General features: G+C 45.3%; 51 protein-coding genes, 1 tRNA gene and 1 riboswitch (2 of these 53 only partly in view). Of the genes, 45 read left to right on the forward strand and 7 right to left on the reverse strand.

The window, feature by feature from the left end; translation table 11 throughout:
- The 22 genes from purF to BM056_RS01280 all read left to right on the forward strand — a co-directional run.
- Window positions 1-444: the 3' portion of an amidophosphoribosyltransferase gene (gene purF / locus BM056_RS01175; protein ID WP_092467883.1), read on the forward strand. The gene continues 993 nt to the left of window position 1, outside the view; the window shows 444 of its 1,437 coding nt (coding positions 994-1,437); its start codon lies beyond the left edge, outside the window; it ends in the stop codon at window positions 442-444.
- Window positions 445-459: 15 nt separating this feature from the next.
- Window positions 460-1,503, forward strand: coding sequence for a phosphoribosylformylglycinamidine cyclo-ligase (gene purM, locus BM056_RS01180; RefSeq protein ID WP_435050944.1), 1,044 nt, complete (start codon window positions 460-462; stop codon window positions 1,501-1,503).
- A 30-nt stretch (window positions 1,504-1,533) separates the two neighbouring features.
- Window positions 1,534-2,145, forward strand: a complete 612-nt coding sequence (gene purN, locus BM056_RS01185; RefSeq protein ID WP_092467887.1) for a phosphoribosylglycinamide formyltransferase — start codon at window positions 1,534-1,536, stop codon at window positions 2,143-2,145.
- Between the two features lie 87 nt (window positions 2,146-2,232).
- Window positions 2,233-3,774: a bifunctional phosphoribosylaminoimidazolecarboxamide formyltransferase/IMP cyclohydrolase gene (gene purH, locus BM056_RS01190; protein WP_092467889.1), complete on the forward strand. Its 1,542-nt coding sequence runs from the start codon at window positions 2,233-2,235 to the stop codon at window positions 3,772-3,774.
- Window positions 3,775-3,792: 18 nt separating this feature from the next.
- Complete coding sequence (gene purD, locus BM056_RS01195) at window positions 3,793-5,058, forward strand: phosphoribosylamine--glycine ligase (RefSeq protein ID WP_092467891.1); 1,266 nt, start codon at window positions 3,793-3,795, stop codon at window positions 5,056-5,058.
- A 218-nt stretch (window positions 5,059-5,276) separates the two neighbouring features.
- On the forward strand, window positions 5,277-5,594 hold the full coding sequence (locus BM056_RS01200) for a YerC/YecD family TrpR-related protein (RefSeq protein WP_092467893.1): 318 nt from the start codon (window positions 5,277-5,279) through the stop codon (window positions 5,592-5,594).
- A 62-nt stretch (window positions 5,595-5,656) separates the two neighbouring features.
- Window positions 5,657-6,979, forward strand: coding sequence for a histidinol dehydrogenase (gene hisD / locus BM056_RS01205; protein ID WP_092467895.1), 1,323 nt, complete (start codon window positions 5,657-5,659; stop codon window positions 6,977-6,979).
- Window positions 6,976-8,064: a histidinol-phosphate transaminase gene (gene hisC / locus BM056_RS01210; protein ID WP_092467897.1), complete on the forward strand. Its 1,089-nt coding sequence runs from the start codon at window positions 6,976-6,978 to the stop codon at window positions 8,062-8,064. The genes hisD and hisC overlap by 4 nt, the downstream gene beginning before the upstream one ends.
- A complete protein-coding gene (hisB, locus tag BM056_RS01215) occupies window positions 8,058-8,657 on the forward strand; it encodes an imidazoleglycerol-phosphate dehydratase HisB (protein ID WP_092467899.1) in 600 nt (199 codons plus the stop codon). The genes hisC and hisB overlap by 7 nt, the downstream gene beginning before the upstream one ends.
- A gap of 22 nt (window positions 8,658-8,679) precedes the next feature.
- Complete coding sequence (gene hisH / locus BM056_RS01220) at window positions 8,680-9,291, forward strand: imidazole glycerol phosphate synthase subunit HisH (RefSeq protein ID WP_092467901.1); 612 nt, start codon at window positions 8,680-8,682, stop codon at window positions 9,289-9,291.
- Window positions 9,285-10,031: a 1-(5-phosphoribosyl)-5-[(5-phosphoribosylamino)methylideneamino]imidazole-4-carboxamide isomerase gene (gene hisA / locus BM056_RS01225; protein ID WP_092467903.1), complete on the forward strand. Its 747-nt coding sequence runs from the start codon at window positions 9,285-9,287 to the stop codon at window positions 10,029-10,031. Before hisH ends, hisA begins: the two co-directional genes overlap by 7 nt.
- Window positions 10,025-10,783 carry an imidazole glycerol phosphate synthase subunit HisF gene (gene hisF, locus BM056_RS01230; RefSeq protein ID WP_092467905.1) on the forward strand — a complete coding sequence of 253 codons (759 nt, stop codon included), beginning with the start codon at window positions 10,025-10,027 and terminating at the stop codon, window positions 10,781-10,783. Before hisA ends, hisF begins: the two co-directional genes overlap by 7 nt.
- Before the next feature lie 29 nt (window positions 10,784-10,812).
- Complete coding sequence (gene hisI, locus BM056_RS01235) at window positions 10,813-11,202, forward strand: phosphoribosyl-AMP cyclohydrolase (protein ID WP_435050940.1); 390 nt, start codon at window positions 10,813-10,815, stop codon at window positions 11,200-11,202.
- Between the two features lie 173 nt (window positions 11,203-11,375).
- Window positions 11,376-13,571, forward strand: a complete 2,196-nt coding sequence (gene pcrA / locus BM056_RS01240) for a DNA helicase PcrA (protein WP_092467910.1) — start codon at window positions 11,376-11,378, stop codon at window positions 13,569-13,571.
- Between the two features lie 13 nt (window positions 13,572-13,584).
- Window positions 13,585-15,600, forward strand: a complete 2,016-nt coding sequence (gene ligA, locus BM056_RS01245; RefSeq protein ID WP_092467912.1) for an NAD-dependent DNA ligase LigA — start codon at window positions 13,585-13,587, stop codon at window positions 15,598-15,600.
- 72 nt (window positions 15,601-15,672) lie between these two features.
- On the forward strand, window positions 15,673-15,954 hold the full coding sequence (gatC, locus tag BM056_RS01250; RefSeq protein ID WP_092467914.1) for an Asp-tRNA(Asn)/Glu-tRNA(Gln) amidotransferase subunit GatC: 282 nt from the start codon (window positions 15,673-15,675) through the stop codon (window positions 15,952-15,954).
- A gap of 24 nt (window positions 15,955-15,978) precedes the next feature.
- On the forward strand, window positions 15,979-17,430 hold the full coding sequence (gene gatA / locus BM056_RS01255; protein WP_092467915.1) for an Asp-tRNA(Asn)/Glu-tRNA(Gln) amidotransferase subunit GatA: 1,452 nt from the start codon (window positions 15,979-15,981) through the stop codon (window positions 17,428-17,430).
- A gap of 94 nt (window positions 17,431-17,524) precedes the next feature.
- A complete protein-coding gene (gene gatB / locus BM056_RS01260) occupies window positions 17,525-18,967 on the forward strand; it encodes an Asp-tRNA(Asn)/Glu-tRNA(Gln) amidotransferase subunit GatB (RefSeq protein ID WP_274377495.1) in 1,443 nt (480 codons plus the stop codon).
- A gap of 491 nt (window positions 18,968-19,458) precedes the next feature.
- Complete coding sequence (gene nifV / locus BM056_RS01265; protein WP_092467919.1) at window positions 19,459-20,619, forward strand: homocitrate synthase; 1,161 nt, start codon at window positions 19,459-19,461, stop codon at window positions 20,617-20,619.
- Between the two features lie 209 nt (window positions 20,620-20,828).
- Complete coding sequence (locus BM056_RS01270; protein WP_092467921.1) at window positions 20,829-21,200, forward strand: carbohydrate-binding protein; 372 nt, start codon at window positions 20,829-20,831, stop codon at window positions 21,198-21,200.
- A 225-nt stretch (window positions 21,201-21,425) separates the two neighbouring features.
- Window positions 21,426-22,667, forward strand: a complete 1,242-nt coding sequence (locus tag BM056_RS01275; RefSeq protein WP_092467924.1) for a glycosyltransferase family 4 protein — start codon at window positions 21,426-21,428, stop codon at window positions 22,665-22,667.
- A gap of 18 nt (window positions 22,668-22,685) precedes the next feature.
- Window positions 22,686-25,184, forward strand: a complete 2,499-nt coding sequence (locus BM056_RS01280; RefSeq protein WP_092467927.1) for a sugar phosphate nucleotidyltransferase — start codon at window positions 22,686-22,688, stop codon at window positions 25,182-25,184.
- Window positions 25,185-25,452: 268 nt separating this feature from the next.
- Here the strand turns inward: BM056_RS01280 and BM056_RS01285 are convergent, their stop codons facing one another.
- The 3 genes from BM056_RS01285 to BM056_RS01295 form a co-directional block, all read right to left on the reverse strand.
- Window positions 25,453-26,070, reverse strand: coding sequence for an acetate uptake transporter family protein (locus BM056_RS01285; RefSeq protein ID WP_092467929.1), 618 nt, complete (start codon window positions 26,068-26,070; stop codon window positions 25,453-25,455).
- Between the two features lie 323 nt (window positions 26,071-26,393).
- Window positions 26,394-27,977 carry a glycoside hydrolase family 57 protein gene (locus BM056_RS01290; RefSeq protein ID WP_092467931.1) on the reverse strand — a complete coding sequence of 528 codons (1,584 nt, stop codon included), beginning with the start codon at window positions 27,975-27,977 and terminating at the stop codon, window positions 26,394-26,396.
- A 27-nt stretch (window positions 27,978-28,004) separates the two neighbouring features.
- Window positions 28,005-28,739 (reverse strand): DUF4912 domain-containing protein, encoded by a 735-nt coding sequence (locus tag BM056_RS01295; RefSeq protein WP_092467933.1) that lies wholly within the window; start codon window positions 28,737-28,739, stop codon window positions 28,005-28,007.
- Between the two features lie 293 nt (window positions 28,740-29,032).
- On the opposite strand from BM056_RS01295, the gene BM056_RS01300 reads away from it, so the two are divergent.
- The 13 genes from BM056_RS01300 (at window position 29,033) to BM056_RS01360 (ending at window position 44,188) form a co-directional block, all read left to right on the forward strand.
- Window positions 29,033-29,467, forward strand: coding sequence for a CoA-binding protein (locus BM056_RS01300; RefSeq protein ID WP_092467935.1), 435 nt, complete (start codon window positions 29,033-29,035; stop codon window positions 29,465-29,467).
- Complete coding sequence (gene nth / locus BM056_RS01305) at window positions 29,460-30,101, forward strand: endonuclease III (protein WP_092467937.1); 642 nt, start codon at window positions 29,460-29,462, stop codon at window positions 30,099-30,101. Before BM056_RS01300 ends, nth begins: the two co-directional genes overlap by 8 nt.
- Before the next feature lie 2 nt (window positions 30,102-30,103).
- A complete protein-coding gene (trmL, locus tag BM056_RS01310; RefSeq protein ID WP_092467939.1) occupies window positions 30,104-30,562 on the forward strand; it encodes a tRNA (uridine(34)/cytosine(34)/5-carboxymethylaminomethyluridine(34)-2'-O)-methyltransferase TrmL in 459 nt (152 codons plus the stop codon).
- A 24-nt stretch (window positions 30,563-30,586) separates the two neighbouring features.
- A complete protein-coding gene (locus BM056_RS01315; protein ID WP_092467941.1) occupies window positions 30,587-31,537 on the forward strand; it encodes an AAA family ATPase in 951 nt (316 codons plus the stop codon).
- A 90-nt stretch (window positions 31,538-31,627) separates the two neighbouring features.
- Complete coding sequence (locus BM056_RS01320) at window positions 31,628-33,358, forward strand: sigma 54-interacting transcriptional regulator (RefSeq protein WP_092467943.1); 1,731 nt, start codon at window positions 31,628-31,630, stop codon at window positions 33,356-33,358.
- Window positions 33,359-33,643: 285 nt separating this feature from the next.
- Entirely contained in the window at window positions 33,644-34,282 is a 639-nt protein-coding gene (locus BM056_RS01325; protein WP_092467945.1) for a class I SAM-dependent methyltransferase, read from the forward strand.
- A gap of 86 nt (window positions 34,283-34,368) precedes the next feature.
- Entirely contained in the window at window positions 34,369-37,809 is a 3,441-nt protein-coding gene (locus tag BM056_RS01330; RefSeq protein WP_092467947.1) for a DNA polymerase III subunit alpha, read from the forward strand.
- A 70-nt stretch (window positions 37,810-37,879) separates the two neighbouring features.
- Window positions 37,880-38,113 (forward strand): trp RNA-binding attenuation protein MtrB, encoded by a 234-nt coding sequence (mtrB, locus tag BM056_RS01335; RefSeq protein WP_092467949.1) that lies wholly within the window; start codon window positions 37,880-37,882, stop codon window positions 38,111-38,113.
- Window positions 38,114-38,253: 140 nt separating this feature from the next.
- Complete coding sequence (pfkA, locus tag BM056_RS01340) at window positions 38,254-39,216, forward strand: 6-phosphofructokinase (protein ID WP_092467951.1); 963 nt, start codon at window positions 38,254-38,256, stop codon at window positions 39,214-39,216.
- Between the two features lie 25 nt (window positions 39,217-39,241).
- Window positions 39,242-40,993, forward strand: coding sequence for a pyruvate kinase (gene pyk, locus BM056_RS01345; protein WP_092467953.1), 1,752 nt, complete (start codon window positions 39,242-39,244; stop codon window positions 40,991-40,993).
- Window positions 40,994-41,234: 241 nt separating this feature from the next.
- The gene (locus tag BM056_RS01350; protein WP_238456260.1) at window positions 41,235-41,780 is read left to right on the forward strand and encodes a DedA family protein; all 546 of its coding nucleotides are present in this window, start codon (window positions 41,235-41,237) and stop codon (window positions 41,778-41,780) included.
- The gene (locus BM056_RS01355) at window positions 41,777-42,385 is read left to right on the forward strand and encodes a GDSL-type esterase/lipase family protein (protein ID WP_092467957.1); all 609 of its coding nucleotides are present in this window, start codon (window positions 41,777-41,779) and stop codon (window positions 42,383-42,385) included. Before BM056_RS01350 ends, BM056_RS01355 begins: the two co-directional genes overlap by 4 nt.
- A 198-nt stretch (window positions 42,386-42,583) precedes the next feature.
- The gene (locus tag BM056_RS01360; RefSeq protein WP_092467959.1) at window positions 42,584-44,188 is read left to right on the forward strand and encodes an acyl--CoA ligase family protein; all 1,605 of its coding nucleotides are present in this window, start codon (window positions 42,584-42,586) and stop codon (window positions 44,186-44,188) included.
- A 74-nt stretch (window positions 44,189-44,262) separates the two neighbouring features.
- On the opposite strand, the gene BM056_RS01365 is transcribed toward BM056_RS01360, so the two are convergent.
- The 4 genes from BM056_RS01365 to sigK all read right to left on the reverse strand — a co-directional run bounded on the left by BM056_RS01365 (window position 44,263) and on the right by sigK (window position 47,643).
- Complete coding sequence (locus BM056_RS01365; protein ID WP_092467961.1) at window positions 44,263-45,006, reverse strand: UPF0280 family protein; 744 nt, start codon at window positions 45,004-45,006, stop codon at window positions 44,263-44,265.
- Between the two features lies 1 nt (window position 45,007).
- Entirely contained in the window at window positions 45,008-45,409 is a 402-nt protein-coding gene (locus tag BM056_RS01370; RefSeq protein WP_092467963.1) for an NIL domain-containing protein, read from the reverse strand.
- Between the two features lie 24 nt (window positions 45,410-45,433).
- Window positions 45,434-46,630 (reverse strand): homocysteine biosynthesis protein, encoded by a 1,197-nt coding sequence (locus tag BM056_RS01375; RefSeq protein WP_092467965.1) that lies wholly within the window; start codon window positions 46,628-46,630, stop codon window positions 45,434-45,436.
- An 82-nt stretch (window positions 46,631-46,712) separates the two neighbouring features.
- A riboswitch (SAM riboswitch) is annotated at window positions 46,713-46,828 on the reverse strand.
- Window positions 46,829-46,941: 113 nt separating this feature from the next.
- Complete coding sequence (gene sigK, locus BM056_RS01380) at window positions 46,942-47,643, reverse strand: RNA polymerase sporulation sigma factor SigK (protein WP_435050945.1); 702 nt, start codon at window positions 47,641-47,643, stop codon at window positions 46,942-46,944.
- Between the two features lie 171 nt (window positions 47,644-47,814).
- On the opposite strand from sigK, the gene BM056_RS01385 reads away from it, so the two are divergent.
- The 10 genes from BM056_RS01385 to BM056_RS01440 all read left to right on the forward strand — a co-directional run.
- A tRNA-Pro gene (locus BM056_RS01385) sits at window positions 47,815-47,892 on the forward strand.
- 322 nt (window positions 47,893-48,214) lie between these two features.
- Window positions 48,215-48,490, forward strand: a complete 276-nt coding sequence (locus BM056_RS01390) for a helix-turn-helix domain-containing protein (protein WP_092467970.1) — start codon at window positions 48,215-48,217, stop codon at window positions 48,488-48,490.
- Window positions 48,487-49,341, forward strand: coding sequence for a helix-turn-helix domain-containing protein (locus tag BM056_RS01395; protein WP_092467972.1), 855 nt, complete (start codon window positions 48,487-48,489; stop codon window positions 49,339-49,341). Before BM056_RS01390 ends, BM056_RS01395 begins: the two co-directional genes overlap by 4 nt.
- Before the next feature lie 19 nt (window positions 49,342-49,360).
- Complete coding sequence (locus tag BM056_RS01400) at window positions 49,361-51,202, forward strand: type IV secretory system conjugative DNA transfer family protein (RefSeq protein WP_092467975.1); 1,842 nt, start codon at window positions 49,361-49,363, stop codon at window positions 51,200-51,202.
- 539 nt (window positions 51,203-51,741) lie between these two features.
- Window positions 51,742-52,416, forward strand: coding sequence for a replication-relaxation family protein (locus BM056_RS01410; RefSeq protein ID WP_238456261.1), 675 nt, complete (start codon window positions 51,742-51,744; stop codon window positions 52,414-52,416).
- A gap of 12 nt (window positions 52,417-52,428) precedes the next feature.
- Complete coding sequence (locus BM056_RS01415) at window positions 52,429-53,076, forward strand: hypothetical protein (protein ID WP_131820703.1); 648 nt, start codon at window positions 52,429-52,431, stop codon at window positions 53,074-53,076.
- Window positions 53,077-54,001: 925 nt separating this feature from the next.
- Window positions 54,002-54,484 carry a hypothetical protein gene (locus tag BM056_RS01425; protein WP_092467983.1) on the forward strand — a complete coding sequence of 161 codons (483 nt, stop codon included), beginning with the start codon at window positions 54,002-54,004 and terminating at the stop codon, window positions 54,482-54,484.
- A 359-nt stretch (window positions 54,485-54,843) separates the two neighbouring features.
- On the forward strand, window positions 54,844-55,245 hold the full coding sequence (locus BM056_RS01430; RefSeq protein WP_165613316.1) for an ImmA/IrrE family metallo-endopeptidase: 402 nt from the start codon (window positions 54,844-54,846) through the stop codon (window positions 55,243-55,245).
- A 581-nt stretch (window positions 55,246-55,826) separates the two neighbouring features.
- Complete coding sequence (locus BM056_RS01435; protein WP_092467988.1) at window positions 55,827-56,942, forward strand: stalk domain-containing protein; 1,116 nt, start codon at window positions 55,827-55,829, stop codon at window positions 56,940-56,942.
- Window positions 56,943-56,944: 2 nt separating this feature from the next.
- Window positions 56,945-57,671, forward strand: the 5' end (the start) of a protein-coding gene (locus BM056_RS01440; protein ID WP_092467990.1) for a hypothetical protein. Its footprint extends 869 nt past the window's final position; the window shows 727 of its 1,596 coding nt (coding positions 1-727); it begins with the start codon at window positions 56,945-56,947; the stop codon falls past the right edge of the window.

The raw sequence follows: 57,671 nt of genomic DNA on the forward strand, positions 1-57,671 counted from the left end.
CGTACCTTTATCCAGCCCAACCAACAAATCCGCGATTTGGGGGTTAGGCTAAAACTGAATCCGGTGCGGGAAGTGCTTAATGGTAAAAGAGTTGTGATGGTGGACGATTCCATCGTACGCGGCACAACCAGCAATAAACTTGTAGCTATGCTGCGCGAGTGCGGTGTCCGCGAGGTTCATATGTGTCTGAGTTCACCGCCGATAACCAATTCCTGTTATTATGGCATTGATACTTCAAACGAAAAAGAATTGATAGCAGCACAGAAATCGCTGGAGGAAATCAGGCGTTCAATCGGCGCGGACGGCCTGCACTACCTGTCATTGGAAGGGCTGCTTGATATTTTCGGGGAAGATCGCAATAATTTTTGCACAGCCTGTTTCAATGGCAGCTACCCCATCGAGATTGCCAAACCAAAAGATACGGGTAAGTATAGCCTGGAATAACCTTTGAAACGAGGGATTTCTTTGCCTGATCGTAAAAATGTGACCTATGCGGACGCCGGGGTTAATATTGATGCCGGCAACCGGGCTGTTGATTTAATGAAAAAATCCGTGCAAAGTACTTTTCGACCCGGCGTACTTACAGACATTGGAGGGTTCGGCGGACTTTTCACTCTTGATATTAAAAAATATCGTGAGCCCGTGCTGGTTTCCGGTACTGATGGAGTAGGCACCAAACTGCGTGTTGCTTTTATCGCCGACAAACATGACACTATTGGCATTGACGCGGTGGCTATGTGTGTCAATGACATATTAACCCTTGGAGCTGAACCGCTTTTCTTTCTGGACTACCTGGCTGTTGGCAGGCTGAAGCCGGAAAAAGTGGCTCAAATAGTGGCCGGGGTTGCCGAGGGCTGCCGACAGTCCGGGTGCGCCCTGGTCGGCGGGGAAACTGCGGAAATGCCGGATTTTTACGGAGATGGCGAGTATGATATCGCCGGTTTTGCTGTAGGAGTGGTGGACAGGTCAAAAATTATTGACGGAAAGTCGATTAACCCCGGTGATGCTTTAATTGGGTTACCGTCTTCGGGTTTGCACAGCAACGGTTACTCACTGGCACGCCGGGTGCTGCTGGATAACAATGATGAGCCTGAGCGAACTCATGAAGCTTTAGGCTGTTCAGTTATTGAAGAGATGCTGCGTCCAACCAGGATTTACGTCCCATTAGTACTGCCGCTGGTGAAAGCCGGCCGGCTTAAGGGGATGGCCCATATTACCGGCGGTGGACTGCTGGAAAATGTGCCGAGAATACTTCCCGGGGGAACTTCTGTCCGTATCAATACCGACGCCTGGGAGCAACCGGCGGTGTTCGATGCAATTGCAGAAGCGGGCCCGGTTGAAAGGCTGGAAATGTACCGTGTTTTCAATATGGGTATAGGCATGGTGCTGGTGGTTGGTGCAACTGACGCGAACCGGATTGTAGACGAGCTGCAGGCTGAAGGGGAGGACGCACGCATTATCGGCAGTGTTACAGAGGGTAATGGAAAAGTCCAATTATTATGACTGTAATGTTTCATGTATTAGGGGGAGAATATGAACAAGATCAACCTGGGAGTGCTGGCTTCAGGGCGGGGTTCAAACCTGCAATCGATTATGGATGCCTGCGGGGCCGGGCAAATACCTGCGCGGGTGGCTGTGGTCATAAGTGATAACAGCAGCGCTTTTGCGCTGGAAAGAGCCCGCCGGGCCGGAATCAATGCGGAATACATTAACCCCAAAGCTTTTTCCGGTAAAGGTAATTACGAACGGAAAATCGTTGAAGTATTACAACAAAACAACGTAGAGCTGGTCTGCCTGGCCGGATATATGAGGTTGGTAGGAAAGGCTTTGCTGGCTGCTTTTAATGAACGTGTTATTAATATCCATCCCGCACTGCTGCCCGCATTCCCCGGTTTGCACGCCCAGGAGCAGGCGTGGCATTACGGAGTAAAATTTAGCGGGTGTACTGTGCATTTTGTGGATGATGGGATGGATACCGGACCCATAATCCTGCAGGCAGTGGTACCCGTTCATGCTTCAGATACGACTGATACACTGGCTGAGCGCATTTTGGAGCAGGAGCATAAAATCTACCCCGAGGCTGTGCGACTGTTTTGCGAGGGCAAACTGGAAATCCAAGGCCGGAAGGTATACCTGAAAGAATAAGGGATCTGGAAATTGCGCAGCGCACGGAGGGAACCACCGGAGCGCCAATACAAGTAACGTAAAAAATTTCCATGTAGGAGGGATATAATGGCAATTAAGCGAGCTCTACTCAGCGTGTCCAATAAAAACGGGCTGGTTGACTTTGCCCGGGAACTGGCACAGTGCGGGTTTGAAATCGTTTCTACAGGCGGTACCGCCAAAACACTGCGTGAAGCCGGAGTACCTGTAATTTACATATCAGAAGTCACCGGTTTCCCGGAAATTTTAGATGGCCGGGTTAAAACCCTGCATCCCAAGGTACACGGTGGTATCCTGGCCATGCGCAATGATGATCATCTGGCTCAGTTAAAAGAAAACAATATTGCACCAATCGACCTGGTGGTGGTAAACCTTTATCCTTTCCGTGAAACGGTTGCCAAGCCGGGCGTTACCCTGGAAGAAGCCATTGAAAACATTGATATTGGCGGTCCGTCCATGGTGCGGGCTGCGGCTAAGAATTACCGGCATGTTCTGGTGGTGGTTAGCCCGGCCAGGTATAACCAGGTGCTGGAGACAATTAAATCAGGAGCTGTCGGCGAAGAATACCGCCTAGAACTGGCCAAAGAAGCATTTGCCCACACAGCAGCCTATGACGCGGCCATCTCCGGCTATCTCAGCGGGTTAAATGATGCCGGCCAGGGTTTCCCTGCTGTCTGGCAGCAGCGCTATGAACTGGTGCAAACTCTGAGATATGGTGAAAACCCACACCAAAAAGCTGCTTTTTACCGCGACCCGTCCGTGACGGGGGCTTGTATTGGTAACGCTGTGCAGCTGAACGGTAAGGAACTGTCTTATAATAATATTCTTGACATCAACGCAGCGTTTGAGGCTGTTAAGGAATTCAGTGCGCCATCCGCCGTAATAGTGAAACATAACAACCCTTGCGGCACTGCCAGCGCGGGTAATGCCCTGGACGCTTATAAAAGGGCTTATGAGGGAGACCCTGTTTCCGCTTATGGAGGAATTGCCGCTTTCAATACCGTTGTAGATGCGGCCACAGCCGAAGAAATGAATAAAATATTCCTGGAAGCGGTTATTGCTCCCGGTTACGATGAAGATGCACTGGCTATTTTAAAACAAAAACAAGGCCTGCGGGTATTAAAAACAGATGCCTTGACCGCCCGGTCTTCCGACGGGTTTGACTTGCGCAAAGTAAATGGCGGTTTGCTGGTGCAAAGCTTTGACCGCGGAGTCGTGGACATCGATAAACTGAAAGTTGTGACTAAGCGCGAGCCCAGCCAGGAGGAAATGGATAACCTGCTGTTTGGCATGGCTGTAGTAAAACATGTCAAGTCCAACGCTATTGTAATTGTTAAAAACAAAAAAGTGTTGGGTGTGGGCGCGGGCCAAATGAACCGGGTGACTTCCACGCGCATCGCTCTGGCTCAGGCTGGCGAAGAGGCCAGGGGAGCCGTACTTGCTTCCGACGCGTTCTTCCCCTTTAGTGACTCCCTGGAAGAAGCGGCTGCGGCAGGCATCAGCGCAGTGATCCAGCCCGGCGGCTCTATTCGGGATCAGGAATCAATAGAATTAGCTGATAAGAATGGCATTGCCATGGTCTTTACGGGCATGCGCCACTTTAGGCACTAAACCGTAAGGAGGGATAATTTGAAAGTATTAGTAGTTGGCGGCGGCGGGCGGGAGCACGCCCTGGTTTGGAAATTAAGCCGGAGTCCCCGGGTAAAAAAGATTTTTTGTGCGCCGGGGAACGCCGGTATTTCCAGTCTGGCTGAGTGCGTTAATATTCAGGCTGAAAACATTCCGGCCATCGTTGACCTGGTCAGACAGCATAAATTTGATCTTACCGTGGTAGGGCCGGAAGCGCCCCTGGTGGCCGGGCTGGTGGACAGGCTTGAAGCTGAAGGGTACCCGGTCTTCGGGCCGCGGCAACGGGCGGCTGAGCTGGAAGGCAGTAAAGTTTTGGCCAAAGAAGTTATGCGTAAATATAATATACCCACAGCAGAGTATGAGGTGTTTGAAGACGCCGCAGAAGCCAGAAGCTATATTCGAAAAGTCGGAGTTCCCTGTGTGATTAAGGCCGACGGCCTTGCTGCCGGCAAAGGTGTGATAGTGGCGGAAGACGAGCAAGTTGCCCTTGATGCCATTGACTTCATCATGCGGGATAGGGCATTTGGTGCGGCCGGCACCAGAATTGTTATTGAAGAATGTTTGCGGGGCGAGGAAGTAAGCTTACTGGCGTTTACCGACGGGGAACAGGTTATACCGATGATCCCGGCCCAGGATCACAAACGGGTATTCGACGAGGACAAGGGGCTGAATACCGGCGGGATGGGTGCCTACGCGCCGGCGCCTGTGCTTACTGAGGCGCAAAAACAGGAAGTTATGGAAAAGGTGATGATCCCCACCGTACGCGGCATGGCTCAGGAAGATCGTCCCTACAAAGGGGTATTGTACGCCGGACTTATGATGACCGAAAAAGGTCCTAAAGTACTTGAATTCAATGCCCGGTTTGGTGACCCTGAAGCCCAGCCGATACTGATGATGCTTGAATCTGATCTGGATGACGTTATTGGCGCCATTTTAGCCGGCGAACTAAACAAAGTGAACCTCCGCTGGAGCGAAGGCGCTGCTGTTTGCGTTGTTTTGGCTTCAGGCGGGTACCCCGGAGATTACGCCAAAGGTTTAGAAATCAGCGGGCTTGATGCTATGCCGGAAAATGTAGTGGCTTTTCACTCCGGCACGGCTATGCGTAACGGCCGCGTGGTAACTGCCGGAGGCAGAGTGCTGGGCATAACCGCCAAATCCGGAAGCATTTCCGAGGCGATCGACCAGGCCTACCAGGGCGTCTCCCGGGTTCGCTTTGAAGGCATGCACTACCGCAGGGACATAGGCCAAAAAGCGCTGGGGAAGTAGGGGAACCACCGGATCGCCGGATATAAGTAACTTGAAAAATTTACCTAAATAGTCCCTTAAAGAGAAAAAAGATAACCGTACAATTCTGCGGTTATCTTTTTTAGTTTACCACTTTGCCATGTGAAAGGATTTGCTTGTTTCATGGCGAATTGCATTGTATAAAACCAGAAATAATAAACTGTTATAGTTTATTATTCAAATTCGGGGGGAAGTTTCTCGTGGTATACAATGGAAAGCTGAGAGACCAGCTTGTAGACCAGTTTTTTAATGCCATATTGGAGTTAAGGGACTTAGATGAGTGCTACCAATTTTTTGAGGATGTTGCCACTGTGGCCGAAATTAAATCTTTTGCCCAAAGACTGGAAGTGGCCAGAATGCTGCGTGCCAATTACACCTATGGAGATATTGCAACAAGTACCGGCGCAAGCACTGCCACGATTAGCAGGGTTAAACGATGCCTAAATTATGGCGCTGACGGCTACAAAACCATATTGGACCGGTTAAAAGCCGCTGATAAAAGTATTGACATACCATAACGAAGTGTTTAATATTTTATCATGTCAACATTTTAACGTAATAAAGCACTGGGGGTGCTCCGTTGATCAGAGTGATTAAACCGAGAGATGATGGTCTATCCGAAATATTGGCGAATAGAGCGTTGGATCTTGAACAAGTTGATGAACAAGTTAAGGAGATAATTAAAACAGTAAGAACCGGGGGAGATGACGGGCTATGCGCCGTTACCGCCCGGCTGGACGGTGTTGAAATAGTTCCGGGGGATTTACTTGTCAGCCAAGCTGAAATAAAGGAAGCATATCAAGCTGTAAATAAAGAATTTCTTTCGGCTTTGCGCCAGGCTGCCGAAAACATTAAAAATTTCCACCGGCGCCAGCTCAGAAATTCGTGGTTTGAACCCAGGCCAGAAGGTGTTACACTGGGCCAGTTGATTACCCCGCTGCACCGAGTTGGTATTTATGTGCCGGGCGGTAAGGCTTCCTACCCTTCATCAGTTCTAATGAATGCTCTTCCGGCCACCGTGGCCGGGGTGAAAGAAATAGTTATGGTCACTCCGCCCGGCAAAGACGGCTCTGTTAACCCATACACACTGGTGGCGGCTTCCGAGGCGGGTATTGCAGAAATATACCGGGTGGGTGGTGCGCAAGCCATTGCTGCTCTGGCCTATGGTACAGAAACTATACCCGGGGTTGAAAAAATCACCGGACCGGGAAATATTTATGTCACAGCAGCTAAGCGGCAGGTTTTTGGCACTGTGGATATTGATATGCTGGCCGGACCCAGTGAGGTGCTGATTATTGCCGATGGCGCAGCCAGACCTGATTTTGTAGCGGCAGACATGCTGGCACAGGCTGAGCATGATGAAATGGCGTCGGCCATACTGGTGACAAACGATACAAAGCTTGCAGAAATGGTTAAAAACGAATTGGCACAACAAATTGTTAAAATATCGAGGCGGGAGATAGCTGAAAAGTCAATTATCGAACGAGGGGCCATAATCATTACTGAGGCAATGGAAAACTGTATTCAAATAGCCAATGCATACGCGCCGGAGCACCTGGAACTGCAGGTTCTGGAGCCCTACCGGTGGCTGGGCGGCATTAGAAATGCCGGCGCAGTTTTTATCGGCGCATTTTCGCCGGAACCGGTCGGCGATTATTTTGCGGGACCAAATCACGTGTTACCCACCGGGGGCACGGCAAAATTCTTTTCCCCGCTCAATGTCGATACATTTATGAAAAAAACCAGCTTGATTGATTACTCGATGCAGGCGCTGTGTACGGACGGAAGGCAAATCATGGCTCTGGCGGCGACAGAAGGACTGGACGCTCACGCCAAAGCCGTTGGGATCAGGCTCGAACAGAGAGAAACCGGACAAGGGCAGGACGGGGGTAGTTTAAAATGACAACTGATTTTAAACCGGAGCAGCTGGTTAGAGAAGGTCTGAAAAAGCTTATTCCATATAACCCGGGTAACTATACCGGTCTAATCAAGCTTGATGCCAATGAAAACCCGTACGATTTTCCTGCCGGGCTGATGCAACAGGTTCTTGATACGGCTGGCCCACAAACTTTTAACCGCTATCCGGACGCCATGGCGGAAGAACTAATTAATGAGTTGGCCCAATGGCATAAAGTTGAGACGAGGCAGATTATGGTGGGTAACGGCTCGGATGAATTGATTCTGGACCTGATGCTTGCTTTCGGTGCCGGAAACCGGGTAGTCATTGCGGTCCCCACTTTTTCCATGTACGGTATTCATGCTACAATAGCAGGTGCGGAAATCGTGGAAGCAGCCAGGCAGGATAATTTGGAACTGGATGTGGATAAAATAATATCCTCAGCGGAAGGCGCGGGATTAGTGGTGCTTTGCTCTCCCAACAACCCCACCGGTAATTCTTCCGGCACAGATCAAATTGTGGCTATTTTGGAAAACTGCAGCTGTCCGGTTGTGGTTGACCAGGCTTACGTGGACTTTGGAGGAAATGATTTTTTAAACCTTTTAGCTGAGCACCGTAACCTGATAGTTATGCGGACTTTTTCCAAGGCTTACGCACTGGCCGGGCTCAGAATTGGTTATCTGTTGACACACCCGGAAATAATTTTTTATTTACTTAAAGTCAAGCAACCTTTTAATTTAAACGGTTTTTCCCAGGTTGCCGCATTAACGGTACTGCGCAACCGGGATTTATTTTTGCACAGGGTTAAAAAGCTAAATGAAGAAAAAATAATATTATATAATGCTTTGCAGAAAATGAACGGCGTTCGAGTTTATCCTTCCGATGCCAACTTTCTGCTGTTTGAAACAGCAATACCCTCCATGGAAGTTTATAACGGCTTACTGAAAAAGAATTTATTGATTAGAAATTTCGGAGACCCCCGGTTATCTAAGTATTTACGGGTATCTGTCGGATTGCCGGATGAAAATAAGTATTTTTTACAGTCTCTGCAGCAGGTTATTGATACTTTGAGGGAGAAAAAATCATGTTAGAGCAAAAATTACGATTATCACAAATTAACAGAGAGACCAAAGAAACAGCGATTGCTGTTTCCATTAACTTGGACGGCAGCGGTAAAGCGGCTATTGCTACAGGTGTACCTTTTTTGGACCACATGCTGGATCTACTGGCGGCCCACTCCAGGATCGATCTTGAGATCAAGGCCAGCGGGGACCTGGCCGTGGATGGGCATCATACCGTGGAAGACGTTGGTATTTGCCTGGGACTGGCGTTAAAAGATGCGCTGGGTGACAAAAAGGGTATTGAAAGATATGGCCATTTTCTGCTGCCAATGGACGAGTCTCTGGTAGCCGTGGCGCTGGATTTTAGCGGCCGGGGATTACTGGCTTTTGATGTCCCCATGCCTGCTTCCAAGGTCGGCGAATTCGATACCGAATTGGTTGAAGAATTTCTGCGCGCAATGGCTGTTAACGGGTTAGTAACCCTTCATGTTCGCCTATTGACAGGGAAAAATACACATCACATCATTGAGGCTGTTTTCAAGGCGCTGGGGAGAGCCTTGCGGTCAGCCGTAGCTGTGAGAGATCCTGCCGGGGGAGTGCCGTCCACCAAGGGAATACTTTAGTGTCAGGGGAGAGGGAAAGTTTTTGATAGCCATTATTGATTATGGTATGGGTAACCTGCGCAGCGTGGCCAAAGGCTTTGAAAAAGTTGGGATTGATGTCGGGGTGACAAATAATCCCGCAGATTTAAGCAGTGCTGGGGGTGTAGTATTGCCCGGGGTTGGTGCATTTTCAGACGCCATGGACAGTTTGTTGCAACAGGGCATGATCGAATCTATCTACCGGGTGGTGGAAGAAGGTAAACCATTCCTGGGAATATGCCTGGGCCTCCAGTTATTGTTCGAAGCCAGCGAAGAGTGGGGAACAACCAAAGGATTGGGGCTTTTGCCCGGCCGGGTTAAAAAACTGCCGTCCGGGGTGAAAATACCCCATATGGGCTGGAACACTTTAAAATTTAAAAGAGAATGCCCGCTTTTTGACGGGATTCCCGAAGACAGCGCTTTTTATTTTGTACATTCCTATTTCGTCGACCCGTCCGACCCTACAGATATCGTCGGTGCTACTGAATATGGGATTGAGTTTACTTCAGTTGCGGCCAGGAACAACGTATTCGGGATTCAGTTTCACCCCGAAAAAAGCAGCGCGCTGGGCCTGCAAATATTGAAAAACTTTGGGAGGTTGGTTGAAAGATGTTAATAATCCCGGCAATAGACCTCCGGGCTGGGAAATGTGTCCGGCTGGTGGAGGGCAGGCTTGACCGCGAAACAGTTTATTCCGATAACCCGATGGCCGTTGCCCGTATTTGGGAAGGAAACGGCGCCCGCCTGCTGCATGTGGTGGATCTGGACGGCGCCTTTGCAGGATCGCCCAAGAACCTGGAAACAATAAACAGTATTATCGAAGCTGTCGGCATCCCCGTTCAGGTTGGAGGGGGAATCAGGGATATTCCGACAATCGAGCGACTGCTGCAAATGGGAGTTGCCAGAGTAATTCTGGGCACTGTCGCCATTAGAAACCCCGAATTGGTCCAGGAAGCCTGTGATCGCTTTGGCGAGCGCATTGTTGTGGGCATTGACGCCCGTGACGGTAAAGTAGCCATAGAAGGCTGGGGCTTAACTGCGGAAAAGGATGCGCTTGAACTGGTTAACGAAGTCAGTAAGATGGGGATCAAAAGGGTTATTTTTACGGATATTTCCCGTGATGGAACTTTAAAGGGGCCGAACCTGGAGGCGATTAAAAAACTGGTCACCTCCGTTGATGTTAAGGTTATTGCCTCCGGTGGAGTTTCAACAATTGACGATATCAAATCATTAAATGAACTGAAGCATCTTGGCGTTGAGGGAGTTATTGTGGGCAAGGCCCTTTACGCCGGTACGGTTAGTTTTACAGAAGCACTGGAAATTGTCAATAAAGAAAGGTCAGCGCTGCCATGTTAATGAAAAGAATTGTCCCTTGTCTTGATGTGACCGGCGGCCGGGTGGTTAAAGGCACAAATTTCGTGGATTTGCGCGACGCGGGCGACCCCGTGGAACTGGCGGCTGTTTATGACCGTGAAGGTGCGGACGAGCTGGTATTTCTGGATATTACGGCTTCGCACGAAGGCCGCAAGACAGTGCTGGATATGGTTTACCGTACCGCATCGGAAGTGTTCATACCGTTTACAGTAGGCGGCGGGATAAGCACAACCGAAGATATCCGGGCGATGCTGAGTGCCGGAGCCGACAAAGTATCTATCAATACAGCGGCGATTAAAAACCCGCGGGTTATTGCCGAGGCGTCGGAGAGGTTTGGCAGTCAGTGTATTGTGGTGGCCATTGACGCCCGTAATGTTGGGCCTAATAAATGGGAAGTATATATTCATGGAGGAAGGACCCCTACCGGGATTGATGCCGTAGCCTGGGCAACTGAGGTAGAGAGCCTGGGAGCCGGTGAAATATTGCTGACCAGTATGGACCGGGACGGTACCAAAGACGGTTATGATATCTCCCTAACCCGGGCTATCGCGGAAGGGGTTAATATACCGGTAATCGCCTCAGGCGGCGTTGGCAATCTTGATCACATCGTGGAGGGCTTAACCGCCGGCGGGGCCGATGCGGCCCTTGCAGCCTCTATATTTCACTTCGGTACATACTCCATTGCCCAAACTAAAAAATATTTAAGGGAACACAACGTCCCGGTAAGAATTTAGAAAGTAAATCAACCAAAGGTGTGTTTAAATTGCGGATTAAACCGGAAGAATTAAAATATAGCCAAGACGGACTGATTCCTGCCATAGTGCAGGATGCCAAAACCAAAGAAGTGCTGATGCTGGCATATATGAACAGCGAGGCTGTCGCCAAAACACTTGCTACCGGAGAAACCTGGTTCTGGAGCAGAAGCAGGCAAAAATTCTGGCACAAGGGTGAATCGTCCGGAAATGTACAAAAAGTAAAAGAAGTGTTATATGATTGTGACCGGGATACGCTGCTGGTGCTGGTCGAGCAAAAAGGAGCGGCCTGTCACGAAGGCTATTACAGCTGTTTCCACTATGCACTGGCTCCGGACGGTGAGGTTACAGTTATTGGCGAACCACTTTTTGATCCTGAAAAAGTTTACGGTAAAAGCTGATGCACTAGCCACCGCAAGGTGGCATTTCTAATTAGAATACAGGAGTCAGGAGATAGGAGTCAGTAGGGATTTTTGCATTCCTTTATGTATTTTAGACCCTTGATTATTAACTAAAAATTATTCTGACTCCTGACTCCTGAATTCTGACTCCTAGATTAAATGCGGAGGTTGTAATGGATTTATCTGTTCTTAACGAAGCGCAGAGAAAAGCAGTAACCTACGGCGACGGACCAATGCTGATTCTGGCCGGGGCCGGAAGCGGCAAAACCAGGGTGTTGACAACCAGGGTAGCGTATCTGCTGAAAGAAAAGGGCATTGATCCCTATCATATACTGGCCATAACCTTTACCAATAAGGCCGCCCGGGAAATGCGCGAGAGAATTCAGGCCATGGTACCGGAAATGGCCCGTGAACTGTGGATTTCAACTTTTCATTCTACCTGCCTGCGCATATTAAGGCGCCAATCAGGTTTTGCAGGCTACAATGCAAATTTCGTAATTTATGATACCGATGATCAAAAGACTGTACTTAAGGAATGCTTAAAAGAGTTAAACCTGGATGATAAGAAATTCCCGCCTCAGGCTATGTTGGCCGGGATCTCCCAGGCCAAAAACGTTTTATACGGGCCGGAGGAGCTTGAAAAAAAATCGCATGACTATTACAGCCAAATTGTATGTAAAGTCTATAGCCTGTACCAAAAGAAACTATTTCAAAATAACGGCCTGGATTTCGATGATTTAATCATGCAAACCGTCAGGCTTTTGCAAAACAACCCGGTGGTGCTGGATTATTACCAGGGAAAATTTCATTACGTACTGGTGGATGAATACCAGGATACCAATCACGCCCAATATGTATTGGTCAATCTGCTGGCGCAAAAGAGACGCAACCTCTGCGTGGTGGGGGACCCCGATCAGGGTATTTACGGTTGGCGCGGCGCGGATATCGGCAATATTATGCGTTTTGAAAAAGACAATCCCGATGCCGAAGTGTTCATGCTGGAACAAAACTACCGTTCCACCGGCACGATATTGGATTCAGCCAATAAGGTGATTCAAAATAACAGGGATCGCAAGGATAAGAACCTTTGGACAGCCGGGCCGGAAGGCGATCCCATAATTGTCTTCTCGGCCAGGGACGAGCATGCCGAGGCTAATTATATCGTAGACCGGATTAATCGCTGGAATACCTATAAACACAAGAAATACGGAGATATCGCCATTCTATACCGAACTCATGCCCAATCGCGCGTGTTGGAAGAAAAACTGCTGGCGGCAGGAATACCCTATACCATCATTGGCGGGTTAAGATTCTATGAACGCAAGGAAATAAAGGATTTACTGGCCTATTTGCGGCTGCTGGTCAACCCTGACGACAGAGTGGGCCTCAGGCGCATCATTAATGAGCCCAAAAGAGGTATCGGGCCTGCCTCATTGGATAAAATTCTGGCCTTGGCTGATAATATGGGCATAGCCCCTCTCCAATTGCTGGAGGAAGGCATATCCATAACCGGGTTAAGCGGAAAGGCAGCCAGATCCGCCTGTGAATTTGGATCTGTTATGAGAGATATTAAGGAAAAGATCAATGAACTCTCCGTTACAGATGTTGTTAAAGAGGTTTTGGAAAGATCGGGCTATTTGGGGGCGCTGCAGAACGAGCGAACCATTGAGTCACAGACCAGGCTGGAAAACCTCAGTGAGTTTTTCTCGGTGACCCGGGAATATGAAAAAAACACCGGAGGCGGCAGTCTGGCTGATTTTTTAGCTGATCTGGCACTGGTAACTGATCTGGATCAGCTGGATGACGAAGATACCGACAGAGTAACGATGATGACCCTGCACAGTGCCAAGGGACTCGAATTTCCCATTGTATTTCTGGCCGGTTTGGAGGAAAGCGTATTTCCTCATTCCCGTTCGCTGGAGGACAGGCATGAACTTGAGGAGGAAAGAAGGCTTTGCTATGTCGGCATTACCAGAGCCATGGAAAGCCTTTATCTGACTCATTGCTGGCAGCGTACTATATATGGTCATACTAAAGTGAACGAGCCGTCACGTTTTTTAAATGAACTGCCCGAGGAAAATTTAAGCCATTTTGACCCGCTGGACCGGTTAATAAAAAAATCCATTCAGGATAAAGCTCAGGTTGTGAACCATGCAGTAAATAATTTTACCAATAAAGCTGCAAATAATCAAAGCAGCGTTGGCAATGCAGTAAATTTTAGTCCCGGTGAGTTGGTGACGCATCGTAAATGGGGACAGGGTACGGTGCTGGAAGTTAAGGGCAAGGGTGACAACGCGGAAATTAAAATTGATTTTCCCGGTCTGGGCACAAAAACTTTACTGGCCCGGTTTGCCCCGCTGGAACGCTAGAAAGGGGATAGTCATGGTCGGCGAATTAGACGACATCCGCCGGAGGATAGAAGAACTGCGCGAGGAAATTGAAAAACATGATTATCTGTATTATGTGCTTGATGCGCCGGTAATAACTGACGCCCGGTACGACCGGCTGATGCAGGAACTGCTTCAATTGGAGCAGGACAATCCCGCTCTGATTACCACTGATTCCCCAACGCAGCGAGTGGGGGGAAAACCGCGTGAAGGATTTACCACTGTAAAGCACAGCACACCTTTGCTCAGTTTGGGCAATGCTTTTGGGGCAGACGACTTGCGGGATTTTGATAACAGGGTGAAATCGGCCCTGCGGGGCGAGGATTACAGCTATGTTGTGGAATTAAAAATAGATGGTCTGGCGGTTGCGTTAACCTATCAGAATGGCGCGTTCGTACGCGGGGCGACCCGTGGGGATGGTGAAAACGGTGAAGACATTACTGCCAATTTAAAAACCATCAGGAGCATACCGCTGCGCCTGCGCGCCCCGGTGGAAATTCTGGAAGTCCGGGGCGAAGTCTATATGCCCAAAGAGTCTTTTGGGGAATTGAACCGCCGCAGGGAAGAACGGGGCGAGCCAACCTTTGCCAATCCGAGAAACGCGGCGGCAGGCTCATTGCGGCAGCTGAACCCGGGAGTTACGGCCAAACGAAACTTGAATATTTTTGTTTATGGCATTGGTGCTTTGCAAATACCCGGCCAAAAACCGCCGGATACACATCATGAGTCTCTTAAGCTGCTGGAGGAATTGGGTTTTCGGGTTAACCCCCATCACTTGATTTGCCGCGATATTGAAGAGACAATAAGTTATTGTAATATTTGGCGGGATAAAAAAACAGAACTGCCTTATTCCATAGACGGCATGGTGATTAAAGTTAACCTGCTGGCTCAGCAAATTTTTTTGGGGGCAACGATGAAAAGCCCGCGCTGGGCCATTGCCTATAAATACCCGCCTGAGCAGGCGGAAACTATGGTAAAAGATATTTTTGTCAGCGTGGGCCGTACCGGTGTAATCACACCTACAGCCTTACTGGAACCGGTTTTTATTGCCGGCTCAACTGTATCCAAAGCTACTTTACATAATGAGGATATCATCAAAGAAAAGGATGTGCGGATTGGAGACAGAGTTATTATCCATAAGGCCGGCGATGTAATTCCTGAAGTGGTGGAAGTGCTGAAGAATAAAAGAAACGGCGCGGAAATACCTTTTGTTATGCCCTCAACCTGCCCGGCTTGCGGGGCTGAAGTGGTGCGCCAGACCGGAGAAGCTGCTCACAGGTGCACCGGTGCGGCCTGCCCGGCCCAACTGCTTGAAGGAATGATTCATTTTGCTTCAAGGGGCGCCATGGACATAGCCGGTATGGGGCCGGCGGTGATAAAACAGCTGGTTGAGTCAGGGTTGGTTAGGGACGTTTCAGATATTTATCATATAAATGCGGAACAATTAAGGCAACTGGAGCGGTTTGCTGATAAATCGGCCGATAATCTGGTAAATGCAATTGCAGCCAGTAAAAGCAACCAGCTGCACCGGTTGATTTTTGCCCTGGGCATCAGGCATGTCGGTGAGCGGGCGGCCCGCATTCTGGCCGATCATTTTGGCAGTATTTATGAATTAATGGATGTGCAGTTTGAGGAATTAACCGATATCCCCGAGATTGGCCCCAAAATTGCCGAAAGTTTGATTAATTTTATGCATGAAGAGCAAAACAGGAGATTAATCGAACGACTGGCCCAAAGCGGTGTCAACGTAGCTGCGGAGAAAAAAGAAAGCTTGGGCCAAAGTGCGTTTTCAGGGAAAACAGTGGTGCTTACCGGAACGCTGTCAAGTTTAACCCGGGATGAAGCCAAAGAAATCATTGAAAATCAGGGCGGTAAAGTAGCTTCTTCCGTAAGCAAAAAGACCGGTTACGTAATCGTTGGCGAAAATCCGGGCAGCAAGTACGACAAAGCAGTCAAACTGGGGGTCAAAATTATCGGTGAGCAGGAGTTCCTGGAACTGGCCAGGGTATAGCTTAATAGCTTGCTACCTAATTTTGCCTTTGATATAATGGTTGCAGCTTTTGTGTGAAAAGGAAGGTGCTATATGATCAGCCTCAAAGACGTGGAGCATGTGGCTTTGCTGGGTCGTCTGGAATTAACCGTTGAAGAGAAAGAGGTATACGCTAAACAGCTTAGCGATATTCTGGAATACGCGCGAAAATTACAAGACCTGGATACCACCGACACGCAACCCACTGCTCACGTATTACCGTTGAAAAACGTATTTAGGGAAGATAAGGTCGGCGAACATTTGCCCGTGGAAAATGTCCTGGCCAACGCGCCGGAAAAACAGGACAACTTTTTTAAAGTACCCAAAATTGTTTAATATTAAAGGCTGGAGGTAGTTGTTTTGCATCTGAATTACCTTACCGCACACCAGTTACATGACATGCTGGTTAACGGGGATATTAGCTCTGAAGAATTAACGTTAGCTGTATTTAACCGGATAGAACAGGTAGATGAAAGAATTCGTGCTTTTATTACTGTGACCAGGGAGCAAGCCCTGCAGCAGGCCAAAAAAGTTGACCAGGCCCGGCTTGCCGGGGACAAGCTTCCACCCCTGGCCGGGATTCCCGTGGCCGTTAAAGATAATATGTGTACCAGGGGAATTCGCACCACTTGTGCTTCTAAAATCCTATATCAATTTGTCCCTCCCTATAATGCCACGGTAATTGACAGGTTAAACAAGGAGCAGATGGTTCTGGTAGGTAAAACTAATTTAGACGAGTTTGCCATGGGCTCATCCTGTGAAAACTCTGCTTTTTTCCCAACCAGTAACCCCTGGGATGAAACAAGAGTGCCCGGCGGGTCCAGCGGGGGCTCGGCAGCGGCTGTGGCGTCCGGTGAAACTGTGCTGGCTTTGGGATCGGACACCGGCGGGTCCATCAGGCAGCCGGCTTCTTTCTGTGGCGTGGTTGGGATGAAACCTACCTACGGTGCGGTATCTCGTTATGGCCTGGTGGCGTACGCGTCATCACTGGACCAAATCGGTCCTTTTGCCAGAGACGTGACTGACTGTGCACTTTTGCTGAATGCCATCTGCGGCCATGACCCACTTGACTCCACATCGGCGCCTTATGACCAGCCGGACTACAAAATGTCACTTAATGGAGAGATCAAGGGCATGAAAATCGGCGTTCCCAGAGAAATGATGGGAGATGGAATTGATGCCGGGGTTAGGGAAGTTATCGAAAAGGCCATTGACGTACTGACGGGCTTGGGCGCGTTTATAGAAGAGACCACCTTGCCCCATACCGAGTATGCGCTGCCTGCTTATTATTTAATTGCGCCTGCCGAGGCCAGTTCGAATCTGGCCCGTTATGACGGCGTGGCTTATGGCTACCGGTCGGAAAAGGCCCAGGATATGGTGGACATGTACATGAAGTCCAGGAGTGAAGGATTCGGGCCCGAAGTCAAACGCAGGATTATGCTTGGCACTTACGCTTTGTCGGCAGGGTATTACGATGCTTATTATAACCAGGCGCTTAAGGTTAGAACACTGGTCAAAAACGATTTTGACCGGGCCTTTAATAAATACGACCTGCTGTTAGGGCCGGTTGCCCCGTGCACCGCCTTTAAACGTGGTGAAAAAATAGATGACCCGATGCAGATGTACCTGGTAGATATATGTACTCTTTCTGTAAACCTGGCCGGGATACCGGCGATTTCCGTACCAGCCGGTATGTCAGGTAATTTACCTGTGGGACTGCATCTGATGGGTAAGCCATTTGGAGAGGAAGATATTCTTCGCGCAGCCTATGCGTTTGAACAAAATACTGACCATCACCTCAAATTTCCATAAAAAAACGCGCGTTTTAATACTTTAATCCTTAGCTCTTGCCATATATATGGCAAGATACTTTTCCCAAAGTGGTGCAAAACGGGAGGTGCATAAATTGTCTCAATACGAGGCTGTTATCGGCCTGGAAGTACACGTTGAATTAAAAACCAACACTAAAATATTTTGCAATTCCAGTACGGAATTCGGAGCCGATCCCAATCATCATATCTGCCCGGTGTGTCTCGGTTTGCCCGGTGTTTTACCGGTGGTTAATAAAAAGGTTGTAGAGTATGCGATAAAGGCAGGTCTGGCCTTAAACTGCAAAATTGCTTCATTTTCTAAGTTTGACAGAAAAAATTACTATTATCCTGATTTGCCCAAAAACTATCAAATATCTCAGTATGACCTGCCTATTGCGGAGCATGGATATTTGGAAGTTAATGTGGGTGGTCAAGAAAAAAGAATTGGGATAACCCGGGTTCATATGGAAGAGGATGCGGGTAAACTGGTGCATCAGGGGACAATTGCCACAACACCTTTCTCGTTGGTGGATTATAACCGCACCGGAGTACCGTTGATTGAAATAGTATCTGAGCCCGATATGCGCAGTGCGGAAGAAGCTATTGCTTATTTGGAAAAGTTAAAGGCTATTATCCAATATACCGGGGTAAGCGACTGTAAGATGCAGGAAGGTTCGTTACGCTGTGACGCCAACATATCAGTGCGCCCGGTAGGACAGAAAGAACTTGGCACCAAGACGGAATTGAAAAATATGAACTCATTTAAGGCGCTGCATAAGGCAGTGGCTTACGAAATAGAGCGGCAGATAGAGGTACTGGAAGACGGTGGCGAAATAACCCAGGAAACGAGGACCTGGGACGAAGCCAGGGGGGTTACCCTGACCATGCGCAGCAAAGAGGAAGCCCATGACTACAGGTATTTCCCTGATCCCGACCTGGTGCCGCTGGTTATTTCACAAGAATGGGTTAAAGAAATTCAAAACGGGATTCCGGAATTACCCGACCAACGCAAAGAACGTTTCACCCGTGAATTAGGTCTCCCTGATTATGATGCAATGGTGTTAACATCAACCAAGGAACTGGCTGATTTTTATGAGCAATGCGTGGAGCTGTATAATAACCCCAAAGCTATAAGCAACTGGATCATGGGCGACATGCTAAAAATGATGAACGCCAGCGGTCTGGAAATAACGGATGTGCGCTTTAAGCCTGAACAATTGGCCAAACTGCTGCAGCTGATGGATAAAGGAACTATTAGCGGTAAAATTGCTAAAAACGTTTTTGAAGAGATGTTTAATTCAGGTAAAGATCCGGAAGCAATCGTTAAGGAAAAAGGGTTGGTTCAGATTAGTGACGAGGGCCTGATTGAAAAAGTGGCGCAGCAAGTCATTGAAGCTAATCCCAAGTCTGTTGAAGACTATAAAAACGGCAAAAAACAGGCCATTGGGTTCCTGGTCGGTCAGGTAATGAAAGCGACCAAAGGGAAAGCCAATCCCGGCATCGTTAATAAAATGCTTACAGATTTGCTGGATAAGTAAAAAAGCAGGAGTCAGAAGACAGAAGTCAGGAGTCAGAATGAGAGAACAGGCGAAAACATTTTCTCGGGGCATTGAATTCTGTCTACCTGAATAGTAATGATTTCTAAATTATAACGCCGGGAAAAGGGTTTTCTTTGTACCGGCGTTTTTATGCATTTGGGGGGATCTGGAAATATAGGAACGCTTAACTCCGTTATTACCCATGTATACAGCATTATGCAGGTAAAAAGCTTTTCACATTTCTCCTGATGTGATAAAATTAAGTTTAAGTTTTGATCGAGTGTTTACATAAATATACTAATAATATTAATATTATTTACTATTCAGGTAGTCAGAATTACTAATTGTCATTCAGGAGTCAGTAGGACTTTATTTTATTCCTCCTTTATGGTTTTAAACCCTTGAATTACACTTAAAAATTATTCTGACTTCTGACTCCTAAATAGTTACTAATATGATTAATTATCTAGAAAGAAAGGCAGGAAAATTACATGCTATACGAAAGGCTTAACTTACCCGTTAAAGACATTTACATTGTGGATACAACGCTGCGCGATGGAGAACAAACAGCCGGTGTTGTGTTTGCGAACAGGGAAAAAGTAAGAATTGCCAGGTTTCTTGATGAAATGGGTGTTCATCAGATAGAAGCAGGGGTTCCGGTAATGGGTGGGGATGAAAAGGAAGCTATTAAAAAGATCTGTAACTCTGGCCTTAAAGCCAGCATTATGGGCTGGAACCGTCCCGTGATCAGAGATATTGAGCAATCACTGGAATGCGGTGTGGATGCAGTTGCTATATCAATATCCACCTCGGATATTCACATTAAACATAAACTGAGAACAAGCCGGGAATGGGTGCTGGAGCATATGGTCCAGGCGGTTGAGTTTGCGAAAAAAGAGGGTATGTATATTTCCGTTAACGCAGAGGACGCCTCCCGGACTGATTCGGATTTTTTGATTCAGTTTGCCCAGGCTGCCAAGGAAGCAGGAGCCAACCGCCTGCGTTATTGCGACACTGTCGGTATTTTAGAACCGTTTAAAACCTATGAAAATATCAAGAAAATCAAAGAAGGTGTTGACATAGATGTTGAGATGCACACCCATAACGATTTCGGCATGGCCACAGCAAATGCCATAGCAGGCGTTATGGCCGGAGCCAGCTGGATTGGGGTAACGGTTATGGGTTTGGGTGAGCGTGCCGGCAACTCGGCTCTGGAAGAAGTTGTCATGGCTTTAAAGCACCTTTTTAAACTTGACCTTGGTTTTAAAACTGAGATTTTCAGAGAAGTGGCTGAATATGTTTCACGCGCATCCGGTCGTGAATTGCCTGCCTGGAAGGCCATTGTGGGATCAAATATGTTTGCCCACGAATCAGGCATCCACGCTGACGGCGCATTGAAAAATCCTAAAACCTACGAGGCTTTTCTACCGGAAGAGGTTGGTTTGGAAAGGCAAATCGTGGTGGGCAAACACTCCGGAACTGCAGCGCTTAAAGCAAAATACGCGGAATACGGCATCCGCCTGACTGAACACCAGGCAGAGGAATTGTTGCCCAAAATTCGTTCTTACACAGTTTCCATGAAGCGGCCTTTATTCGATAAAGAGTTAATGTATATTTATGAAGACTATTATGGCGGCACCAAAAGGGAATAAAAATACCAAAGATTAGCTTTTAAAGCACCCCATCATGGGTGCTTTTTTTTCTTATAAAATATATCTGGCCATATTTATGGCCAGAACTAAGGATTAAAGTATAAAAAACGCGCGCTAAGGGAACTGATTGAGCGCGCTTTTTTTTCGTATAAAACATTGCTTTAATTAAGATAATACAAACGTAAAGAATAAAACTCGGAGGCGATAAAATGGTTAACCCCACCAATTTCGGTACCGGAGAATATAAATTAAAAGCAATGCATGATGCCAGATATCCCGGAGGTGTAGTGGTTGATCCCACCCCGATTACGACGGGTGAAGAAATAACTGTACTGTATGATGGACTGTTGGATGCCAGTGGGGCAACCCAGATATTTTTACATGTGGGTTATGGCAACGCCAGGGAATGGAGAAGTGTTGGCACCATGCGGATGTCCCGTACGGGCTGGGGTTGGGTGAAAACACTGGAAATTCCGGACGAGGATAGGTTTAACTTCTGTTTTCACGACGGTTACGGCAATTGGGACAATAACAACGGAATCAACTGGAGCTTTGAAATTCATAATGGCAGGCGCCACTAAAGCAGAATATGTAACGAAAATCCTGCCGGTTTTAACGGCAGGGTTTTTGTTTTTATCGTTTGGCCAAAACTTTTAATAAATTAGCTTGATTTTACATAAAATATAAATGCTGTCATAAATATCAGGAGTCAGGAGTTAGAATTCAGTAGTCAGAATGAAAGAAACGCTTTAGGCATTCTGACTACTGACTCCTGACTTCTGAATACTTAAACAAGGAGGATGGTAATGCGAGTTGCAATGTTTTCGTGGGAATTTCCCCCCAAAAGCGTCGGTGGCCTCGCCCAGCATGTTTTTGATCTCACCCGCGCTCTTATCGACCAGGGGGTGGAAATCCACCTTTTTACGCTGGGAGAGCCCGGGTTGCCGGAATACGAAAGAGTTAACGGTGTTTTTGTATACAGAGTTATCCCCTATAACGTTTCTTCCCCGGATTTTACCACCTGGGTGTCGCAGCTTAACGTAGCTATGTTGGAAAAAGCAATACCGGTATTTAGTGAAAGCAATGACTTTCAGGTCCTGCATGCGCATGACTGGCTTGTTGCTTATGCGGTGAGAGCCTTAAAACACGCCTATCGTATACCAATGATTGCAACTATTCATGCCACCGAGTACGGTAGAAATTATGGCCTGCATAATAACACCCAAAGACATATTAGTGATGTGGAATGGTGGCTGTGTTACGAGGCGTGGCGTGTTATCTGCTGCAGCCACTACATGGAAGGTGAACTTAAATATGTTTTTCAAGTTCCCGATGACAAACTTGAAATTATACCCAATGGAGTAGATGCCAATAATTTTATCCAGAAAAATAATAATATCTCCCGTAACAATTATGCCGCACAAGACGAAAAAATTGTCTTTTATGTTGGCAGGCTGGTCAGGGAAAAAGGAGTACAAGTGCTCCTGGATGCAATTCCAATGATTTTAAAGCAGGTCCCTGATATTAAATTTGTTATTTCGGGAAAAGGGCCTCATCAGGGTGAGCTGCAAAGCCAGGCTACCCGGCTGGGAATTTCCAATAAAATTTATTTTACAGGTTACATAGATGAATATACTCGTAATACACTTTACAGTTGGTCGGATGTAGCAGTATTCCCCAGTTTGTATGAGCCGTTTGGCATAGTGGCGCTGGAAGCAATGGCGGCGAAGACGCCGGTGGTTGTTTCTGATACAGGTGGCCTCAGCGAAATAGTTCGGCACAACTATGACGGCTTAAAGGCATATCCCGGCAATCCAAGCTCGCTGGCGGATATGATCCTGTTAATCTTAAAAAATCCACAACAGGCCCAGCAGTTGCAAAACAACGCTTATCAAAAAGTGAAGCAAAAATTTAACTGGCAGGACATCGCAGTCAAGACCAGCGAGATATATAAAACGGTCTGGGATGAACATTTAAGCACCAGGTGGAATTCCCGCCAGCGCGGTTTTATGGAACGTTTCTCCAAGGTATTTGGTAAATATTCTTAGATCAAGGAGGGGTATAGTTTGAAGGCTATAATTATGGCGGGTGGTGAAGGGTCCCGTTTAAGACCATTGACCTGCGGTTTGCCCAAACCAATGGTTCCCATAATGAACCGGCCGATTATGACCTATATTGCTGATCTGCTCAATACCCATGGCTTTAGCGATATTGGGGTAACTTTGCAATACATGCCTGAGGAAATTCGCAACTATTTTGGCAACGGTAGCGAATTTAATGCTAATATGCAATATTTTATAGAGGAAACTCCGCTTGGCACGGCTGGAAGCGTTAAAAACGCAGAAAAATTTTTGGATAGCCCGTTTATTGTTATCAGTGGTGACGCCTTAACGGATTTTGATTTAGCCAAGGCGGTGTCATTTCATAGAGAGAAAGGTTCCATTGCCACGCTGGTTTTAACCAGAGTAAGCTGCCCCCTGGAATATGGAGTAGTGATTACCGGTCGGGACGGCAGCATAACTCAGTTTCTGGAAAAACCCAGCTGGGGTGAAGTTTTTAGCGATACAGTCAACACCGGCATTTACATTCTGGAGCCGGAGGTGTTGGATTATATACCACCAAACACTAAATTTGATTTTAGTAAAGACTTATTTCCTCTGCTGCTGGAAATGGGTAAACCGATGTATGGTGTGGTGCTGTCCGGTTATTGGTGTGATATCGGTGATCTAAGACAATATGTGCAGGCACATTATGATTTTCTTTCAGGTTCAATTAATTTAAAAATACACGCTGAAGAACAGCTGCCTGGTGTTTTCGTTGAGCGCGGGGTTAAAATAGACGCTACCGCCCAAATTAACGGGCCTGTTTTTATCGGTGAGGCAGTTAATATTGGTAAAAACGTAAGGATCGATCAATTTACATCCATTGGATCGGGTACTTTGATCCAGGAAGGTTCATCAATTAAGAGAAGTGTGCTTTGGAATAATAATTTTATTGCCCCCGGGGTTAGTTTGCGGGGTTGCGTTCTGGGCAGCAGGGTGCAGGTTCAGGCCGGCAGTAATATCTATGAGGGGGCGGTCATTGGCAGTGATTCGGTAATCAGGGAAAGGTGTGTCATTAACCCTGATGTTAAATTGTGGCCGCATAAGGTGGTGGAAACCGGGTCCACTGTCCGGGAAAGCATGATTTGGGGTAATCGTGTACCCAGACGAATATTCGGAATTGAAGGCATAACCGGCATGCTGAATGTTGAAATTACACCTGAATTTGCTTCCCGCGTAGCGGCGGCTTATGCATCAACACTTGGTGAAGGAGCCAGGGTATGCGTTAGCAGTGATATTTACACTCCTTCCAGGATGATCAAGGACGCTATCACCTGTGGCTTAATGTCTGCCGGAATAGATGTATTAAACATAAGTGAAGGGATTACTCCAATGCACCGCTTTGCTATGCAAAAGTATGGCTGCGATGGTGGCGTGCATGTTCGGATATCACCAAGAAGACCGGAGCGGATCAATATTTTATTTACCAATAGCCAGGGGGGGAATATATCCCGCAGCCAGGAACGAAAAATTGAAAACCTCCTGGCCAGAGAAGACTTCAAGCGTGCAGATTTTTCAACCATACGTGAAGCTAAACCAGTTCCTGATGTACCCATAGAATATATTAAATCGCTTTTGCGGAAAGTGGATATTCATTCAATCAGAAAAGCAAGACTTAGCATAGCAGCTATTTATGACAGAAATAATTCCGGAAGATTTTTGGAGCCGCTATGTAATGAATTAAATGTTGCCCTGGAGCAAATTGAAGTGGAGCAGCCATTGGAATTCCCATTGAATTGGAGCAATTACAGGCTAATGGCTGAAAAAGTTGCAACAATAGTAATTGAAAAAGGGCATTCCATGGGGATAATTTTGGACTCGGGCGGAGATTACATGGTATTAATTGATAACCTGGGGCGGATTATCCAGGAAGATCTTTTAGTGGCACTTTCAGCATTGACGGTTATGCATTCCCGGGGCGGGTCGGTTGTGGTTCCTGTAACCGCACCTCGTGCTATTGACATTCTTGCCAGTAAATATGATGTTCGGGTTGTTAGAACTAAAACAGCAGTTCAGGATTTTTATGATAAGTTAATCCAAGAGGATAACCTGTCCATTAGTGATTCAGAGGGTCATATCTCCCAATCAATGATTCACTTTGATGCACTGGCTGCAATAATTAACATTTTCGAATACCTGATATGGGAGCAAGCTAACCTTTCTGAAACAGTGGATAAGATTCCGTCGTTTTTTATGGAAAAGAAAGAAACAGGCGTACCCTGGGAGGCAAAAGGCACTGTAATTCGCAGTTTAATCGAGGAAATGCCCGAAGAGAAGATGGAACTGCAGGACGGGGTAAAAGTTTACCACCGGAACGGATGGGCTCTGGTGCTGCCGGACCCTGAGGAGCCGGTATGTCGTGTCTTTAGTGAAGGCAGCACGATGGAGATAGCTGAATCCCTAGCTGACTTTTACATTGATAAAATACAGAAGATAATAGACCCTGCCAAAAAAACAGGATAATAGGAAAGGGGACACACCTCCTCTTGGGGGGGCGTAACTTCAAGGTCGAAGGTAAGTTCCCAATAAAGTGGGGGCGGACAGCGTCGTCCGCCCCTGCAAAGTGAACTCGTTCAGCTAAAGCTGAACATCGGGGCTTCAGATGGAGATTCTACCCCACCTGAAGTAAAAATAGGAACTCCCACTTATAGAAGTGGGAGTCTTCGAATTTGATAAATTAATAACATAATACATAAAATAATTTCACTGCGCTGGGAATATTAGTAAAATACTATTTGGCTATTGTGGCAACCGTCTTGGGTTTAATAAGCGGGCCACCCATTGGTATAATGGTTCTCTCATATACCGTGTTGAGTACCACGCCGGTGGAAGTATAAAGACCGAAAATGCCGGCAATCAAAAGGAAGTTTCCTGAGACAACATGCCATTCATGCCCGATGACACCCATGTCCATCAAGGCTACCACAGGCACGGCAATATCTAAAGCCAGAACCACTCCAAGAAGACTGAGCGGGGACTTAAAATAGCCCGGAGTCCAGCATAATAATGCGATAGCTAAAGGAAGCCAGGCCCAGCCATCAATACGGGCATCTATTGCCGGCCAGCCATAAGCTCCGGCTAAATATTTAAAAATAAGTTCTGCCCCGGTTGCAAACATAAAAAAGGCTGAGAAGAAGGTGAAAACGTTGCCGCCTAAAACATTGCCATGGTTAAGTTCCATAACGCCAACAATAACTTGTACAATAAATCCACCAAGCAGCCAGATGCCTAAAAGGGGTATGCATGAACCTTCAACTTTACCGGTATGAACTGCATAAAATGTAAAACATGCCATCGCAAGGGCAACTAAGCCCGCGGGTCCTGGATTTGCAGCGTGTCCTTGAGACATTAAACAACCTCCTTAGTTTTTATAGTTTAAATTTTCAGAATTTCACACCAATTAAATGCGTTACCACCTCCAGTTTTGCAAAAAATATATATTCCCTTTATTCCATGAATAATAACATGCAAAAATCATGCGCACTTCCAATAAGTAAAAATACTCACTAAAAATGCCGATTACTAAAATTAAAAAAATGTTTATTTAGTACGAATGTTTACACTAGATAGAAAATTTAAAAAAGTAATACTTTTGAAAACAAAAAAATAACCCCTTTGGAGGGTTATTAGAAATGTAAATTATCGTATACAGCTGTATATAAAAATTTCCATTTAAACTGCTTTTCTGTAATAACTAATGTCTATATCGGGAAAAATATTATTTTTGTTTTCCAAATCAAATAGCATTCCTGCGTCAATGTAATTAGACTTAATTTGATCGTAAAGCGCTAAAAAGTTATGCATATGTTGTTTGGTCCTGCGGATTGCGTATTCCACCATTGTGCCTGTGTTCATAATAAAGGCCCAGTCGCTGCTCTGCGCCAGCAGAAGTTCCCTGGCTGCTTGTTTCAACGCCCTTTCTGTGAGCCCGCTACTGTGATGATAGTTGTTGGCCAGTTCTATCATGCGTTCGGCTGCTATATGGAGATGGCGGTAAATCCAATCGTTTTCCCGGCATAGCCATACTTCATTATAACCTTTGTTACCCCAGGTTGACGGGCACGGCCGGGCAACCTGGTTACAGGGATATTTTTTAAGGTAGTCTCCGGGGGTTACGGTCTCAATCATATCAAAATCGTAATGGGCTTTCCGCAGTACATTTTTTAGCCAATCCGGTCCTTCAAACCACCAATGCCCAAATAATTCAGCATCATACGGTGCAACAATAATAGGTTCCCGGTCCATTAGCGAACTTATATAATTAATCTGGTGCTCACGGTTGAATAAAAAGTTGCCTGCATGAATATCTGCTTTACGCAATGCATTCTCTCTGTTATAGGGTGCTTTATGATCATCTTTGCCTGTAATCCTAAAATATTTCAAACCTGTATTTACCCTAATTCCGTCAGGATGGATATGGGGGTGGATATAATCATATTCCAGGTCATGACCAATATCACGGTAGTATTCGCGATAATCAAAATCACCCGGATATCCTTCATTTGAGCTCCAGACTTGCTTGGAAGACTCAATATCGCGGGCAAATACCGCTACCCCAGTGGGACAGAAGATAGGCGCATAAATTCCGTATTTAGGTCTGTGCGAGGCAAAAAGCACTCCGTGTGTGTCAGTTAAAAAGTATTTAATGCCAAATTCTTTTATAATACTGTCAACACCCTCGGCGTAAGCGCATTCGGGTAACCAGACACCAACCGGGGGTTCACCAAAATGTCTATTGTAAATGTCAGCGGCAACTCCTACTTGGGCGCGCACAGCTTCTTGATGGATCATTAGCGGTAGAAATCCATGGGTTGCTGCACAGGTAATTACCTCAAGCCTGTTCAGGTGCTTTAACCTGGCCAAAGCGTTGATTAAATTGCACTGGTATTTTTCAGCATAGATATGCTTTATCTTTACAAGCCTGTCCCGGTACATCAATGCTGTCTGATGGAATTCAGTACCGGAAGTGCGGGTTGTTTCTTTATGTGCCAGTTCTATCAGGTTATCAAGATATTTCAGATACCTCTGCTGCAGTAAATCATCCGTCAGCATGCTTAATAGTGTTGGTGAAACAGAAAAAGTTAAGCGAAACGGTATACCTTCATCTATAAGCTCGTCAAATTTATCAATTAAGGGTACGTATGTTTCAGTAATCGCTTCAAACAGCCATCTTTCTTCCAGAAAGTATTCATATTCGGGATGTCTTATAAAAGGTAAATGTGCATGAAGCACAAAACATAAAAAACCTCTGGCCAAAACAACCTTCTCCTTTTTTAGTTAAATTCATACCTCTTTATCGGGCCTGCCGGGTGAACTAATCCCCAGGGGAATAATTCCCATATCCTGACCTATTTCTTCTGTTATCATGGGAGAACTGCCTATGTGCAACTTGGTAATGGACCGGTAAATGCCCTCAATCCACATCCACTCTTCATCCAATAAGTTTGAAATACTAACGCTGGGGGTCTTTACAATATTTGATCTTAAAATTGTGATAAATCTCCCGTCAGGCATTACTCTGCCCACGTCAACACAAAAAGAGGAATTGGGGCGGTCTACCTCGATATGCCAGTTATCAGTAAAATCATTAATAGAAATATCTAAATAATCATTGGCATTGTAGCCATTAAAATATTCCAAACCTGTAACATCATAAACCCTGAGCACCGGACGGGAAGTGCTCCAGGCTTCGGCTCCAAACTGACAGCTAAATTCCTCTTGTTTAGTGGCTGTTATTTCCCAGTAGGCATAAATCCAATTGGGGTCCCGAACCATTAGCACCAGGCGGTCAATACCGTAATTCCACGGTATTTCCTGTATAGGGTGTTTGGAAATTTTTGGTGTTGTTTCGGACTGGGAAACCGGGAAGGCTGCCTCTTCGGCAAACTCTTCCTGAAAAACCGGTGTTTGCAACTTTTTTTGCACCGGTTTGCGTCTATTTTTGGCCGACCATAAAAAAACGGTTAGAAGCAGTAAAACCAAAACTACTCCTAAAGCCCAGTTAAAAATGAAGCTCAATTGCATAAACCTCCTTTATAATGGATTCAACAATGCTGTCAAAAAAATAAAAACCGGCGGGAAGATAATAACGATAAGCATTCCGCGGCATAATGGTTTTAACTTGAAAAGCCTTTTTTATTATTGCCATAACCTTTTTGGTTTATAATTTTTTTGTTTTGCTTAGGTGAAACAATTTATTATATTTGTCTAATTATGTATGCAGGTATAAAAATTTAAACATAGAAAATTTAAACATAGAATTGAGGTATTGAGCTTTTCAGGAATTGAACGGGAACAGGGAGTGTTTATGAATGTTTACAAACCCGGTCGACGATCAAATTCGGCAAATATTAACGCAATGTAAAACCATTGCAATTGTGGGGCTATCTGATAAACCTCACCGTGACAGTTATATGGTTGCCAAATACATGATGGAAAACGGGTATAAAATTATACCCGTAAACCCCAGGGCCAAAAAAGTATTTAATCAAAAGGCTTACGCCAGCTTGGTTGAAGTGCCTGAGAAAATTGATATTGTAAACGTTTTTAGACGAAGTGATCAGGTTTTGCCGGTTGTTGAGGAAGCTTTAACGAAAAAACCTGGTGCGATCTGGCTGCAGCTGGGAATTGAAAATGAGGAGGGTGCCAGGCTGGCGGCAGCGCAAGGAGTTGCTGTGATTATGGATAAGTGTATTAAAGTTGAACATCAAAGACTAATGAGTGATAATAATAAAAATAATGAGTAATAAACAAGAAATTTTAAAAATACTTATCCGTGAGCTTCCAGATACCGGCCCGACATTGAACTTTAATAACACTTTTGAATTGCTGCTGGCGGTTATCTTATCCGCACAGTGCACGGACAAGCAGGTTAATAAAACAACAGCCAACCTGTTCTCCAAATATCAAACGCCTGAGGATTTTGCCTGCCTTGCGCCAGAACAGCTGGAGCAAGAAATTAAAGGCTGCGGCCTTTATCGCAATAAAAGCTTGCATATAATTAAAACATCCCGCATACTGGTTGAAAAGTACGGTGGAAAAGTCCCGGATAATCTTTTGGCATTGCAGTCACTGCCCGGAGTTGGGCGAAAAACTGCCAATGTGGTATTAAATATAGCGTACCAAAAGCCAACCTTTCCCGTAGATACCCACGTTTTCAGGGTATCAAGGAGGCTTGGCCTATCTGGCGGCAACACTTCTTTTCAGGTGGAGAAGGACTTAATCAAGTTAATACCTGAGCAGGAAAGAGGCAGCTGGCATCACCGGCTGATTCAATTTGGCCGTACTATATGTACCTCAAGGGGGCCGAAATGTGATCATTGTCCGGTTGAAAAATTTTGCAAGTATCAACAAGGCAAAAAGGTCGACAGGGAGAAATGAACATGCATTTAGTACTGGTGGAACCGGAAATACCGGCCAATACGGGTAACGTTGCCAGAACCTGCGCGGTTACGGGCGCTGAACTGCACCTGGTAAAACCTCTTGGTTTTTCCGTTGACGACAAACATTTAAAAAGGGCCGGTCTTGATTACTGGCATTTGCTAACCGTTCATTATCATGATAGCTTGGAGGAAATTTTTGAGGCGTATCCTGAAAACAGCTTTCATTTTGCCACCACAAAAGGGAAAAAGCTATATACAGAGGCAGTATACGGGTCTAACGATTTCCTTGTTTTCGGGAAAGAAACAGCAGGATTACCCGTTCATATTATTAATACCTATCAAAAAAGCTGTATACGCATTCCTATGATCAACAAGGCGAGGTCTTTAAATCTTTCCAACTCAGTTGCAGTTGTGCTCTTTGAAGCGTTAAGACAAAACAATTTTTGCGGTCTGGGGTAAATTATGTAATGGAGGACTTAGTATATGGACTTAACAATCAAAGAACTTAAGGTTTCATTGGAAAACGAAGGCTATATTTGTGATGATGATTTGGTCATAACTGTATTTTTAGCCTTAAAGCTGGGTAAACCTTTGCTGATAGAAGGTGCCCCCGGAGTTGGTAAAACGGAAATTGCCAAGGTTTTAGCAGCGATTTTTGAAACTGATTTGATTCGCCTACAGTGCTACGAAGGACTGGATGAAAATAAGGCTCTTTATGAGTGGAATTATCAAAGACAATTAATCAAAATTCAACTTTCCAAGGAAACAGAATCCGGCGAAAAAATGGAACGCAATCTTTTTAGTGAAGATTATCTGCTGGAAAGACCCTTGCTGCATGCTATCAGGTCTGAAAAACAAGTTGTTCTGCTTATTGATGAAGTTGATAAGGTTGAGGCGGAATTTGAGGCTTTTTTATTTGAAGTCCTTTCTGATTTCCAGGTTTCCATTCCGGAATTGGGCACAGTAGCAGCCAGGCATATCCCGATAGTGGTACTTACGAGCAATGGCGAAAGGGAACTTTCAGACGGACTAAAAAGGCGCTGTGTATATCTTTATATTGATTTTCCTTCCATAGAAAAAGAGTCGCGTATATTACAGGTTAAAGTGCCTAAGGCCGGGCTGGAAATTACCAAACAAATTGCCAACATTGCCAATTACATCAGAAATAATCTAAATCTGCGTAAAAAGCCTTCGATAGCTGAGACGATTGATTGGGCCAGGGCACTGTCTGCCCTTAATGAAACTGCGGTTACCCCCGAGAATATTAACAGCACCCTTAATATTTTTTTGAAGAACAGAGACGACCAGCAAATATTTATCAGTGCAATAAACACGAAGGATTTAGCAGGAAAAGCTGCAGGTGATAAATCAATTAAGTCAGCAAATCTTCACGCTGGTTCCTGTCATTGTCACGGACATCATCACCATAAATAAAACAGCTTATTTAAGATCTTTAGCAGGAAATTGTCCCTTTTTGGAGAATATTTTTAATATTCTCCATTTGCGATGAAAGGGGAGTAACATATGTCCCTAAAGAGCAATCTGGTTAAAGAAATTCCTCCTATGGGGGATCAAAATTCAATTTTTGATTGTATCGAAAATCTGGTGATAGCTATTGACCAACATGGTTGCATCAGTATTTTTAATCCTACTTGTGAAAGGTTATTTGGCATGACAGCGGACCAGGTGTTGGCTAAACCGGTATCAAAAGTAATACCATATACCGGTCTGGTAAAAGTACTTAAGACCGGCAAACCACATTTAGGCCGTAAATTTGTCCTGGGGAATTCCCTATATATTGTAAACAGAACACCTATCATAAAAAACAAAAGAATTATCGGGGCCATAGGTGTTGCCCAGGAGATCACAGAACTGCACCAACTGGCATCAGAATTAGATAAGGTTAAAAAAGAAAAATATGTTTTAGAATCAATATTTAATTATACGCAAGAAGGATATATATCTATCAATAGTGATGGTTACGTTAATTTTACCAACAGGGCCATGGCTGATTTGCTTAAGAAAACCCCCGGTGAGATGATAAACCGGCACATCACTGACATTTTACCGGAAACAAAGGTGCATTTTTTGCAGATTGACGGTCAGTCGCAGCATAACGAGATTATAAAATATAACAATACAAATTTGCTGTTAAGCTGTTATCCGGTCTTAAATAACGGCAAAATTCAGGGAACTGTGGGAAGAGTTATTTTCCGGGATTTACAGACCCTTGCTTCAATGGCAATTAAAGATAAACAGGCTAAACCCGTAAAGCAAGATGAACAAGCGCGATATACTTTGGATGACATTATAGGCGTCAGCCAGGTTGTCAACAGACAAAAAGAAATCATGCGTAAAGTGGCTCGTGGGCCCTCGACCATATTAATTACCGGGGAAAGCGGTACAGGTAAGGAGCTATTTGCTCATGCTGTGCACACACTGTCGCCAAGGGCCAAGGGGCCGTTTATTAAGGTTAACTGTGCCGCAATACCTGAAAACCTTTTGGAATCAGAGTTATTTGGCTACCGGGAAGGAGCTTTTACGGGGTCCAGAAAAGGCGGGCAGGCAGGGAAATTCGAACTGGCGCACCGTGGTACAATTTTCCTTGATGAGATAGGTGATATGCCGCTTTCCATGCAGGCTAAAGTACTCAGGGTGCTCCAGGATAAAGAAATAGAAAGATTGGGCGACGCCAAGACCCAGAAAGTGGATGTCAGGATAATTGCTGCAACCAATCGTAAGCTGGAAGAGCTGATTACGGAAGGAAAGTTTCGGCGTGATTTATATTACCGTTTAAATGTGGTAAATATTCAGATTCCGCCTTTACGCGAAAGGTTAGAAGACATTCCGGGATTGGTTAACCATTTCATAACTAAATTTAATCGTGATTTTACGCTAAAAATTAACAGCGTAAGCCAGAAGGTATTGGATTTATTTGAACGGTATAATTGGCCGGGAAATGTGCGTGAATTGGAAAACATTATTGAAAGGGCTTTTAATCTGGTTGAGTATGAGAAAATTGAGTTAAGCCACATGCCGACATACATTATTGAACAGGCTGAAAATAATGTTAAAAAACCGAAAGTAAGCAGTGTGGACAAAACCCTGCCTACATTGCTGGAAACCGTGGAAAGGGATGCACTAATTGATGCCTTGGCAAGTACAGGCGGCAACAAGCTGCAATCGGCCAAACTCCTGGGTATCTCCCGGGCCTGGTTATATAAAAAAATTAAACAGTACCAGATTGAAATGTAACGATTTAGTAGACAGGAGTCAGAATTCAGGAGTCAGAATGAAAGAACTGGTTTAAGGCATTTGGAATTCCGACTGCCGAATTCTGAATACCTGAATAGTAACCTATTGTTTTAAAGTGCTACTTTAAGGTAAAATCCCTTTAGCAAGGGGTTTTTTTTCATGCACTTTTCTCCTTAATCCTGGCCATATATATGTCCAGGGCTAAGGAGAAAAGTACTGAAAAGAGCGCTATAAGGGAACTGATTTAATCGCGCTTTTCATGTAAAGGGAGGTGGACATAGGTTTGTGGAAACCAGGGAAACGTCATTTGAGTTACCGGGTCATACTATAAACTTGACAGTGGTCAAAAATGTGGAAGAATTAATAACAGATCCTACAGATGAAGACAAAGTTCCTTGTTGGGCTGAAATCTGGCCTGCGGCCCGTGGTTTATCACATTGGATTTGGGACAACCTTCGTTTTGAGGGGGAGGAATTGCTGGAACTGGGGACAGGGCTTGGATTACCAGGTATAGTTTGCGGCCTTAAAGGCGCCAAGGTTACCTTTTCGGATTTTAATCCCCTGGCACTGGAACTGGCGGGATTAAATGCTGCGCGAAACGGGCTTAAAGATTTTAAAACATTCCTGGGTGATTGGCGCAATTTTAAAATAGACAGGCATTTTAGTTGGGTCATGGGGTCGGACATTTTTTATGATCCTAAATTAAATGTGCACCTGCTAAACGTAATCAGGCAGGTTGTTTCCAAAGGTGGTAACCTGTTAATAGCTCATCCGAATAGACCGGCGACTTTTGATTTTATTAATGAACTATGCGCCACTGCAAAAACAGATCAGCGCGATTTTGTGATGCCAATTATAATTGATGACCCATACTTTCCATACTATGAGATTCACGTGCACCACATTAAATTTAGGAGTCAGTAGACAGGAGTCAGGAGTAGAAATAATAAATAATAAGAGAACAGTTACTCGTAAGTATTCTGACTCCTTAAAAACTGGAGGTTTTTTGGTTGTTTACTCATTTGCATGTGCACACAGAGTACAGCCTGCTTGACGGCGCGGCCAGAATCAAGCAGCTTGTTGAAACAGCAGCCCAATCAGGTATGCAATCACTGGCCATTACAGACCATGGGGTAATGTATGGCGTAGTGGATTTTTATAAAGCCTGCCATAAAAAAGGCATCAAACCAATAATCGGTTGTGAAGTATACGTGGCGCCGCGAACCAGGCATGACCGTACGCCAAGGATAGACGACAATTTGTACCATCTGGTGCTGCTGGCTGAAAACGAAACCGGCTATAGAAATCTACTGGAAGTTGTGTCTACAGCTTTTACCGAGGGTTTTTACTATAAGCCCAGGGTGGATAAAGAACTGCTGGCAGCCCACAGTAACGGGCTAATTGCTTTAAGTGGCTGCATTGCCGGTGAAATTGCCTCGCATGTTATCAAAGGCGATTACGGACAGGCCGAACAAAGTGCGTCTGATTACCTGGATATTTTCGGCCGGGACAATTTCTACCTGGAAATTCAGGATCATGGCTTTGAGGATCAAAAGACGGCTAATCGCGGACTGTTGGAATTGCATCAAAAAGCCGGTATACCACTGGTAACTACTAATGATGTGCATTATGTGCTGCGTGAACACAGTGAAATGCAGGATGTTTTGCTCTGCATTCAGACCGGGAAAACTGTGGATGATCCCCGGCGAATGAAATTTCAATCGCAGGAGCTGTACCTTAAAAGTGAGCAGGAAATGGCGCTACTATTCGGGGAATTGCGCGAAGCCATGGATAATACCAATAGAATTGCGGAGCGCTGCAACGTAGAATTGGAATTTGGACATTTTCACCTGCCGTTTTACACTGTTCCCGACGGCCATACAGAAGACAGTTATCTGCGTGAACTCTGCCTGAAGGGAATTGAATGGCGTTTTGGTGAAATGAATGAGACCTTGCAGCAGCGTATGGATTACGAACTTAAAGTAATCAAACAAATGGGGTATTCGGCCTACTTTTTAATCGTTTGGGACTTCATTCACTTCGCCAGAGAGGTCGGCATACCGGTAGGGCCGGGGCGCGGCTCCGCGGCCGGCAGCCTGGTGGCATTTGTATTAGGCATAACCAACATTAACCCGTTAAAATATAATCTGTTGTTTGAAAGATTCCTTAATCCGGAAAGGGTATCCATGCCTGATATTGATATAGATTTCTGTTTTGAACGGCGAACCGAAGTTATTGATTATGTAGCTAGAAAATATGGCAGTGACAAGGTAGCCCAAATTGCCACTTTTGGAACAATGGCTGCCAAAGCTGCTATCAGAGACGTCGGACGGGCGCTGGGGATGCCTTATGGTGACGTGGACCGGATAGCTAAAATGGTGCCGAATGAATTAAAAATGACTATTGAGAAGGCGCTGAAGGAATCTGCCGAATTAACTGCTGCATACCGGGAAGACGATCAGGTTAAAAAACTTATCGATATGGCCTCCCTTCTGGAGGGGATGCCCAGGCACGCTTCAACTCACGCAGCCGGGGTGGTGATTACGCAACAGCCGCTGACCCATTACGTGCCTTTATGTAAGGCTTCGGAAGGTGCGCTGTCGACTCAGTTTCCCAAGGATCAGGTGGAAGAACTGGGCTTGTTAAAAATGGACTTCCTGGGATTGCGTACACTGACGGTGATAGCAGATGCCATCAACATGATTTACGCCAACCGGGGGGTAAAAATAGACATTGATGAAATTCCTCTGGATGACCCGAAGGCGTTTGAACTATTATGCAATGGTGACGGGGTTGGGGTGTTCCAGCTGGAAAGCAGCGGCATGAGAGCTATATTGCGGGATTTAAGGCCGGAAGTGTTTGAGGACATTGTCGCTCTGGTGGCCCTGTACCGTCCCGGCCCTCTGGGCAGCGGGATGGTTGATGATTTTATCAAAAACAAGCATGGTGAACAAAAGGTGGTTTATCTTCATCCCAAGCTCGAGCCAATTCTCAGGGACACTTATGGGGTCATTCTTTACCAGGAGCAGGTAATGCGCATTGCCAGCGATCTAGCCGGTTTTACCCTGGGTGAAGCCGACTTGTTGCGGCGGGCTATGGGCAAGAAGAAGCCCGAGATTATTGCGGGACAGCGAAGCAAGTTTGTTGAAGGCGCTGTTAAAAACAATGTTGACGCGGAAATAGCCGGGCAGGTATTCGATTTAATGGAATACTTCGCCGGTTATGGTTTTAACAAAAGCCATAGTGCCGCCTATGCTTTGGTTTCTTATCAAACTGCTTATTTAAAGGCCAATTACCCGGTTGAGTTCATGGCTGCGCTTTTAACATCAATAAAGGACAATACCGATAAGGTGGCTGTGTTTATTGAAGAGTGCCGCAGAAAGAGTATTGACGTGCTCCCCCCGGATGTTAACGTTAGCGGTGAAAACTTTACTGTGGACGGTGATAAAATTCGTTTTGGACTGGCCGCCATTAAAAATGTGGGCTTAAATGCAGTTAAGTGGATTATTGATGAAAGGAAAAATTCCGGCCAGCTTTACAAGTCATTTGCGGATTTTTGCCAGAGAATGAACACAAGAATGGTGAACCGCAGGGTTATGGAGAACCTGATTAAAAGCGGAGCACTTGATTCATTGGGGCACTATCGCTCACAGATGCTGGCTGCCATAGATGCGGGACTGGGTTTGGCCCAGGCTTCACACAAAGACCGGGAAACCGGGCAGCTATCCCTGCTTGATTTTTGGGGCGAGGAAATAAAAAATACCTTAGTTGTTGAAATGCCCGATATAAGAGAATTTCCTCAAGGTGAATTGCTAAACATGGAAAAAGAGGCTCTGGGCCTTTACGTTAGCGGGCATCCGCTTTCAGAATACCGTGAGTCAATTAACCGGCAAGCCACTCACCAGGTGGCGGGACTGGCTGATTTGGAAGAACGCGCTGAAGTGACGGTGGGCGGGATGCTTGGTGCCATTAAAAAAATTACCACCAAAAAAGGGGATAATATGGCTTTTGCCGTACTGGAGGATTTAACCGGTTCGGTGGAACTGGTTGTCTTTCCGCGTGTTTACCAGCAGTACGTATCATTACTAAAATCTGACAATCCAATTCTGGTGAGGGGGATTGTTAACCAGAACGGTGATGAATCAAAAATAATTGTTAATTCACTGGAGATATTAAATAAGAGGAATTTCGGAGAATTATTTATAAAAATTGACCAGGCTTCGCCTAAACTGGTCTCTGGAATACAAGCAATTCTTTGTTCTTTCCCGGGTGACTGCCCTGTTTATATTTATTTTCCAAAAGAAAAAAAATTAGCCCGGGCCGACCGCAGATTTTGGGTTAACCTTGATACGACGGTGGTTGATGAACTTGTCAAGTTGCTTGGAATAAACAGCATTAAAATTAAACATTCCATGTCGGATCAGGACCAGGCTGCAGACGTAATTAGTTGACTTTGGCTTTAGAATTAATGGTATGATAAAGTAAAGGGGAAACAACATAATTTTTAAAGAGGTGAAACAATTGGCTGTATTACCTGAAATAACTGGTGAATATGTTGTAATTAAAGCACTTGAAAACGGGGTTACAATAATAGGTTTAACCCGGGGTCGCGATACCAAATTTCACCATTCTGAAAAGCTGGACAAAGGTGAGATTATGATCGCTCAGTTTACCGAGCACACTTCCGCCATAAAAATTCGTGGACGTGCAGAGCTTCTAACAAAGCATGGTAAAATGAAGACTGTTGAAGACTAATATCCAGAGTTTGCTCTGGATTTTTTTCGATTGAATCCCGGTAAAAATTAAATTGCATATTTAAGACGGGAAAGTAAAAAGTATTATTGTCACTCAAAAAACTCGTTGACGTGGTTGAATATGACAGGGGGTGCAGTAATGTGCAAAGGATTGCTGTATTAACCAGTGGCGGTGATTCGCCGGGCATGAACGCGGCCATCCGGGCTGTGGTTCGAAAAGCGATTTTCCACGGGCTTGAAGTGATCGGAATTCAAAGAGGTTATAGCGGGTTTATTGATGCTGATATGGGGCCAATGAATCTAAGTTCTGTGGCTGACATAATTCACCGTGGCGGAACAATATTGCGCACTGCCAGATCAGAAGAATTTAAAACTCCGCAAGGCAGGGCTAAGGCGCATGAAAATGTGCTGCGCTTCGGCATTCAAGGATTAGTTGTCATCGGAGGCGACGGTTCCTTCAGGGGAGCTAATGTTTTCCACGAAGAGTACGGGCTTCCGGTGGCTGGGGTGCCCGGCACAATAGATAATGATATTGCAGGAACAGATTATTCTATAGGTTTTGACACAGCGGTTAACACTGTAGTGGAAGCGATTAATAAAATTCGTGATACTGCAACCTCTCATGAAAGAACATTTATCCTGGAGGTAATGGGGCGGGAAAGCGGGCATATCGCTCTTACTGCCGGGCTGGCCGGGGGGGCGGAATCCATACTTATTCCTGAGTTGGATAATAACATCAATGAAGTCTGCGAAAAGCTGTACCGTGGCTATAAAAGAGGTAAATTACACAGCATTATCATTGTTGCTGAAGGTGCGGCCAGCGGGCTGGAAATTGGCAAGAAACTGCATGAAATGACTGGTTTGGAAACCAAAGTAACGATTTTGGGTCACCTGCAGCGGGGCGGAACGCCTACGGCTTTTGACCGTATTCTGGCCAGCAGAATGGGAGCAACGGCTGTGGAGATGTTAATGTCAGGCAATGCCAAACATATGGTGGGAATAGCTGGTGGTAAGATTGTGTCTGAATCGCTTGCTGATACTTTCAAGTGCAAAAACGCAATTGATCTTGAACTTTATAAATTGGCGGGCATATTGTCCATTTAATCACCGCCAAAGGAGGTAGCTAAATTTGCGCCGCACAAAAATAGTGTGTACCATTGGCCCGGTCAGTGAATCCGTTGAATTGATGGAGAAAATGATGCTGACGGGAATGAATGTGGCCAGACTGAATTTTTCCCACGGCACTCACGAAGAACATGCGAAACGCATCAAGGCAATTCGCAAGGCTGCCGGCAATGTTGGTAAAAACGTAGCAATTATGTTGGATACAAAAGGCCCGGAAATACGGCTGGGCCTGCTGGAAAAAGAGCCGGTGGAATTAAAGGCGGGAGCTGAAGTATGCTTAACCACCGATAATGTTAAAGGTACCGAACAATTATTACCGGTCACGTATAAGGGGCTGCCCGGTGATGTAAAGACCGGTGATAGAATATTGATTTCAGACGGATTAATTGCACTGCGTGTCCAGTCTGTAGATGGGCCTAAAATTTTTTGTATAATAGAGAACGGTGGGAAAATTACCAGTCAAAAAGGTGTTAATGTACCCGGTGTAAATGTAAGCCTGCCGTCTCTAACCGAAAATGACAAAACAGATATAATCTTTGGCATTGAAAATAATCTGGATTTTGTCGCTGCGTCCTTTATACGAAAAGCTTCCGATGTATTGGCCATTAGAAGAATTATTGAGGAAAACAATGGCTATATGGACATTATTTCCAAAATTGAAAGCAGGGAAGCGGTACTTAACCTGGATGAGATCATCAAGGTATCGGACGGTATAATGGTTGCCCGGGGCGATTTAGGTGTGGAAATTCCTCCGGAAGAAGTTCCATTGATCCAAAAATCTATTATTGAAAAATGCAATCATACCGGAAAACCTGTAATAACGGCAACGCAGATGTTGGAGTCGATGATTCAAAATCCGCGCCCAACCAGGGCTGAGGCCAGTGACGTGGCCAATGCGATACTGGACGGAACGGATGCTATTATGCTTTCAGGAGAAACTGCTGCGGGGAAATATCCCATCGAATCTGTTGAAACAATGGCCAGGATAGCCGCACAGGCGGAATCGGCCATTAAATTTGAGGAACTGCTAAAAAACAAGCGCCGGGCGCTTTCCAAAACGGTAACAGACGCTATCAGCCATGCCACCGTAACCACGGCATTGGATTTAGGTGCGGCAGCTATTATTTCATCTACCGAGGCGGGCTATACTGCCAAAATGGTCAGCAAGTACAGGCCCAGAGCGCCAATTATAGCAGCTACCCCGCATACCAAAGTTTTGCGTAAGCTGGCTATAGTCTGGGGTGTTCAGCCCCTGCTGGTGGCGCGAACCGAGGATACAGACAGTATGATCAACGCTGCAGTGGAGGTTTCACTTGCCGCCGGTTTAATCAAAGCCGGCGACCTTACGGTAATAACTGCCGGTGTGCCGGTGGGGGTACATGGAACCACCAACTTGATCAAGGTACATACTGTTGGCGATATTATAGCCAGGGGAACAGGTATTGGCAATAAAGCTGTTACCGGCAGTGTTTGTGTGGTTGGAAGCTGGCGTGAAGCAAAAGAGAGGCTGCGTGCAGGGCAAATACTGGTTACTTACGATACTGACCGTGATTTTATTCCCGCTATTGAGAAGGCAGCGGCAATTATTACCGAGGTGGGCGGCCTTACCTCACATGCCGCCATTGTCGGTCTTGAATTTGGGATACCGGTAATAGTCGGGCTGGAAGGGGCAACGTCGATTATCCCTGACGGAGAAATTGTAACGGTAGACGGTCAAAGGGGCCTGGTTTACAAAGGTACCGCCAGGGTATTGTAAAAATGGTATTCGGAATGCAGTAGTCAGAATTCCGAATACCATAAGAATATGCCCCCAGAAATTTACTATCCTATTGTAATTACGGTTTTTTTATTCTGACTTCTGACTCCTGGCTTCTGACTCCTGATGGTTATAATTTGGCCTCTCTCCTGGATAAGATATTGTATGGAGGGAGGCATTTATTCTGGAATATGTGATGGAGTTCTTTCGAAACTATGGTTTGGCCGGGCTTTTAGGGGGATTGATAATTGAGGCCATGGGGTTTCCTTTTCCAGGTGGCGTTATGGTTATGTTCTCCGGATTTTTAGTAAATCAAAATGAAATGGATTTCTATAAAGTTTTTTTAGTGGCAGTAATAGGGTTTAATATAGGAGCTATTGCTGCATTTTTAATCGGCTGGCGCATGGGAGAATCCATCTTTAACAACAAGAGATTTAAGGGTGTCACCAAGAATCAAATTAGCCGGGCACGTAGTTGGATGGAGCATTCTGCACCCTTATTTATTATTGCCGGTAGATTTGTGCCAATGATAAGCAATCTTACCCCCTATATGGCCGGGGCAAGTGGTTTGAAGTTAGTTCATTTTCTATTTTATAATTTTATTTTCACTGTAATCTGGGTTTCCGCCAATATTTCGGTTGGCATGGTGTTTGGACAAAAATGGCCGGAGATAGCCGCATACATGCATAACAGTTTACCTCTGGCTATTTTGGCGTTAGTAATCGTATATTTCGTGGTCAAGTTTTTCATTAAGCATATTTATGAGGCTAGGAGTGAGAAAATTTGAAGGCCATAACTATTGCATTTATCGGTGACAGTATAACTTATGGTTATCCTTATGGCCCTGATTACTCGTGGGTTAGCTTGCTTCAGAAGAAAATGCCTTGCAATTTTGAAGCTGTAAACCTTGGCATCAACGGAGATTCGTTAATGGACATGCGAAGGCGATTTAAAAGAGACGTTTTAAGTTGTAAAGCAGCATGTGTGCATATACTTGGCGGGGCAAATGACGCCTGGCTTAACAGTGAGCCGATGCAATCTCAAAACTTCGTTGATGAAATGATTAAAGAATGCCGGGCTGCCGGCATTAAGCCTGTAATTGGACTACCGACTCCATTATGCCATAGCCCTTCAGGGGGCGGATCTTTTATACCGTTTGGCGTTGATGAAATGACATTATGGCTTGATCAATTTAGAAAATGGCTTAAACATTATGCATCATCCAAGTCCATACCGGTAATTGATTATCATGCCGCTTTTTGTCTTCCGGGTACCAGGCAGGGAGATCCTGCTTATTTTTATGACGAGTGTCATCTTAATCACCGGGGTAATGAAGTTATGGCACAAGTTGCCGAGAAAAAACTTAAAGAAATACTTAATTCAATTAATTAAGAACATTTCAAATTTTCCATTTATTAAAATAAATATTTTTTTAAAGATCTAGAAGGAATCTCCAAAGAAAAGTCGAAATTAACTATAATTTCAGAACATAAAAACATTTAGAAATTTTAGAACAAGGGAGTGACCAACTATTCTTTTTTACTTTTTTATTGTATCTCATTATTAATTATTAAAAGGGAGGGCTAATCTATGCTCAATAATAAGGTTTGTTATGATGTACTAACACCGGTAAACTTTATCAAAAGAAGTGCTGTGGTTTATAAAAATAAAATAGGTGTGATTTATAATGACCAAAGGTACACATATGAGGAATTTTATAACAGAGTGAAACGATTGGCCAACGCATTAAAAAACATGGGCATCGGCAAGGGCGACAAAGTAGCATTTATCTGTCCTAACACCCCGCCAATGCTGGAAGCTCATTTTGCCGTGCCTATGATTGGTGCTGCCCTCGTAAGTATCAATATTCGTTTAATGGAAAAGGAAGTTTCTTATATCATAAATCACTCTGATGCCAAAGCCCTGTTTGTGGACAATGAATTTGCCAAACTGGTTAATCCGGGTGCATTAAATAATGTAGCTACTTATATAAATATTTGTGACATTAGTGATGAAAAGCCCCTTGATGGGATGGATTATGAGGCGTTTTTGGCCACCGGCTCAGAAGACCCTGTTGAAACTGAAGTGGATGATGAATATCAAGTTGCGACTATAAACTATACCAGTGGAACTACGGGTTTGCCCAAGGGGGTCATGTATCACCACCGCGGAGCTTACCTGAATGCACTTGGCGAAGCTTTGGAGATAGGAATGAATTCACGGTCAGTTTATCTTTGGACTTTACCCATGTTTCACTGCAACGGTTGGTGTTTTACCTGGGGAGTTACTGCAGTTGGCGGCACCAACATTTGCTTGCGCAAGGTTGTTCCGGAGGAAATCTACCGTTTGGTAGAAGTTGAAGGGGTATCACACCTTTGTGCCGCACCTACCGTCTTAATTTCCATGTCCACTTATCCTAAAGCCAAAGATGTAAAAATGAAACGCGAATTAAATATAATGACAGCAGGCGCTCCACCGGCACCAACAATAATCAAAAATATGGAAGCTATCGGGGCAATAGTGACCCAGACCTACGGGCTAACAGAAGTTTTTGGACCGCATAGCATTTGTGAATGGCAGGAAGAATGGGATAGCCTGCCCGAGGATGAGCGGGCTAAAATCAAGGCCCGCCAGGGCGTTGCCTATATTACCGCCATGTATATGGATGTGGTGGACCCTGCTACAATGGAGTCAGTTCCCTGGGATGGAGAGACTATCGGGGAAATTGTGATGCGCGGCAATAACGTTATGCTGGGGTATTATAAACAGCCGGAAGCAACAGCTGAAGCCTTTCGGGGCGGTTGGTTCCACAGTGGCGACCTGGCTGCGATGCACCCCAATGGATACGCTGAAATTAAGGACCGTATGAAAGACATCATCATTAGCGGTGGCGAGAACATTTCAACAGTTGAGGTTGAGAATGTTATTTATGCCCACCCGGATGTTCAAGAAGTAGCGGTAGTAGGTATACCTGATCCCAAGTGGGGGGAAGTGCCCAAAGCTTATATTGTACCAAGGCCCGGAAGCGATCTGACAGTGGAAGATATCATTAGTTATTGTAGGGAAAACATGGCCCGGTTCAAAGTTCCCAAAGCCATAGAGTTTGGTGAATTACCGAAAACCTCAACAGGTAAGATTATGAAATATAAACTGCGTGAGAAAGAATGGGCCGGCCGCGACCGTAAAGTAAACTAAAATAAATAATTAGTTGCAAATTTAAATACTTGCATGGTTTGTAGGGGAGGACAGGGGCGTCCGCCCCTACAAACTTACATCGGTGCCAGCTGTATGTTGCCGGCGGCGGCCAGTTTATCGTTTTTGATAACCATTGCCCCGGTAACTGATTTGATGCCCATGGCAAAGTCAACTGCTGACTGCAGATCGGATTCACTTTGCACTAAATTGCCTGTTGCCGTGGCCACTGCGTCTGCCAGTGCTGCAGAAGGGGCCAAGACCACCACGGCGTCGGCACGGCCAAAACTTAGCGAATGGCCAACTGTTCCCGAGGAGGTACAAATGCCCAGCGGAGTTAGGTGAGGTTCAATCTCAATGGCCAGCTTATTGGTAAAAGGAGATGGGCCGGCAAAAATCCCAATTTTCCGCAGTCTGCCGGAACGCAGGTAAATATCGCCGCCGTTTTCCACAATTACTTCAGAAGACCTTCGACTAAGATATGCACCTACATGATGGGCTATGGATCCGGCCACTGCGGACATCGGGCCAATACCTGCGGTATTGCCGGCCTCGGCCATGATGCGCACTAATTCCGGAGCGTCCTTACTTACAGGAAACGGTTTTAGCGTAGTTAAAAAAAGTTCATTCTCATTGATATAGCCCTCAATTTGGGATCTGCTGGTTATAATCTCTTTTCTAATACCTTCAATCAGGGAAGGAGTTATAATTCCGCCCGGTAGGCCAATATCCAAGTCTGTTTCCTGAACCGTAACCCTAAAGAAGGACAGATCCTTTTGATTATGAAGCAACCTGTAAGTCCGGTTAACATAATCCGTCAAGTTAGAAACATACCTCCATAGCCCGCATGGGGCAAGCTTTAACACAAAGATGGCAAACGACACAACGGTCACTGTCAAACCGTACGATCATGTCCGGCCTTTCGATATACAGGGCGCCTGATGGACAAATATCGGTGCATGCGCCGCAGCTAACGCATTTATTTTCATTTTGCATTATCTGTTCGGTAAGTGACTTAACCTTTACACCCAGACTGCGCAAGTAATCAATGCCCTGTTCGGCTTTTTCCCCGTTAATATCCAGAACCATGGTGCCCTCTTTCTGGGGATTTACATTTGCCTTTAATATATTAATAACCAAATCATAGTCTTTTACCAGCTTGTAAATAACCGGTTGGTCTGATATTTGAGCGTCAAAACGCAGGACCACTTTTTGGGGGGCCATATTTCCACTCTCCTTTTTTACAAATTAACCTTTTAACGAGTTGGCGATAATACCCGTATCAGTATTGGGTAATAACTGTACCGGTTCGCCTAAAAGGAAATCGCCTTTTTGAATCCAAGACTTCAGGGTTGCCGCGATTTCACGGGCCCGTGGGTAACTGGAAACCGGTGCCGTAGGTATTTCTTTGTCGTTAACCTTGATTTTACCGCTCTTAAGTTGAGCGTAGCTTACAAAACCAAGGTTGGAAGATCTAAGATTGGGGAAATCTCCACTATAGTCAACAATTGGCGCATATAACTCGTCGTCACCAGCAGCTGCATAACGGCAAATCTCTTCATTTAATATAGGTATGGGTATACCCAGGCCAACTGTCATAGTTGCGCCATAACCGATCATACTTGTTCCCACCAGCCAGCGCGGGCTCATTTGCTTTAAATCACCAATTACAGAGAGTGTTGCCCCGGCAAAACCATAATCAGTTCCGTCTTCACCGGTGTTACGGTCGGGGAAGTGCTGAGTGCCGTTCCACGCTACATAACCTACACCCCCGCCAAGGAAAATACGAGTTCCCAGGCCAATGGTTTTAAACATAGGGTCTTTTAGCAAAGGGCTAAGCTGCCCTGAGGTAGAAAAGTGTGCGTTGCCCATATTGGCCTTGAGCATGCCAAGGTAAGTATAAATTGTTTTGGAACTCAGGTTTATCGCGCAGTTATAATTTTGATAAGCGTTGCGCGGGTTAAAAAGTATAGCTTCGTTAATATCATCAAGAGTAATTTCAGTTTCAATTTCCCTACGCGGGTAACAGTCAGTGCCGTAACCCGTAGCCTTTAGCACAACTTTTTTTCTGGCAACCAGGTCCTGAATAACGTGACCACCGCCGTAACGAAATTCACCCGGGTGATCGCTGTTAAGCGGATCGTCCTCCCGAACCTCTGTGGCTCCGATATATGCGTCAACCGCGGCAATGCCGGTATAGGCCGGTACACTGTTCAGCCAGACTTTGTGCATTTTGATTCTTGGTTTGGTATGTCCGAAGCTTAGGAATGCTCCTGAGGAACACATTGGGCCAAACGTACCCGTTGTTACAACGTCAACTTCAGAAGTAACACGTTCCACCCCTTTTTCCTTAACCATCGTAACAAGTTCTTCCGCTGTAACAACTACAGCTTTTCCTGCTTTTATTCTGGCATTGATTTCCTGGTAAGTTTTTTCCACTGCCATTTTGACACCTCCAACTAATTGTGTTCCTGCCGGAAATATTAAACCTCTTCTGATACAGAAGAGGTTATGATATATTCATTACCTCTTATCTGTCAGAAGCATTTAACTCCTGCAGGAATTAGCACCATACTTTGCACTAATTACAAAGCTGGTTGCCGGGTTTCATTGGGCCAGTCCCTCCACCACTCCGGATAAGAGCCGTCTATGAAATTTTAATTTTCATTTGCTGCACTTAATTAGTTTATCAATTATCCTATATTGATGTCAATATGGCAAATCAATAATCTTACAAAAATAATCTTTGGGGAATTCTAAGCTTCTGCCAGGAATTGTTCAGACAGACGGTCAATAGCTCTTTTTTCTATCCTGCTAACATAAGAACGAGATATGCCCAGCTTTTTAGCAATTTCCTTCTGGGTTTTACGCTCTTTACCTCGCAGGCCGAACCTAAGCACCAGAACTTTTCTTTCCTGTGGCGTTAGATTCTTTAATTTGCGCCACAATTGTTCCTGATCGAGAATACGGGCAACCTTTTCTGCGACAGTTTCCGCATCCGTGCTTAATACATCCATAAAATGAATTTCATTGCCTTCTTTGTCGGTGCCTATGGGCTCATAAAGTGACATTTCCGAGCGCATCTTTTTCTTTGACCGCATATACATTAATATCTCGTTTTCAATACACTTTGAGGCATAGGTGGCCAAACGTGATGATTTGTTGCCGTTAAAGGTATTTACAGCTTTAATCAAACCGATAGTGCCGATTGAAATAAGATCGTCAAAGTCATCACCGCTACCGTCGAACTTTTTAATAATGTGAGCTACAAGACGCAGGTTCCTTTCAATTAAAACTTCTTTCGCATTTTCATCGCCTTTCGCCAACCTTTCCAGGTAATCCTGTTCCTCTTCCTCGGTCAATGGCTTGGGAAAACTGTTTTGCGCCACATAAGACAGCAGTAGCATAATTCCGTTGATTAAGGACGCTACAGCCAGAGTCCAAAAACCGGGCAATATAAATTCCCCCTTTAATTCGGATTCTATATCATATGCTTCGACAGGATTCTCAGTGCCTGTACAAATAAAAAATTTTTAACCACAATCTACAAATATAAAATCCTTGACTTTATACCCGGTCCAAATATATAATTATAAATGCAGCTGCAACGAGTGCAGTTGATTTAATGTCGGGGCGTAGCTCAGTTTGGCTAGAGCGCTACCTTGGGGTGGTAGAGGCCGCACGTTCAAGTCGTGTCGCTCCGACCAATATTTAACTTTCAAAAAACCCGTAAGGCTAGAAATACCAAGGCTTTACGGGTTTTTTTATTTTCTAGGGTAAGGCAGGTAAATTCCATAACTACCCCTTAATTTTCAAGGCTTTCCGAGCCTGTTCGGTTGAATGTCGGACAGAGATTCGGACAATTAACAAAGGGGTTTTAACGGCTAGTTATAGAACTATGCCGTTTTTTTTTACCCAAAAATAAGGTGAAGATCATAGAACATAAAATAATTTTCGTATCCCGAAATTTGTAACAACAATAACAGAGCTAAAAGTTCTATTGTTTTCTTTTACCAGGAGGTTTTATGCATGGAAAAAACATTAGTTATCCTAGACCCGACTTTAAAAAGCGGGTACACTAACATACCCAATGTGGTACTAATGTCACCGGGTTTATCACTGGAAGCAAAAGGGTTATATATAATTCTTTCTATGTTTAATCAAAGTGACGGTGTTGTTCCTGACCAGCGTAAAATTACAGAGTTGACGAAGTATTCAACTAAGACGACTGGGAAGCTCATCCGGGAGCTAAAACAAAAAGGTTATTTCCCAGTTTCTCCCGCAGTAGGGAGGGAAAGAGCATGAAGACACTGGTCATCCTTGACCCAACACTTAAAAAAGGATTTACATCAATACCAAACAAGGTGCTTTTTTCACCGGGTTTATCAATGCCGGCAAAATGCTTATATGCTATATTGCTTGGATTTGCTTGGCAAGAGGATGAATGTTTTCCGGGCCAAGAGAGATTGGCACAAGCAGCCGGATGTACAGACCGGACGGTAAGAAAATATTTGGATGAACTTAAACAATGTGGCTTACTCTCCTGGGTTCAGCGGGGACTGAACCAAACTAATATATATTACATACACGATATTTCTCAAAATAAACGTCTGGAACCCTTGGGGGACAAGGACCGGAAAGAGCGTTCCGGTCCGGACCGGAAAGTATGTTCCACACCGGACCGGAAAGAACGTTCCGGTCAAGAGCGGAACGTTCTTTCCGACTTAAGAATACTCAGTATTAATAATGTTGTTGTTGAAGAACCGTCTGTCGAAAAATGTCGAGAGGAAAATAAATCCGAAGTTGTTGCTGTTGCTGATCAAAATAATATAACTGAACTTCAACAACAAGCAGAGAAAGCATGCAGTGTACATTTACCGGTAGAGTTACTTAATAATTTGCTTGCCAAATATGGCATCGAAAAAGTGAGAGAGAAAATTCAAATGCTCGGAAGCGTTCAAACTCGGAATGCTCCGGGTTTTCTTATTGCCGCTTTACGAGACGATTACATTTTACAGCCTGGCCAGATTCAACAACAACCCAACAGAGCCTCGCCAGATAAACAAGCGGCTTTGAAAAAAGCACAAGTCAGGGGGCCGGATAATCCGGAAAATAAGCGTAAGAAGGAATTGATTAAGTCACTTTATATGAACTGAGAAAGGAGATGAACGCACGTTGGAAAGACTTCGTGAGCGATTTTTTAAAATACCGACTAAGTATCGCTGGCCAGCGTTGGCCGTTTTAGTATGCATGGCGCTGGTAGCCCTATACATTTTGGATGTTTGGCTAGTAGGCACCTTAGCAGCATATGTTGCAGCGATAGTCAGCTGGATGAAAAACCTGTTTGCCGGACAGCCCAATTTTAGTCTGGCCGGCTGGTACTGGCAACACCCCTTTACTACTGCTCGGGCTTGGCTGGGTTCGAGTGAAAATCTCAGTAATCCAGGAATACGAACCTGGTGGCTTTTTCTGAATATCTTGGTTTTGGTATTTGTAATCATGCTCAAAGTCCAAGCTGGCAAAGCGCTAAAAAATATAGACTATCGCGACATTCGGCAGGTACGGTTCAAAAAATTAAGGTTTGATCTAAATAGGCAATTGGCCAAAACGCCCCGGGATAAATATTTCATAGCGTTAGATGACCAGCGCCGGCCAATTACATTACCCGCGGATAAAATGACTGAGCACATTCACATTCTCGGTGGTTCCGGCAGCGGGAAAACCAGTTTAGCCGTGATTCCTCTTTGCTTACAAGCTATTCGCCGTGGCTCCGCAGTTATAGCAATTGACTTTAAAGGTGATAAGCAAGCTATTCAACTATTAGCCCGGGAAGCCCAGGCAGCCGGGCGACGGTTTTATTTTTTCAGTATAAACTCAAGGATTAACAGCAATACCTATAACCCCTTGGCTGCGGGTTCATCGCTAAGCAAAGTGGAAAGAGTAATGACTGCGCTTGATTTGTTGTTCGCCGGCGAAGCTAAGTTCTATAGCTACGTACAACAATCCACATTTATAACATTGTTAAAAACACTTGATGCCATGGACTTTAAATATACTTTAGGGGATATATACACGATTTTGAAAAACCAGAAGTTATTTAGCAAGTTAACTGGTGAGGAAATAAGTGAAAACCAAGTTAAAGGACTTACAGCGGCTTTAACGATTTATGCAGATTTGATTCAAATCAATGACCCATGGCCTGATATCAATCTGGAGAAAGTGATGCAAAACGGTGATGTTTGTTATTTTGACCTGCGCAGCGCAGAGGCTCCTCATTTAAGTTCATCATTAGGTAAGATGATCGCTATGGATCTACAAGCCCTGGCTGCTGGCCGCAGCCAATTGAACCGGTTGGCAGTGGTAGCTATAGACGAATTTCAAAATATGGCCTGTCATGCATTTACTAACATAATTTCGAAAGTGCGAGACGCGAATTACTCTATGATATTAGCTAATCAATCTATGGGTGATTTAAAAGCAGTATCTCAAGATTTTATTAATACTGTAATCACCAATACGGCAACGAAAATGGTATTTAACGTTGAGGAGCCTGGTGATGCGGAATATTTCGCCCGACGGGGCGGCAAGATCTTGCAAGAGGTATGGAGTCATAGTAACAGCCGACAGGGGCAAAACCTTGCTGCTACAATGAACGGTGACTCTATACGGGAAACTATAAGTAAAAGTAAATCAGAAATGGAGACGTATTTCATTCATCCGAATGTTATCTCTCAGTTGCCTTTTGGCAAATCTTTAATCTTTCGGCGGGGTGAAGTGGCAACAATAGGCAATCATGTGCACCTGATTAGTAAGACTGAAAAAGAGCGGTTAGAAAATGAACCATATCCGGAACCGGAACCAGCCCGGGAAAAACCTTCCGGTAAAACAATGGCGACTCTTTTTGAAAAAGCAAAAAATAACCTGGCCGATAATATCGACCTGTCTAAGCCAACTGAAAGCCAAAGTAGTAGTGATATAAACGCCGGCAATGTTCAGGTTGAGGACGTAGCTCTGTGAACAACAAACTTTGGTCTCGTTTCACTCGCCTACAGTTCAGTTGTTCACTTGGCGGCCCGTGCTCTGCACGGGCTTACCCTCGCACTTCTACCCCACACTACCTTCCCCCCTTACGGTGGGGGTGTAGTGTGTGTATTCATTGTGCGGGGTATGTGCTACGCTCAGCCCTTGCCAATGCCAGCATTACCGCTGGTGCGTCTGCCGTTTTACGGCAGCCTCCGGCGGAGTTGGAGCAGTCCCCCCGCTAACGGTTCGTAGCTCACTTGCGTTCGCAACGATCCGTAAGCGGCGCTCCGGCCTGCGGCGGCACCTTCGCTTCGCTCGGCAAGGGGGTTTCACCCCTGCCGCCTTGGCCTGCGGGGTTCGTGCTTTGCACTCACCCGGCCTGCTCCTGCGTCCCTACGGGCCGCATAAGGGGAACGGTGGCGCTGCCCCCTTTCCCCTTATAATCCCCATTCCCCCGCCGGGGGAAATTTCCCCCCGGCCCACCTTTGGGGCTGCGCCTTTTTTGCGGGGTTTAAATCTTAAATTCGCAATGCTTGCGAATTTGTAAGGAGGGTGCTATTATCGCACGCATTACTAAAGCTAAACAATTAACGGAACGGGATAAAAATATTTTAACCGACTTGGCACGTTGCCGGGTGTTGTCATTTCAACAGGTCAAGAATGCTTACTGGCCGGCTACCAAGGATAGGACTTGTGAGGAAAGGTTGAAGCAGTTAGGTAAGGCGGGGTACGTTACTGAACATTCTGTTGGTGGGGAAAAACCAGGTATGTTTTTAAAGGTGTACAGTTTGGACACTAAAGGCAAACAATGGGCTACCGGGCCGGATGGGCCGGGGTTGGATAGGAGTGTTGTTTTTACTCACCCGGGCAAAGCAAATGAGGTTGTGCACCAGGTGCGGACCAATGATGTTTATTTCAATCTTTCCGGAAGTGAGCGGGCAAGTTGGCGTATCGGTGATGCGCTGGAGATTGAAAATAAGGTCTACGCTGGGGGTGGTGATATTGTGCCGGATGCGTCTTATGTGAGCGATGAAGGCGGGGAGGTTTTTGTGGAGACTGATTGTGGTAAGTATACGCCCGCGCAGATCCGGGAGAAGGTGGACGGGTTCGTAGGTAAAAAGGTGGTTTGGGTATGCCCTGCCGAACGTGATCAGACGTTGGTTAAGCATGGCGCTGCGGGGGAGTTTGTGACTTATAGGGTTGCGTAATTTTGAAGTGGGGTGGTGAACCTGGTTGTTGTTACGGAAAGGGATAAACAAGTGCTGGGGTTTATGGCCCGGTGGCGCTTTGTTACGCTGGATCAGCTATTTAAATCAAATATTTTTACTAGCACATATAAAACTGCTTATAAAAGGCTGCTGGTTTTACGGCGGGGTAAATTGATTAATGGTGGGCAGCTTAGTTGTGGCAGGATATATTATTTTCTGACGCCTCATGGTGGTGAAAAGATCGGTTTGGCGCTTCCCTGGTATGCGAAGGTTTACCGCAATGCTGGTATGGATGTGGTTTTGAAGCATTTGGTGGCTTGTGATTTCGCCTTTGCGCTGAGTATTGAGTATTTGTCACGGCAGGATATATTAAGCCGGTGGATGGATGCTGATTATGATGTATTGGCCAAGTGTTTTCGCAGTTCGGATTTGTTTTTCGAGAAAGACGGTGTGTTACAAGTGTTGGTTATTGATTACCGGTATTCGCTAAAGTACCTGGTAGAAAGAATTAAGTTGTATTCCCGATTGCCGTTGGATATGCGGGAGCAACTGATAATTAATTTTTTGGTGTTTTCGGAAACCAGGCAAAAGCAGGTGCTAAAAGCGGCAGCCGATTCGGGGGTTAGGGTTAAGGTGTTAAAGGCAAATTGGAAGTATTGAAAAAATACCAGCCGGCTTTGGAGCCGGCTGGTATTTACTGTAAGGTGTGAGGTAGGGAGTGGGTTAAATGGTGAAAGTTCTTCTTCAAGGTCTTCCTGCCGATGTGGAGTTTATGATCCAGAGTCTTCGGGAGAAGGGTTATCGTATTTTGTCTGAATCGGGCAGGTATCCAAATAGAAATTCAGTTTATGTCCGAGTATATTTAGATGTTGATTTTTTTTAGGTTTTTTTTGGCGCTAATTCCCGCCACCCACTTTCGCTACCGAGCCCGCCTTTGGGGTATTTATTTGGGGTCATGCGGTCTCGGCTTAACGCTCATGGCCACCAAAAACCGGTGGCCACCGTGGGTACCCGGCGGAGCGCAGCTTAGGGGTTTTGCTTTGGGGTCTGCTGGGGCATTTCTTTGGGGTCTTTGTTTGGGTAGGTAAGCCGCCTGACAGTCTTAATTTGGGGTATTCCTTTGGGGTCAATACAGTCAGGCTCGTTTTGGGAAGGGCACACTCCGGACGTGCTTTTAGGGTTTTGCTTTGGGGTCCGTCCGGAGAGTGCCTTGAATGTTTGTCTTTGGGGTCATATGGAAAGCGGAAGCGCCGCCATCGCGGCGCTTTACTTTTGCCTTTCGGCGGCCTCATTATAGCGGCGTCGTGCCCTCCGGTAAAGGGCAAGGGTCTGCGGCATATCCTCCCGGCCCGGCTTTGGGGTTTTGTTTTGGGATCCGGGCCGGTCCGGTATTCCTCGACCTCGCGCATGCGCGCGACCCTTTACCTACGGGCACGACGCCGCTTGTTCGGCCTTAAGCCGAAAGGCAAAAAAACGGCGGGGGGGAGTTAAAAGATTAAACAATGGGGATCAATGATCCCCAAACCCCTATGGGGGCTTCGCTGGTTATGCGTTCGGTTAATTTTGATTATGGAGGGTGTTCCGGATGAAGGTTATTTTGGAAAATGAGTTGGAAAAGTGCGCCTGGGAAATTATGATGGCTGCTCAACATAAGTGGAAGAGGAATTATGGCAGTTTAATGTGTGACCATTTAGATTTCTACTTTGAGGATATTTACAAGGAGGAAGCTGATAAGGCCGTAAATGAGGAAGTTGAACGCCGGCTGCGGGATGAGTTTGGTGAGGAGTTTTTTGTCGGTAAAGATGAATACGTGAAATCGGAGTTGGAAGGTTATGCACTTGATGAATTGACTGATGAGGAAAGGCAGGAGTTGGAACGGGAGTTTTGTGATGATTACAAGTATGTGTGGGAGCAGATAGAGGATGAAAGGGAGTATCTGCTGGAAGATGTGAGGCAAAAACTGAGAGGTGTTTATTATACTTTTTTCAATGGACCGCAAAGGCTGACGATTGTTTATAACGGTGAGGTTATCCAGGGGGGTGATGCCGGGCAAGAATGTGAGGCGTGAAAAGATGTTTACATGATGTTAGCATGTTTACACTAGCTAACATCAGTAAAATCAAGGGGGTTATGTTTACATGACAGGTGCTGCATTTTTGGTGTTGGTTGATAATGAAACGTAGGATAGGCTTGCTGAAGGAATATCCAGGGGTAATGTAAAGTAAGGCTATCATGAGGAGTGAAAGTGGACGTTGGTTTGAGTTGGGATGCATTACACCCGCTATGCTTGCCGGCTGGAGGGTGTAATGCTCCCGGTACCACCCCAAAGGCAGTTACCAACATTATAGCCTGCCTTTGGGTATGAAGTAAACCTTTACTGGGAGGTGCGTTGGTATAAAAGACAGACAGTTTTATGTTGATAATAAATTGGCGGAACGTGTTTATCAGTTTTTAATTAATTTTGTGGCTAACTGTAATATTTCGGTTGTGTATTTACCGTTAAAACAAATTACGGGGTACGATATTAACGGCTTATTTATTCACTCGGATATTCATGATTCTATTTTTATTGATGAGGATTTGCCTCTGGCGAAAAAGTGTTTTGTTTTAGCTCATGAGTTAGGACATTATGTATTGCACCGTAGATATATGAATGGTATTTGGGCTAAATCTTATTGTTTAAAAAACAATAAGTCTTGGAAAATGAGGAAGGAAGCAGAAGCGGATCGATTTGCTTACAGATTGCTTGTTTTAGTAAAAAAGTTGATTCTGAATGGATCAAGGAGAGGTTATCGTGGAGTATATAGAACATACCGAATTGCAAAATAATTATACGGAAGGATTATTGTCAAACTACTTAAAAGCGCTTTAAGAGGCATTTGCGTGTGTCTGAGAGGGTGTTAATTGGTTGGTTGAATATTGGATAAGGTGAGTAGTAAGGGTGGCCATGTAATGTCTATTATGGTAATCGCTACATGGTCAGTATGAAAGGTGGTGGTATCGGACAGACAAAAGGAAAATTTTTCTGTCACAATGACAAGAAAATGGTAAAATAATGTTGGGAATACCGGACTGAGGGCGGGCCTCACCTACCGGGGATGGAAACATCCAAAGAAGGAGGTGAGGCGGGATGATCACAATTAACGATACAGTACAAATAGTCATAGCAGTGATTCTCCTGTTGACCCTCGTTGTTCAGCTAACTAGAAGGTAAGTAATTAAAAACCTCTGAAACTGCGGTAACAGTTTCAGAGGTCCTAGATGAAAACCCCGGTTGGTGGGGCACTCGAGCCGTTTTCAGTTTCAGTATTCCCATTTAAAAAAGGAGTGATAACTTTAAGTAAATAATATATCCCGAATTGCTAATTGTCAAGAATTGCAAATCCATTTGAAGGAGGCAAAAAAGGTTTATGAAACGATTATCAGTGTTTTTTTCGCTTATATTATTCCTGGCCATGCTGGTTATTAACCTGCCTTTTATAACAGCAGGTGCCAGTGCGGATGAACAGGTCAACGTGTATGACGAGCAGAAGCAGCTGGTCAAAAGTATAGTATTCGTAATTGGCCTGGACCAGTATTTTGTCAACGGGCAAACGCCGGGCGTGAAGATGGATGCCAAGCCATTTATTGATTCCGGAAGAACTTTCGTGCCGGTGCGCTATTTGGGCAACGCCTTGGGTTTGGATAATGACCACATTGCTTGGGAATCCCCGCGGGCAATTTTTAAGCAGCCCGGGTTCCCGGTTGTGGAATTGACTGTAGACAGCAAAGTAATTAAAAGCGACGCTGCTGCAACAACGATGGATACGACGCCTCTGCTGAAAACTGGCCGCATGTACCTGCCGGCGCGGTGGGTGGCCGAGGCCTTGGGTTATGAAGTGGCCTGGGACGCACAGAATCAAGTGGTGCTGTGCTGGCCTAAAGGTGCTGAAAAACCGGACGTGAGCAATGTACTTAGTTACGTAAAAGGTCAACCAGTAAAACAACCACCGCTCGTGGAACAACCTGTAGAAACTCCCACTACACCCGAAGGCAGCATGAAGGAGCTTTTTGATAAAGCTAAGCCGCTGAAAGGTGAACCGTTTAGCTTTAGCGGGTGGAATTTTGATCAGGGTATTCAAAAGCAATTGCAGGAGTTTTGGGATTCGTCGGGTGATGAACCAATAATCCAAGAGATAACCGTTGATGATTTAAAACCCAACGGTATTAGAGTTAGCAAGGTTTCGGGGTATGTTATACACGATTTACAGGTTACCGAAGATGGAATAACCGTAACAGCAACGACCCCTGGTAAATCAATGCCAAAATTTTACCTTGTGGAAGAAGACAACGTAGTACGTTATAAAGGCGGCGGTGGGTACATGGGCGAATACACTGGCACATTAACACAAGATGTAAAGTATATTCATGGTAGCGGTGATTCATTTTATATTACACCCGATTTAACCAAAGCGACACATATTCTGTTTGAATTCGGTGGAGAACTGTTGAACGTTAAGAACCCTACCTATCAAGGGGGTAATTGATCATGCTAAAAAAAATAATCAACTGGATGTTGATAGCGGCAGTAATGATAATAGCCGTCCCGGCTGGGGCGGCTTTCGCATTGCCCGGTGATCAAGCACAGGAACAAGTAATTAAACAAGAAGTAATTGTCGGCTATTTCGACATCTGGAAAGGTGATAATTGGCTGGACACCAACAACGACGGTCCACCTGATGAGCCAGGACAGACTGACAAATTAACCAAGCCTTTTAATTACTCTGCGTCGGATAAGCTAGATGAATGGCAAATTACTCGCGTGGAAGTTTCATATCCGTTTACCCTTGATGAGTATACCACAGCTGGTGGTCGCCCATATGGGCCTGACGGTAAGCTCTGGGTTGATCCTGGAACAGGACAACAAGGTATTATGTCATGGCTAGATTTTCAGAGGAATTACTTAGATTACCTTCCCCAAAACCTATCAGCCCAAATAGTAAATCAAGATCTGAGCACTGGTAGTGCATCAGTAGAATGGGGACTTGATCTACCAGATCCACCGGAAAACGCACTCGACCTAAAAAACCCTCAATACCGTCAATACATCGGTTACGAACCTTCCAACATTGGCAGCATGGTTGAAGGTTGGCGCTGGTATCTTCCTGCCATCATAACTTGGTATGGGGTACCTAAAGAACAAGAAATGAATCTGGCCGTAACCATAACCTCACCCCCTGAAGAAGCGTTAGCCGGCGAAGCAATAACAGTAACCG

This window comes from Desulfotruncus arcticus DSM 17038 (genome assembly GCF_900113335.1).
Lineage (GTDB): Bacteria > Bacillota > Desulfotomaculia > Desulfotomaculales > Desulfallaceae > Desulfotruncus > Desulfotruncus arcticus.

Excerpts from the sequence above, each read along its gene's own strand:
- hisC (WP_092467897.1), top strand. The coding sequence starts at position 6,976 with ATGACAACTGATTTTAAACCGGAGCAGCTGGTTAGAGAAGGTCTGAAA.
- BM056_RS01395 (WP_092467972.1), top strand. The coding sequence starts at position 48,487 with ATGAAGACACTGGTCATCCTTGACCCAACACTTAAAAAAGGATTTACA.
- BM056_RS01275 (WP_092467924.1), top strand. The coding sequence starts at position 21,426 with ATGCGAGTTGCAATGTTTTCGTGGGAATTTCCCCCCAAAAGCGTCGGT.
- BM056_RS01285 (WP_092467929.1), bottom strand. The coding sequence starts at position 26,070 with ATGTCTCAAGGACACGCTGCAAATCCAGGACCCGCGGGCTTAGTTGCC.
- hisA (WP_092467903.1), top strand. The coding sequence starts at position 9,285 with ATGTTAATAATCCCGGCAATAGACCTCCGGGCTGGGAAATGTGTCCGG.
- BM056_RS01435 (WP_092467988.1), top strand. The coding sequence starts at position 55,827 with ATGAAACGATTATCAGTGTTTTTTTCGCTTATATTATTCCTGGCCATG.
- BM056_RS01315 (WP_092467941.1), top strand. The coding sequence starts at position 30,587 with ATGGACTTAACAATCAAAGAACTTAAGGTTTCATTGGAAAACGAAGGC.
- nth (WP_092467937.1), top strand. The coding sequence starts at position 29,460 with ATGAGTAATAAACAAGAAATTTTAAAAATACTTATCCGTGAGCTTCCA.
- BM056_RS01425 (WP_092467983.1), top strand. The coding sequence starts at position 54,002 with ATGAAGGTTATTTTGGAAAATGAGTTGGAAAAGTGCGCCTGGGAAATT.
- BM056_RS01360 (WP_092467959.1), top strand. The coding sequence starts at position 42,584 with ATGCTCAATAATAAGGTTTGTTATGATGTACTAACACCGGTAAACTTT.
- hisF (WP_092467905.1), top strand. The coding sequence starts at position 10,025 with ATGTTAATGAAAAGAATTGTCCCTTGTCTTGATGTGACCGGCGGCCGG.
- BM056_RS01375 (WP_092467965.1), bottom strand. The coding sequence starts at position 46,630 with ATGGCAGTGGAAAAAACTTACCAGGAAATCAATGCCAGAATAAAAGCA.
- purN (WP_092467887.1), top strand. The coding sequence starts at position 1,534 with ATGAACAAGATCAACCTGGGAGTGCTGGCTTCAGGGCGGGGTTCAAAC.
- BM056_RS01370 (WP_092467963.1), bottom strand. The coding sequence starts at position 45,409 with ATGGCCCCCCAAAAAGTGGTCCTGCGTTTTGACGCTCAAATATCAGAC.
- BM056_RS01270 (WP_092467921.1), top strand. The coding sequence starts at position 20,829 with ATGGTTAACCCCACCAATTTCGGTACCGGAGAATATAAATTAAAAGCA.
- ligA (WP_092467912.1), top strand. The coding sequence starts at position 13,585 with ATGGTCGGCGAATTAGACGACATCCGCCGGAGGATAGAAGAACTGCGC.
- BM056_RS01390 (WP_092467970.1), top strand. The coding sequence starts at position 48,215 with ATGGAAAAAACATTAGTTATCCTAGACCCGACTTTAAAAAGCGGGTAC.
- purH (WP_092467889.1), top strand. The coding sequence starts at position 2,233 with ATGGCAATTAAGCGAGCTCTACTCAGCGTGTCCAATAAAAACGGGCTG.
- nifV (WP_092467919.1), top strand. The coding sequence starts at position 19,459 with ATGCTATACGAAAGGCTTAACTTACCCGTTAAAGACATTTACATTGTG.
- pcrA (WP_092467910.1), top strand. The coding sequence starts at position 11,376 with ATGGATTTATCTGTTCTTAACGAAGCGCAGAGAAAAGCAGTAACCTAC.
- BM056_RS01300 (WP_092467935.1), top strand. The coding sequence starts at position 29,033 with ATGTTTACAAACCCGGTCGACGATCAAATTCGGCAAATATTAACGCAA.
- trmL (WP_092467939.1), top strand. The coding sequence starts at position 30,104 with ATGCATTTAGTACTGGTGGAACCGGAAATACCGGCCAATACGGGTAAC.
- gatC (WP_092467914.1), top strand. The coding sequence starts at position 15,673 with ATGATCAGCCTCAAAGACGTGGAGCATGTGGCTTTGCTGGGTCGTCTG.
- BM056_RS01320 (WP_092467943.1), top strand. The coding sequence starts at position 31,628 with ATGTCCCTAAAGAGCAATCTGGTTAAAGAAATTCCTCCTATGGGGGAT.
- hisB (WP_092467899.1), top strand. The coding sequence starts at position 8,058 with ATGTTAGAGCAAAAATTACGATTATCACAAATTAACAGAGAGACCAAA.